The sequence below is a fragment of the Phenylobacterium sp. genome, from assembly GCF_016793225.1.
GTDB lineage: Bacteria > Pseudomonadota > Alphaproteobacteria > Caulobacterales > Caulobacteraceae > Phenylobacterium.
Genome location: NZ_JAEUMN010000069.1, coordinates 1 through 54,493, shown reverse-complemented (window position 1 = coordinate 54,493; position 54,493 = coordinate 1). Strand labels below are relative to the sequence as shown.

The following is a 54,493-nucleotide window of genomic DNA, read 5'->3' as shown; positions in this document are numbered from 1 at the left end:
CACGCCGCTGCGCGCCCAGAAGGCCGTGATGTCGAACCCGCCCTCGTCCGCGTACGGGCCCGTGAGGCCGAAGCCGGTGACGGCGGCGTAGATGAGCCTGGGGAAGTCGCCCTTCAGGCTGTCGTAGTCGAGCCCGATCTTCTTCAGCGAGCCCGGCCGGGTGTTGGTCACGAAGATGTCGGCGTCCCGAAGCAGCGCCTTCAGCGCCGCGCGGCCCTGCGGCTGGGTGGTGTCGAGGACGACGCCCTTCTTGCCGCGGTTCTCGTTGGCGAAGATCGGGCTCTGGCCGTTCTCGGGATTCGCGAAGAAGGCGCGGGTGACGTCGCCGATCGGGCTCTCCACCTTGATCACCTCGGCGCCCCAGTCCGCCAGGACCGCGGCGCAGGACGGGCCCGCCACCCAGGTCGACATCTCCACGACCTTCAGACCCTCAAGCAGCATCACGCATCTCCCGCAAACCCGCCGTCCAACTAAACGCGCCAGCGCCGCGGCGCCAACTCACGCCGCGGAAGGGGGCATGGAGGACCGGCGCGTTTTGGATAAAGATGCCGCCATGGGGAGACCAGCGAACGACGCCGGAGCGGCCGCCGCGGAAGCGGCGGGCGCGCGACGGCCGACGCGGCGCTTCGAGGCCAAGCGAAACGCCATCGTCCGCTCCGCGATCGAGGAGATGAACCGCAAGGGCGTCCGCGGCATGACGCTGGGCGACGTGGCCGCGCGCCTGGACCTCGTGCCCACCGGGGTCATCTACTACTTCCGCAACAAGGAAGAGCTCGCGGCGGCGGCCTTCCTCAAGGGAATCGAGACCTACCAGGGGCTGCTCGGCGAGGCCGGCCGCGAGGCGACCGCGGACGAGCGCCTGGCGGCCTTCCTTCGGGCCTGGTTCGACCACGCCGCGCGCGTGGGACGAGGGGAAGCCGACGTCCTGCCGGTGTACAGCGACGTTCGCGCGCTGAACGCGCCGGCGGTGAACACCGCCTATGTGGACATGTTCCGCGGCTTTCGCCGGCTGCTGCCGGGGCAGGAGACCCTGCCGCGCCTGCACCGCAACGCCCGGGCGCATCTGCTGCTGAGCCAGGTGCTGTGGATCTGCGCCTGGCAGCACCAGGTCGAGCCGGCCGACTATCCTCGCACTGCCGAACGGATGATCGCGATCCTGACGCAAGGCCTGCTGGGGCGGGGGACGAGCTGGACGACGCCCAGGCCGCTGGACCTCTCCCGCGATCCCGGCGCCGCGGCGTCGGCCGAGCCGTTTCTGCGCGCGGCGACCCAGCTGATCAACGACGAGGGCTATCACGGCGCCTCGGTCGAGCGCATCTCGGCCAGGCTGAACGTGTCGAAGGGCGCCTTCTACCACCACAACGAGACCAAGGACGAACTGGTCGTCGGCTGCTTCCAGCGCACGTTCGACCTGATGTGGGGCGCGATCCACGCCGCCGAGCGTGAGGGGGGATCCGGCCGCGACGTGCTGGTGTCGGCGGTCTCGGCCCTCATCGAACACCAGATGAGCGGGCAGGCGCCGCTGTTGCGCACCTCGGCGCTCAGCGCCGTGCCGGAGGCGATCCGACTGGGGCTGCTGCAGCGCTTCGACCGGATTTCGTACCGCTTCGCGTCCATCCTCTGCGACGGGATCGCCGACGGATCGGTGGCGCCGGTGGACGTGAACATCGCGTCCCAGACGATCACGACCGCCATCAACGCGGCCGCCGAACTGCACTACTGGACGCCCGGGCTCGCCGCGCAGGACGTCATCGCCCACTACGTGCGCCCGCTGTTCGAGGGGCTCGTCTCGCCGGCGGCGTGAGGCCTATTTCAGGTGCTCGTCGAACCAGGCGATGGCCAGGTTCACGGCCTCCTCGCGCTTCTCCGAGTAGACCCCGTAGTGCTTGATCCCCGGCAGGGTGACCAGCTTCGACGGACCCTTCACGCGGGTGCTGGCGAGGATCGCGTTCGGCCGGTTGTCGAACAGCTCCTCGTTCTCGGCGATGATGAACAGGCTGGCCGCGCGCACGTTCGGCGCGTCGTCCCCAGGGGTCCAGCGCAGCAGCTTGTCGCCGATGGGCGCGCCGATGAGGCCGCCGACCACCTGCGCCCCGGGTTCGGGGTAGCCGACCTCGCCGCGGGCCAGGCGCGCCGCCTGCTGGCGCATCGAGGCGGCGGCCGGATTGACCGCGCCGGCCGGCGGGCTGGACGGGACCGAGCCCACCTGTGAGACCAGCGCCTTCACCCGTTCGTCCCGCGCGGCGACATAGACCACCAGCCCGCCCGAGAAGCTCGATCCGCGGATCCCGATGCGTCCCGCGTCGACCGTCGGCTCGGCGGCCGCCCAGTCGAGGACGTTGAACCAGTCCTGGGTCTGTTCCGACGGGTCGACGTAGCCGCGCACGGCCTCGACCTCGGCCGTGAAGCGGCGCCCGGGCGGCAGCGGGTTCGGCTGCGGCTTCGTCAGAACCACCCGGCTGTCGCTCTCGCCCCAGCCGCGGTAGTCGAACGCGAGGACCTGGTAGCCCGCGCGGGCCATCTGCACGGCGTCGGCGCGGAAGCCCGAGGCCGTGCCGCCCCAGCCGTGCCCCATGATGATGGTGGGCAGCTTCTGGCCCGCCTTGGCCTTGGGCGCGAACATCTCGCCGTGGAGGCGGACGCCCTCGCTGAGGATGCTGACCGTCCGGAAGGCGACGTCGGCCGGCGCGCGGTAGTCGGCGGCGCGGCCGGTGGTCCAGGTCGCGGGGTCGGCCGGGTTGCGCCTCGGCGCGGCCGGCTGCTGCGCGGCGGCGGCGGTCGCCAGCATGAGCCCGCCCGCAAGGGCGACGATGGCCAGCCTGTCGAATGCGCCCATGGTCCTGCTCCCCCTGTTCCGTTTGGCCGTGTGCATATCACAGCCTTCGCCCGCGCGCCTTCGCCGCAGGTGGGAACGGGGTGCGGCCGCGCCGCGGGATGGGTGTCAGGACTCTTCGGCGACGACGCGGACGAGTTCGACGATCTTGCGGCGCACGGCCGGTTCGGCGATGCGCGGGAAGGCCGCCATCAGCTCCATGCCCTCGCTGGAGCACATGAACTCCTGCGCGGCGTCGCGTTGCGCCGCGAGGGTCTCCTGGTCGCCCAGGCCGTCGTAGAAGTAGGCCACCGGCGTCCTGAGCGCCGCGGCGATCTCCCAGAGCTTGGAGGCGGAAACGCGGTTGGCGCCGCGCTCGTACTTCTGGACCTGCTGGAAGGTGATGCCGAGGGATTCGGCCAGCCGCTCCTGGCTGACGCCCATTTCCTTGCGCCGCATGCGGATCCGAAGGCCCACGTGCCGGTCCACAGGGTGGGGGCCGTCGCCGCGGCCGGTGTCGGCGGGCCTGAGCACCGGTGCGCCCTTGATCTCGCGTTCCAAAGGTTTCGTCATTGCCCCCGACCAAGTGAAGCGGGGACCGCGCCACCCCCCGATGGGCGGCCCCCGCATCCGTACCTCCCCCGAGGTACGTCCATAAGTTGCGGCAAGCTCTCACGGCAGGGAAATCGACGCCTACCCATTTTGGGGGCGTGGCGCGTTCTCGTTTCGGTCAGGCTGCGCCCTTGAGGGACAAGATCTCGCGTTCCCAAAGTGGCAGAACCCCAAAATCTGCCAGGGCGGAGCAGAGGCGGTGCACGTGCGACTGATTGTCCAGCATGTACTGGACGAACAGCTCGCGGGCCAGGACGCGGGCCGGGACGACGAATCCGTCCCCCTTTCGTTCACACAGGTCGCGCTCGGCGAGCCGCGCCAGGTGCCGGCGGACGGTCTCGGGGGCGATGCCCAGCCGCTCGCTCAGGGTCGCCGCGCGGACGCCCTTGCGCTGCTCGTCGGGCACGAAGCCGTCGGGCGACCAGCCGTCCGCATCGGACCCCGCGTCGCCGTCCGGCAGGTGCTGGGTGTTCGCCTGGATGATGTCCATCAGGATCAGTCCCGTGACGACGTCTCCCACCTCGCGGCTGATCGGTTCGGCCAGGCGCAGCAGGTATTCGGCGGACAGGCGGTTCACCAGCCGCATGGGCGGGTTCTGGGTCTCGAAGGCGGGCTCTCCGGTCCGCTGCAGGTGCTCGAGCAGGCCGATCGCGCGCAGGCGGACGTACAGGCTGCGGACCAGGTTGTAGTGCGCCTCGGCCATCATCCGGTAGAGCGGCGAACTGAGCGGCGCGCTCGGCAGGATGACGCCCCGCGGCTGGATGCGGACAATGCCGAGGTCCGCGAGGGCCGTCACCCGCCGGCGGACCGTCTCGAACGGGATCCGCAGCGAATTGGACAGGGCGCTGAGGCTGACCGGCCGTCGCAGGTCGTCGGGCGGGGCCTGGTCGAGCGTCGCGTAGCGGGCCTGCAGCTCGGGACTGCGCGTGATCAGCGTGACGTTGGCCTGGCTGATGGCGGTCAGGAGCAGCCCGTCGATGACGTCGCGCCCGAAGCCGCCCAGCTTGACGAGGTCGAGCGCGAAGCCGTTCGCGAGCCGCGCCGACGCGCGGATGGCCGACAGCGACGCCGCATCGCGCGCCATGCTCCGATCACCCCCGTCACCCAACGTGTCGGGACGATATAGAACACGTCCGAAGACCCTTGGCATCCATTGCCGTGGGGGTGCGCCTACTTGTAGCGCTCGAACCACGCCAGGATGGCGGCCGCCTTCGCCGCCGACTGGGACGGCCGCGCCGCGATGCCGCCGTGGCTGGCGTCGGGCACGCGGACCAGCATCGTGGGCACGCCGCGGATCTGCAGGGCCGCGAAGTACTGGTCCGCCTCGGACGGGGGCGTCCGGTCGTCCTTGTCGCCCACGACCACCAGGGTCGGCGTCTTGACGTTGCCCACCAGCGAGAGCGGCGAGCGGGCCCAGTAGCCCTGGGGGTCCTCCCACGGCATCTTGCCGAACCAGTAGGGCCCCATGAACGCATAGCCGTCGGTGGTCAGCACCTGGCTCGCCCAGTTGATCACCGGCTTCTGGGTCGCCGCGGCGCGGAACCGGTCCGTCTTGCCGGTGATCCAGGCCGTCAGCAGGCCGCCGCCCGACCCGCCGGTCACATAGAGCCGCTTCTCGTCGACGAAGCCCTTGGCGATCGCGGCGTCCACCGCGCTCATCAGGTCGTCGTAGTCGCGGCTGGGGTAGTTCCGGTCGATCTCGTTGGCGAAGGCCTCCCCGTAGGACGTCGAGCCGCGCGGGTTGGCATAGACCACGACGTAGCCCGCCGCCGCGTAGAGCTGCATGTCGGTGGCGAAGGTGGGGCCGTAGGCGGCGAAGGGGCCGCCGTGGATCTCCAGGATCAACGGGTGCTTCTTCGCGGGGTCGAAGTTCGGCGGATAGACGATCCAGGCGCCGATCGGCTTGCGGTCGTAGCTGGACGTGACCGGCAGGGCCTCGACCCTGCCCAGGGTCTTGCCGGCGAACAGGTCGGCGTTGAGATCGGTCAGCCGCCGGACGCGCCCGCCGCTCCAGATCGCGAGGTCCGCCGGCCGCTCGGGGGTCGTGGCCGTGAACGCGATCAGCCCCCCGCGCCCGACCGAGAACTGGCCGCCGGTGTAGGGCCGGTCCAGGCCGCCGCCGCCGACGCCGGTGAAGAGGGGCTCCACCTTGCCGTCCAGGCCGACGCGCGCGACGCGGACCACGCCCTCGTCGTCGTAGAGGATGTACAGGCTCTTGCCGTCGGGGGCCCATTCGGCCGCGTTGACGCTTCGGTCCAGGCCGCCGGTCAGCACACGCACGTTGCGGCCGTCGCCGTCCATCACGTGGAGCCGGACGTTCTCGTAGCCCCGGCGCCGGGCGTCGTCGTACCCCAGGTAGGCGATCTTCGATCCGTCGGGCGAGACGGACGGGCTCGCGTCGGGCCCCACGCGGTTGGTGAGCCGGCGCATCGCGCCGTCCGCGACGCCCACCGCGTAGACCTCGGATTCCTGCGGGTCGCGCTCCCAGGTCTCGGCGCGGTTGGTGGAGAACAGCACGGACTTGCCGTCGCGCGTGAAGCTGATCGGCCCGGCGTCGTCGAACTTCCCGAAGGTGAGCTGGCGCGGCTGGCCGCCGTCGGCCGAGACCATGAACAGGTGCCGGTAACCGGGCTTGAGGAAGCCTTCGCCATCGGCGCGGAAGGTCACGCGGTCGATCACCTTCAACGGCTCGGCCCACTTCGCGCCCGCGGGCTTGCTGAGCGGCGGCGCCAGCGGCCGGCCTTCGTCGGCCACCAGCATCGTGAACGCCAGCGACCTGCCGTCGGGCGACCAGGCGATGTCGTTGGGCGCCTGCTCCAGGCTGGCGACCCGCGCCGAACGCCCCGAGGCCATCCAGCGCACCATCAGCTGCACGCCGTCCGCGCCCGCCGCCACATAGGCCAGCCGCGAACCGTCCGGCGACCAGCGGGGGCCCAGGTTCGCGTTCTCGTCGACGACCAACGGCGACTGCACGCCGCTCTGCGGGTCGACCAGCCAGATCGACCGCCGGGCGCGGTCGGTCATGATGTCGTTGGCCACGCGCACATAGGCGATCGCCCCGCCATCGGGCCGGACCTGCGGATCGCTGGCCTGCTGCAGGCCGAACAGGTCGCGGGCCCCGAAGGCCCGGGGCGGCGGCTCCACGCTCTGCGACCAGGCTCCGCCCGCCGTCGCCAGCATCACGGCGCCGATCAATCCTGCCAGCCGCATCCGTCTCGCTCCCCGAACCAGGCTGCAGAAGAGGGCGGGGGCAGACCTTTGTCCAGCCGCAGGCCGAAGCTCAGAGCGTCGGGTCGGGAGCCACCCGGACGAGCATCTTGCCGAAGTTGCCGCCCTTCAGCATTTCGGCGAAGGCCGCGGGGATGGTCTCCAGGCCCTCGCGGATGTCCTCGCGGTACTTCACGCGCCCCTCGGCGACCCAGGGGACCATGTCGTCCAGGAAGGCGTCGTGGTGGCCCTCGACGTAGTCGCCGACGAAGAGGTTGGTGACCGTGACGCCCCGGGCCTCTGCGGCCGCGCGCTCGGCGGCGCCGGCGTCGCCGCCCACGTCGCCGTAGTGGGCGATGAGGCCGCAGATCGTCATCCGCGCCTTGCTGTTGAACAGCGGCAGCACGGCTTCGAAGACCGCCCCGCCGACGTTCTCGAAGTAGACGTCCACGCCGTCGGGGCAGGCCGCCGCCAGGTCCTGCGCGAAGCTGGGCGACAGGTGGCTGACGCAGGCGTCGAAGCCCAGCTCGCCGGTGACATAGGCGCACTTCTCCTCGCGCCCGGCGATGCCGACCACGCGGGCGCCCTTGAGCCGCGCGAGCTGGCCCGCGATCTGGCCGACGCCGCCCGACGCCGCGGAGACGACCACGGTCTCGCCCGGCTTCGGGTCGCACTGGAGGATCATGCCGGCGTACGCGGTGAGGCCCAGCATGCCCAGCACGCCGACGGCCTGCGAGATGCGGCCGCGCGCGGGGTCCAGCCTGCGGGGAACCATGTAGCCGGGGCGCGGGACGCCTTCGCCGATCAGCCCGTACTCGGCCCAGCCGTTGGTGCAGAAGACGAAGTCGCCGGGGGCCAGCCCGTCGATCCGGCTCTCGACCACCTGGGCCACGGTGCGGGCGTGGCACGGCGCGCCCTCCGGCTCCACGCCGCGCCGCTTGTAGCCCCACTGGTAGGGATCCAGCGAGACGTAGAGGGTGCGCGTGAGCGCCTGACCCGGGTCGGGCTTCGGGGTCGGCGCCTCGCGCAGCGCGAACGTGCCCTCGTCCGGCCACGGCGGCGGCGGGCGCTTGGCCAGGGTCCAGTAGCGGTTCATGCGATGTCTCCAGCGTTCGCCGGCACTTTAGCGGCGCGTGGCGAGAGCGGCGCCCGGAAAACCGAGCCACAGGCGGCCAGCCTCAACAATCGTTTGACGCACGCGCGGGTCCGGGCGCCAAATTCCGGGCATGACGATCCGCCCTGAACTCGCCGCCATCGTCGGAGTGATCGACTTCGATCCCGACGCCCTGCACGCGAAGTACCTCGCCGAGCGCGACAAGCGGATCCGGCCCGACGGCGTGGGCCAGTACGTGCAGGTCACGGCGGAGTTCTCGCACTACGTCGACGACCCCTACGTGGAGCCCGGCTTCACGCGGGCGCCGGTGACGGACGAGGTCGAGTTCGCCATCATCGGGGGCGGCTTCGGGGGCCTGCTGATGGGCGCGCGCCTGCGCGAGGCCGGGTTCGAGCGCATCCGCGTGATCGACGTCGCGGGCGACTTCGGCGGCACTTGGTACTGGAACCGCTACCCGGGCGCCATGTGCGACGTGGAAAGCTACGTCTACCTGCCCCTGCTCGAGGAGCTGGGATACATCCCCCGGCACAAATACTCGTTCGCGCCCGAAATCCTGGAGCACAGCCGCAACATCGGCCGACACTTCCGGCTCTACGACGACGCGCTGTTCCAGACGTCCATCACGGGCCTGGAGTGGGACGAGGTCGCGAAGCGGTGGTGGGTGTCGACCAACCGCGGGGACCGGTTCAAGACACAGTACGTGGCCATGGCCAGCGGGCCGCTGAACCGCCCGAAGCTGCCGGGCATCCCCGGCATCAACGACTTCAAGGGCCACACCTTCCACACGTCGCGGTGGGACTACCGCTACACCGGCGGCGATCCGAGCGGCGGGCTGACCGGGCTCGCGGACAAGCGGGTCGGCATCATCGGCACCGGCGCCACGGCGATCCAGTGCATCCCCCACCTCGGCGAATGGGCGAAGGAACTCTTCGTGTTCCAGCGGACGCCCTCGTCGGTGGACGTGCGCAACAACGCCCCCACCGACCCCGACTGGGCGAAGTCGCTGACGCCGGGCTGGCAGCAGCGGCGGATGGACAACTTCAACATCCTGGTCTCGGGCGGCGACGCCGAGGAAGACCTCGTCCATGACGGCTGGACCGACATCTTCCGCAACCTTCAGAACGCGGCGGTGAAGAAGGCGGGCAAGCAGCTCGGACGGCGGCTGACCAGCGAGGAGCGGGCCCAGCTCCTGGAACTCGCCGACTACCGCAAGATGAACCAGGTGCGGGCGCGGGTGGACGCGATCGTGAAGGACCCGGCCACGGCCGCGGCCCTGAAACCCTGGTACCGCCAGTTCTGCAAGCGGCCCTGTTTCCACGACGAGTACCTGGACACCTACAATCGTCCCAACGTGACCCTGGTGGACACCCAGGGGCGGGGCGTGGAGGCCCTGACCGAGACGGCGGTGGTGGCGAACGGACGCGCCTACGACGTCGACTGCCTGGTGTTCGCGACCGGGTTCGAGGTGGGCACCAGCTACACGCGCCGCGCGGGCTACGACGTGGTTGGGCGCGGCGGCGTCAGGCTCTCGGACCACTGGGGCGAGGGCATCCGGACCCTGCACGGCCTGACCACCGCCGGCTTCCCCAACTGCTTCTTCCTGGGCTTCACCCAGACCGCGGTGACGGTTTCGGTGCCCCAGGCGCTCAACGAACAGGCCCGGCACGTGACGTACATGGTCACCGAGGCCCGCAAGCGGGGCGCCGAGGCGCTGGAGCCGACGCGCGAGGCGGAAGCCGCCTACGTGGACGAGGTCCGAAGCCTCGCCCGCATGGGCCAGAGGTTCTATTCCGAGTGCACGCCCGGCTACTACAACTCGGAAGGCGCCGCCGGGAACCGGCAGGGCTTCTTCTCCGACATGTACGGCGCCGGACCGCTCGTCTTCTTCGACGTGCTGAAGGCCTGGCGGGCGAACGGCGACCTGCCGGGGCTCGCGCTGAACTAGGACTGCACGCGCTCCACGGGCGGCACGAGGTAGGCCCCGTGGAGCAGGTCGGGCCTGGGCAGGTAGGCGCGCAGGAACAGGGAGAAGGGCCTGTCCGACGCGGGCAGCCAGTTGGCGACGCGGTCCTCGCCCGGGTTGTCCCGGCCGATCCAGATGTCCAGCGAGCCGTCCGGATTGTAGCGGAGCCCCGGCGAGCGGTCGCCGATGGCGTAGCGGCGCAAGGGGTTGTCGGCGAAGAAGAACTGCCCGTCGTCCGTGCCCTCGTAGAGGGTCAGCGACCAGAACGAGTTCACCGGCAGCAGGCGGTCTGCCGGAAAGTGCAGCCGCCAGAGCGCCCCGGGGTCGAACAGGTAGCGCGGCAGGTCGCCCTTGGCGCGCATGTACATGGCCTCTTCCGGCGGCAGGGCGGCGAGCCCTCCGATGGCGACCGCGGCGCGGTAGTCGTACTCCTGGCCGAAGTCGCCCAGGCGCGCATAGGGGTAGGTCCAGCCCTCGGTGAACGGCGCCTTCTTCAGCCCGCTGCGCAGGCTGCCCTGCCGGGCCTGCGCGACGCCGCGGGCGATGGCGGCCTGCTCGTCGGCCGTGAACCGATCCGGATCGAAGGCGTCCAGGCCCAGCGGCGCCATGGCCTGGACGATGACGCCGTCCTGGAGGAGAGGCGGATTCTCGGCCATCAGGCGCGCGGCGCTTCGGAAGTAGTCCTGCCACGGCGCGTCACGGCTTGCGGCCGGCGGCGGGGCGTCGACCGCCGGCCCCTGCATCCGCAGCCCGTCCTGAACGGCGCGGGCGGCGTCGAGATCGTGCTCGCCCTCGACGAGGATCCGGGCCAGCGCCCAGACGCGGCGGGTGGGCGCACGCACGACATCCCGGCCCGCGCGCGGCTCGTCGGGCCCCACGAGCACGTAGCGACCGCCGTCCCCGCCGGTCGTGCGCGTGCCCAGGATGGCGAAGTTGTTGGTGTAGGCGTCCATCAGCGCGAGGGAGAAGTAGCGTCCGCCCGTGGGCGGAATCGTCACCGTCACGGGCCCCCGGGAGAGGTCGACGTGGGCCGACGAGTAGAGCGTGTCGTTGTTGGGCGTGGTGATCTCGCGCGCCGTATGGTCCACGAGGTCGCGGCCGTGGGCGAAGGTGTTCCAGGGCCCGCCGCCGGCGAAGGCGGCCGTGCGGGCCGAGGCCACCTCGATCAGGGGCAGCGTGAAGGTCCAGGCCAGGCGGGCGGCGCGCTCGAGGGCGTTGAGGTCGGCTTGGGTCATGCGCTCTCGTCAGCGGGAGCCGGCGGCCGGCGTCGCCTGGATGGCGGCTTCCAGCGCCGTCTTCCAGCCCGTGAGCTGGGAGGCGCGCCAGCATCCGTCGCACTCCGCGACCTGCCCAGCCAGCCAGGCGAGCTCGGCGGCCGCCTTGGGATCTCCCGTGTGCGCGTAGGCCATCCCCAGGCCCGCGCGCGCCTCGGGGTGCTTGGGCGCGATGCGCACCGCCGTCGTGTAGGTCCGTCGCGCGGCCGACCAGTCGCCGAGACCCTGCTGGGCGGCGCCGAGCAGGAGCCACGACTCCACGCGCTTGGGGTCGGCCCGCGTCACCGTGGCGGCGTAGCGGCGGGCCCTGGCGTAGTCCTTGGCCTTCAGCGCCCGGTTGGCTTCGTCGATCGCGCGCTGGGTCACGTCGCGCTGGGCGTCGGCCAGGGCGTTGGCCCCCGACTCATAGGCCTCGATCTCGGAGGCGAACTGCGCGTGCGCGGACGCGCCGCCCAGCACAGCCGCCGCCGCGAGCGTCGCCGCCGCGATCCCCGTCATGCCCAGACGCCGCATGAGCCTCTCCCCGACTGGCCTCCAGGCGAGACCTTAGCCGCTCAGAAGCTGGCCTGCACGCTGTAGAGCCGGGCGTAGGGCCCGTCCCGCGCGATCAGCGCGTCGTGGGTTCCGGACTCGACGATGCCGCCGTCGCTCAGCACCAGGATGCGGTCGGCGTGGCGGACGGTGGACAGGCGATGGGCGATCACCAGCGTGGTGCGCGCCCGGGCCAGCTCCAGGAGCGCCGTCTGGACCGCCCGCTCGCTCTCGTTGTCGAGGGCGCTGGTGGCCTCGTCGAAGATCAGGATCGGCGGGTCCTTGAGGAAGGCGCGCGCGATGGTCAGCCGCTGCTTCTGGCCTCCGGACAGCTTGACCCCGCGCTGGCCGATGTCGGTGGCGTATCCCTTCGGCAGCGCCGAGATGAAGCCGTGCGCGTTCGCGGCCCGGGCGGCGGCCTCCAGTTCGGCGTCGGACGCGTCGGGACGCCCGTAGCGCAGGTTGTCGGCCACCGTGCCGGCGAAGAGATAGACGTCCTGCTGCACGACGCCGACGTTGCGGCGCAACGAGTCCAGCGTGATGTCGCGCACGTCGGTCCCGTCGATGCGGATCTCGCCGTCGCTGACCTCGTAGAAGCGCGGGATGAGGGCGCACAGCGTGCTCTTGCCGACGCCCGACGCGCCGACCAGGGCGACGAACTCGCCCGGGCGGACATCGAACGAGACCCCGGACAGCACCTGCGGCCCGTGATCCTCGTAGCGGAACCCCACGTCGCGGAAGCTGATCGCGCCGCGCGCCCGGCCGATCAGCTGCGCGCCGGGCCGATCCTGGATGTCGGGCCGGACGTCCAGGATCTCCATCATGCGCGTGAAGCCCGTCCAGCCCTGCTGCCAGAGCCGTGCGAAGTTGGCGAGCCTCTGGACGGGATCCACCAGCACGGCGACGCACAGCAGGAAGGCCAGCAGGTCGCCGACGGAAAGGCCGCCCTGAACGACGCGCGCCGCGCCGCCGACGATGACGGCCAGCGTGAGGAGCTGGCCGAAGGCCAGCGCGCCGACCGAGAAATAGGCCTCGCTGAGATAGCCTTCGCGGCGGCTCGCCAGGAACTCGGCGTTGGCGGCGTCGAAGCGGCGGGTCTCGAGCGCCTCGTTGGCGAACGACTTCACGACGCGGATGCCCGCCAGCGAGTCCTCCACCTGCTCGTTGATCGCGCCGATACGCTCGCGCGATCGCGCCACGGCCGCGCCCATGCGCCGGTTGAAGTGCAGCGCGTAGGCCACCGCGAACGGCGTCGCCGCCAGGATGACGAGGGTCAGGGGCAGATCCAGGAGCGCCAGGATGGCGACGGCGCCTCCGAACTTGAGCGCCGCGATGGCCAGGTCCTCGGGGCCGTGGTGGTAGAGCTCGCCCAGCATGTGCAGGTCGTTGGTGATGCGGCTCATCAGCTGGCCGACCCGGTGGCGGTCGTAGAAGGAGAACGACAGCTTCTGGCAGTGCTCGAAGAGGTCCTTGCGCAGCGCGCCCTCCATCTTCGCGCCCATGACGTGGCCCTGGTAGTCGACGAAGAGGGTGGCCAGCACCTGCGCCGCCAGCAGGAGCAGCATGGCGCCGCCCGCCAGGTAGATGTCGGGCAGCACCGCCGGCGTGGCGCCGGCGTCGGCCAGGCGCTGGGTCACCCAGCGCGCGGCGAGGGGGAAGGCCAGGGCGGCGCCCGCCACGAGGATCGCGCAGCCGAGGTCGGCCGCCAGCAGCGGCAGGTGCGGCCGGTAGTAGGAGAGGAACTTGCGCGCCCGCGCGGTCGGCGGGGCGCGGAACGAGGGGGCGTCAGTCGCGGCGTCGGCCGGGGCCCTCCCGGGTCGAGTGAGCATGGAACGTCATGTCCTGGATGTGGATGGGATCTCCTTTCGTCGGGGACATGGCGGTTTTCATCTGGCTCTCCCGGACCGGGTTCACGAGGCGCCGACTATGCCTGCGCCGCCGCGGCCTGGCTACTGCGACGCGCCGCGGGCTTCGACGCGGACGATGTCGACGAGCACGTCGTCCTCCACGAGGTGGAAGACGTCGTAGCGGTCGAGCGTGGGGTCGATGTGGCCGGGCGCGAAGGCCACCCGCTCGCCGCGGGCGACGGCGGCTTCCGGGCGCATGAGCAGGCCGTGCTCGTCCCCGAAGAAGCGGTAGGCGCAGCCCGCGAACCTGGGAGACAGCGGGACCGGCATGGGCCCCTCGGTGGAGAAGGCCTTCAGCCCGGCGTCGACCGTCACCCACCTCGGGTGGTTGGCGGAGATCACGGTGGAGACGATGGTCGCCGCCTGCTCGTAGGCGCCCTCCGGGTCGCTTCCGAGCGCCTCGCGGTACTCCCGGTCCATGAAGGCGTACGAGCCGGGCTGGACCTCGTTCAGGACCCCCTGCGCGGCGTCGGCGGCGAAGGTGCCGGTGCCGCCGCCCGTGACGACGTCCACCGTGCCGCCGGCGGCGCGGATGGCGGCGATGGCGGCCAGCAGCGTCTCCATGCCGGCGGCGACGGCGCTGGCGCGCGCGTTCGCGCCTTCCATGTGCTGCCAGTTCCCGCCGTAGCCCTGGACGCCCAGGAGACGCAGGGCGGGCTGGGCCAGGACCGCGCGGGCGACCGCGGCCGCCTGGGCGGCGTCATGCACGCCCGTGCGGCTCAGGCCCACGTCCACGTCGATGATCACCTGGATCGGCGTGCGGGCCGCGGCCGCCAGCTCGGCGGCGGCGTCGGGGTGGTCGATCGCGATCCGGAAGTCCGGCAGGGTGGCCGCGAGGTGCGCCGCCCGGGCCGCGTTCAGCGAGCCCGCGACGGGGGAGGTGACGAGGATCCGGCCGATCCCCTCGGCGGCCAGGGCTTCGGCCTCGGCGAGCTTGGCGCAGCAGACGCCGACGGCCCCGGCGGCCAGCTGTCGGCGGGCGAGGGCCGCGCACTTGTGGGACTTGGCGTGGGGCCGAAGGGCAAGGCCCGCCTGCGCCGCCCGCGCGGCCATCTGGGCCACGTTGCGGTCGAAGGCGGCCAGGTCGATCACGGCGGCGGGCGTCGGGATCGCTTGGGCCGAGCCCGGTTCGCCCAGCGTCTGCAGGGCCGCGGCGATGTGCGGCCGGGCGGCGAGGGGGCCCAGGCGGTCGGCGACCTCTTGCGCCCCCGGCGGCATCAGTCGCCCATGTAGGCCGGCATCCAGCCCTCGTGCGCGGCGCGAAGCTCGTCCAGCGGCAGGTCGAAGGCGCCCTCCACGACGATGGCCGCGCCTCCGGCCTCGCCCAGGATGGCGGCGGGGACGCCGGCGGCGCGGGCCGCCTGCAGGACGGGGGTCGGGTCGTTCAGCGCCACCAGGTAGCGGGCCTGATCCTCGGCGAACAGGGCCACCCAGGCGGGCCCTTCCAGCCGCAGCTCGCAGCCGACGTCGGAGGCCAGGCACATCTCGCAGACCGCCGCGGCGAGGCCGCCGTCCGAAAGGTCGTGGACAGTCCGCAGCGCGCCCGCCTCGATCAGGCCGCGGACGAGGTCGCCGGTGGTCTTCTCGAGCGCCAGGTCGACCGGCGGCGGCGCGCCGTCCTCGCGGCCGGCGACCTCGCGCAGGTACATCGAGGCGCCCAGCTCCCCGCGCGTCGCGCCGACCAGGACCAGCACGTCGCCTGCCTTGAGGTTGGAGAAGTCGGCGCGTTTCGCGGAGTCCGCGATCAGGCCCACGCCGCCCACGGCGGGGGTGGGCGGAATGGCCGCGCCGTTGGTCTCGTTGTAGAGGCTGACGTTGCCGCTCACGACCGGGAAGTCGAGGGCGCGGCAGGCCTCCGCCATGCCGTCGATGGCGCGGACGATCTGGCCCATGATCTCGGGCCGCTCAGGGTTGCCGAAGTTGAGGTTGTCGGTGATGGCGATGGGCGTGGCGCCCACGGCGGTCAGGTTGCGCCAGGCCTCGGCCACGGCCTGCTTGCCGCCCTCGAAGGGGTCGGCCTGGACATAGCGGGGCGTCACGTCCGAGGTGACGGCGAGCGCCTTCCTCGTGCCGTGCACGCGGACGACGCCGGCGTCGGCGCCGGTGGCCGAGTCCTCCAGCGTGTCGGCCATGACGTGGCGGTCGTACTGTTCCCAGAGCCAGCGTTTGGACGCCATGTCGGGCGAGGACATCAGCTTCAGCACGGCGGCCTTGAGGTCGCCGGGCTCGTTGACGTCGGCCAGCGTGAGGCGCGGCGGCGGGACCGGGGCGGTCCACGGGCGGTCGTAGAGCGGCGCGTCGTCGAACAGCGGCGCCAGCGGGACGTCGGCGACGGTCTCGCCGTGGTGCTTCAGGACCAGATGGCCGGTGTCGGTGGTCCGGCCGATGATGGCGGCGTCCAGGCCCCACTTCTCGAAGATGGCGTGGCCGTCGCGCTCGCGGCCGGGCTTCAGGATGGCGAGCATCCGCTCCTGGCTCTCCGAAAGCATCATCTCGTAGGCGGTCATGCCCTCTTCGCGCTGGGGCACGGCGTCGAGGTCGAGCTCGATGCCGACGCCGCCCTTGCCGGCCATCTCGACCGACGAGGAGGTGAGGCCGGCTGCGCCCATGTCCTGGATGGCGGCCACGGCGCCCGACGCCATCAGCTCCAGCGTGGCCTCGATCAGCAGCTTCTCGGCGAAGGGGTCGCCGACCTGGACGGTCGGGCGCTTCTCCTCGGCGTCCTCGCTGAACTCGGCCGAGGCCATGGTGGCGCCGTGGATGCCGTCGCGCCCGGTCTTCGAGCCGAAGTAGACCACCGACAGCCCGGCGGCCGGCGCCGCCGAGTAGAAAATCTTGTCGGCGTCGGCCAGGCCCACGCACATGGCGTTGACCAGGATGTTGCCGTCGTAGCCGCGGTGGAAATTGGTCTCGCCCGCCACGGTGGGCACGCCCACGCAGTTGCCGTAGCCGCCGATGCCGGCGACGACGCCGGACACCAGCCGCCTGGTCTTGGGGTGGGACGGGTCTCCGAAGCGCAGCGCGTTCAGGAGCGCGATCGGCCGCGCCCCCATGGTGAAGACGTCGCGCATGATGCCGCCGACGCCCGTCGCCGCGCCCTGATAGGGCTCGATGAAGCTGGGGTGGTTGTGGCTCTCCATCTTGAAGATGCAGGCCTGACCGTCGCCGATGTCGATGACCCCGGCGTTCTCGCCCGGTCCCTGGATCACCTTCGGGCCGCTGGTCGGGAACTTGCCCAGGTGCTTGCGGCTGGACTTGTAGCTGCAGTGCTCGGACCACATGACCGAGAACACGCCCAGCTCCACGTCGTTGGGCTCGCGGTTCAGCCGCTTGACGATCAGGTCGTACTCGTCGGGCTTCAGGCCGTATTCGGCGGCCTTTTCGGCCATGGTCTTGGCGGGGGCGGCGCTCATGGACGCGGCTTCTAGCGGGACTCTCCCGCAAGGGCGAGGGGGCGACCGCCGCGGCCGCTCACACGCCGAACTCCACCCACAGGGGGTAGTGGTCGCTGATCCGCCAGGAGAGCTGGTTGCGGTTCAGTCCCGTCAGCACCGCGCCCTGGAAGTCGATGCCCCCGGCCTGGCGGAAATCGAGCGTCAGGTAGGGCTTGCCCTTGACCGTCTGGAACCAGGCGATCTGGTCGAAGAAGCTCCCGAGGTCGGGCTTGTCCAGCGACGACGACAGGGTCCGTGGGATCCGCTCGAGGCCAGGGGCGGGCGTGAGCCCCGTCGAGGTGAACGCCTGCCACAGCGGGTCGTCGCGGCGATCGATGTTGAAGTCGCCCATGCAGATCAGGTTCTGGCCGTAGTCGTCCATCTGCTCGGCCCAGTTCCGCAGCCACCTGGCGATGGCGCGCAGTTCGCCGACCCGGTCCGACGGTCCGGCGCCGTAGTTCACGTGCAGGGTGACGAGCACGAAGGTCTTGCCGTTGGCCAGGAAACTGACGGCGTAGGGCGTGCGGACGAACTGCCGCTGGAAGGCGTTGGCCGGGTCGGCGAGCGGGTCGTTGAGGTCCTCCGGCACGACAAGTTCGCAGGCCAGGCCCGAGAGCTTCACCCGCTCGCTGTCGAAGATGAAGGCGAGGCGCTCGCCGTTGCCCGGGTCGCCGCGCGTGACGTCGGTCATCACGAAGCCCCAGCGCGGGCCCATCTTCTTGAGCACATGGCGCAGGGCGCGGAGGTTGGCCTTGACCTCCTGGACCGCGATCACGTCGAAGCGGGAGAGGATCTCGGCGATCAGGACGGCGGCGTGGAGGTCGCGTCGGGGCGAATCGCCCTCGGCGCTCGCCCACTTCAGCGTCAGGTCGCCGAAGGCCCGGATGTTCCAGGTCGCGATGAGGAGGTTGCCCGCCGTCTTCGGCGGCACGTGGGCCATCCGCGGCGCGAGGGCGGAAAGGTCGTCCAGCACCGCCTGCGGCGGCGGATCGGTGATCTGCGGCATCGGCGCGCTCCGGCTCGGCGTCCGCGAGCATGGCGCGGGCGCGGCGGCCACGGCAAGGCTTGGCGCGCCCCGTGGGCTTGGGATCGGAATTCGGCTATCCCACCCGCGACGATGAACGGGAGAGCGGAATGACGCGGCGGGTTGCGAGCATGACGGTGGCGATCGCCGCCCTGGGCCTGATCTCGGCGACCCAGCCGACGGCGGCGCCGATGGCGCAGGACACGACGGCGCCGGCTCCGGCCGCCGCCCCATCCGGCTACCTTCCGCGCGGCGGCGCGCCCAGCAGCCTGGCGCTGGTGCCGCCGCCTCCGCAACCCGGGTCCGCGGCGCTCGCTCGCGACGAAGAGGCGAACCGGGCGGCGGTGCGCACCGGACCGCGCTGGGAGATCGCCACCCTCGACGCCGACCTCAGCACCCCGGCGGCGGTGCAGGCCTTCTCGTGCGCCGCCGACGTGGACATCAGCCAGGCCTCCACGCCGAGGCTCTACGCCCTCCTGCGCCGCAGCCTGATCGACATGGGCGGCTCCACCTATCCCACCAAGACCAAGTACCTGCGCACCCGCCCGTTCGCGGCCACCGGCACGGCGATGTGCACGCCGGCCTACGATGCGGTCCTGCGCCGGGACGGTTCCTACCCCTCGGGCCACAGCGCCATCGGCTGGGGCTGGGGGCTCATCATCGCCGCGGCGGCGCCCGAGCGGGCCGAACAGATCCTCGCGCGCGGCCGGGCGTTCGGGCACAGCCGGCTGATCTGCAACGTCCACTGGCTGAGCGACGTCGAAGAGGGGCGCGTGATGGGCGCGGCCACCGTCGCCAGGCTGCAGGCCGTCCCCGAGTTCCGCACCGACCTCGAGGCGGCGCGGGCCGAGATCCTGGCTGCGCGGCAGGCGGGGAAGCGTCCGACGCGCGATTGCGCAGCCGAGGCCGCGGCGCTGGCCGGCGGATGAGCGCCGCTTGATTTCCGCCGGCGCCTCGTGTCCGTTCGGCGCGAGGCGAGGGGGGACAACCATGCGCGGAAGCATCCTGGCGGCGGCTTGCATCGCGGCGGTCGCGTTCGGAGGCGGCGCATCGGCCGCGCCCTCGGCGGCGAAGCTGAAGGCCGAGGCGGCGGCCAAGGTCGAGTCGCAGGCCAAGCTGGGCCAGGTGATCGTCGACACCGTCTTCAGCTTCGGCGAGCTGGGCTACCAGGAGGTCGAGACCTCCCGCTATCTCACCGATCTCCTGGAGAAGAACGGCTTCACCGTCACGCGCGGGGTCTCCGGCATGCCGACGGCCTGGACCGCCACCTGGACCCAGGGGTCGGGCGGCCCGGTGATCGCCTTCGGTAGCGACATCGACGGCATCCCCAAGGCGAGCCAGACGCCGGGCGTGGCCTATCGGAAGCCGATGGTGGAAGGCGCGCCGGGCCACGGCGAGGGACACAACTCGGGCCAGGCGGTGAACATCCTCGCCGCCCTCGCGCTGAAGGACATCATGGCCCGGGAGAAGATCCCCGGCACGCTGATGCTGTGGCCGGGCGTGGCCGAGGAGCTGGTGGGGGCCAAGGCCTGGTTCGTGCGCGACGGCATGTTCAAGGACGTCGACGCCGCGATCTTCACACATGTGAGCGACAACCTGCAGACCAGCTGGGGCCGTCCGCTGGGCACCGGGCTGGTCTCGGTCGAGTACACCTTCAGCGGCGAGTCCGCGCACTCGGCCATGGCGCCCTGGCGCGGCAAGAGCGCGCTGGACGCGGTCGAGCTGATGAACCTGGGCTGGAACATGCGCCGCGAGCACCTGCGGCCGCTGCAGCGCTCGCACTACGTGATCTCGGACGGCGGCGACCAGCCCAACGTGGTGCCCTCGAAGGCCAGCGTCTGGTACTTCTTCCGCGAGATCGATTTCGAGAACATCTCCCGGAACTTCGCCCTCGGAAACCGGATCGCCGACGCTGCGGCGCAGATGACCGACACCACCGTGACCCGGCGCATCGTGGGGACGGCGGCCCCGCGGCACTTCAACAAGCCGATAGCCCTGGCGATGAAGGCCAACATCGACAAGGTGGGCCTGCCGACCTGGACCCCGGACGAGCAGACCTTCGCCCGCGCGGTGCAGAAGCTGGTCGGCGGCGAGGAGAAGGGCCTGGCGACCAGGCTCGAGCCGCTGAGCGCGCCGGCCGATCCGCCGGTGAGCGGCGGCTCGGACGACATCGGCGACATCTCGTGGACCGTGCCGACCGTGGTCCTGCTCTATCCGTCGAACATCCCCAGCCTGCCGGGCCACAACTGGGCCAACGCCATCTCGATGGCGACCCCGATCGCGCACAAGGGCGTGGTGGCCGGGGGCAAGGTGGCGGCGATGACGGCGCTGGACCTGCTGCTGGACCCGAAGCTGATCCCCGCAGCCAAGGCCTACTTCGAGACCGAGCAGCCCAAGGAGGGCAAGTACGTCCCGGTCATCGGGCCGGGCGACAAGCCGATGATCGAGCGGAACGCCGACATCATGGCGCAGTTCAGGGACCGGATGCGGCCTCTCTACTACGACGCCTCGAAGCACCCGACCTACCTGGACCAGCTGGGGATCAGGTTCCCCGAGCTGACGCCGCCGAAGCCCTGATCGTCCGGGCCGGCGCGGGTGGGCGGAGGATCGCCTACCGCGTCTGCCCGCCGTCCACCGGGACCACCGCGCCCGTGATGAAGCTGGCTGCGGGGCTGAGCAGGAAGGCCGCGGCCGCGCCGATCTCCTCGGGCTTGCCGTAGCGGTTCAGCGGCACCTCGCGCTTGATCCAGCGGGCCCAGGCCTCGGCGCGCGGGCCCGTGGCGTTGGCCTCCCAGGTCCCGCCCGGGAAGATGATGTTGCCCGGCGCGATGGCGTTGACGCGGACGTTCTTCGAGCCGGCGATGCGCGCGAGCTCCTTGGTCATGTGGTTCATGGCCGCCTTGGCGGTGCCGTAGGTCATGGCGGTTCCGAGGGCGCCCAGGCCGGCGATCGAGCTGATCAGGAGCACCGAGCCCTCTCCGCGGGGCGTCATGACGCGGAGCGCGGTGCGGGCGAGCCGCCAGGCGCTGTCGAGGTTCTGGGTGAAGCCCGCGTCCCAGGTCTCGTCATCCACCTCGAAGCCGGGCGGGCAGGGATAGAGGCCGACGTTGGCCACGGCGCCGAAGATCGGCCCGAGCTCGGCCTCCGTGCGGGCGACGGCGTCCTCGATCACCTTGGTGTCGCGCATGTCGCCGCTGATCGCGAGCAGGCGATCGGCGCCATGGATATCCGCCAGCCGCGCGCGCTCGGCCTCCAGCGCCTCGGCGCCGCGGGCGGTGATGGCGAGCCTGGCGCCTTCGGCCAGGCAGGCCTCCACGATGCCCAGACCGATGCCGCGGCTGGCGCCGGCGATGAAGATGACCTTGTCCTTGAGCCCCAGGTCCATTCTGTCTCTCCACGATGACGGTGCGGCGGGGCGTCGGCGCTACTCGCGCCCTTCCAGGATCGCCAGGGCCTGCTCCGCCAGCGCCCCGCAGCCGTTGATCGCCTCGCTTTCGCGGGCCGAGTTGCCCGAGAGGATGCGGCGGTAGACGCCCTGGCTGATCGAGGCGAGGCGGAAGATCGAGAACGCCATCAGGAACGGCCAGTCCGGGATTTCGCCGCGGCCGGTGCGCTCGCAGTACTTCGCCACGTACTCGGCCTCGGTCGGGATCCCGCTGGTCGCGAAGTCGACGCCGTCCAGGCTGCCCCAGCCCGGGGAGTGCGAGCGCCAGATGAAGGCGTTGTAGGCGATGTCGGCCAGCGGGTGGCCGATGGTGGAAAGCTCCCAGTCGAGCACCGCGATGATGCGGTTCTCCGTGGGGTGGTACATGACGTTCTCGAGCCGGTAGTCCCCGTGCGCGATCGAGACCGACTGGTCGGCCGGGATGCGCGCCGGCAGCTTCTCGATGAGCGCGTCCATCGCCGGGATCTCTTCGGTCTTGGCGCCCTCGTACTGGCGGGTCCAGCGGGCGACCTGGCGCTCGAAGTAGTTGCCGGGCCGGCCGTAGTCGCCGAGGCCCACCGCCTCGAAATCCACCTTGTGCAGCCTGGCGAGGGTGGCGTTGAGGTCGTCGTAGATCTCGGCCCGGTCCTTCGGCGACAGGCCGGGCAGGGTGGCGTCACGGAAGATGCGGCCCTGCAGGTAGTCCATCACGTAGAAGGTCGCGCCGATCACCTGATCGTCGTCACAGAGCGCCCGCATCTTCGGCACGGGGATCTGGCCGTCGAGGGCCTTCATCACGCGGTACTCGCGGTCGACCTGGTGGGCGGAGGCGAGCAGCTGGCCCGGCGGCTTCTTGCGCAGCACGTAGCGGTGGCCGGTGGCGTCGGTCAGCAGGAAGGTCGGGTTCGAGGCGCCGCCCTGGAACTGCTTGACCACCAGGGGGCCGCGGTAGCCGTCGACGTTGGCCGCCATCCACGCCGCGAGGCGCGCCTCGTCGAAGCGGTGGGCGGGCAGGACGTCGCGGACGGGAAGGTCATCGCTCATGGCGCGGACCGTGGCCTGCCGCCGTAGCGGCAGTCCAGGCGGTTTTGCGTGAGGCGGCAGCGGCCGTTGATCGGTTGACCTCCCCTCGCGGAAGGCGCGGACTCTCCGATGGAGCGGTCCCAAGAACCGCCTGGGAGGACGCCGATGCATACCCTGCCGCACCACTTCGAGTTCATGTCCGACGCCTGGCTGGCGGAGGCGCGGACGTGGTTCGAAACCCGGCGAGACCGCCTCGGCGAGCCGTTCTCGGTCTCGGAGCGGATGACGGATGCGCCGCCTCACCTCGGCCTGCCCGAGGACGTCGCGAGCTGGACGGTCCGTTGGGATGGGCAGGAGGTGTCCGTGGCGCGGGGCTTCGACGCCTCGGCGGCCGCCACCTGCGAGGGCGACTATCAGGCCGCGCTCATGGCGGCCCAGGTGGTGGGGCTGCAGGCCCCGGGCGCGGTGGACGCCATGCTGCGGGAGATCCGGACGGTGTTCGGTCCCGACGCGATCCGCTTCGGCGGCGCCGGCGGCATGCCCGAAAGCGCGGTCCGCCTGATGGGGACGTTCCATGACGACATGGGCCGCCGCACCGTCGAGAATCCGGACCTCGAGCACCGCGCCCGACGCCAGGGCCTGACGCGCCACATCCGCGAGATGGAGGAGCAGGGCTACACGGTGATCGAGCGGGCGATCTCCGAGACGTTCGCGGACCAGGTGCGCGAGGCGACGCTCCGCACCCTGACCCAGCACCAGGCCACGACGCTGAACTGGATGACCTATCACGGGCGCGAGTTCGAACAGCTCGTGCAGAACCCGCTGCTCATGACCCTGATCGACGCCTCGCTGGGGCGCGGCGCGGTGATCGCCTCGATCTCGGCGATCCGGCGCGGGCCCGGGCCGGGCTTCATCCCCATGCACACGGACTACGCCCACGTCCCCGAGCCCTATCCGGAGTTCTCGCTCACGGGCGTGGGCGTCTGGGCGCTGGAGGACTGGACCGTCGCCAGCGGTCCGACCTGGATCGTGCCGGGGAGCCACAAGCATCGCCGGCCGCCCCGGCCGGGCGAGGGGCACAACCAAGGCGTCCCCGTCGAGATGCCCAAGGGCAGCGTGGTCTACTTCCACCACGGCGTCTGGCACTGGCAGGGCGACCGGACCGAGGCGGGCGAGCGGGTGACCATCCACAGCCACTTCAACCGCGGCATCCTGCGCAGCCTGGAACCCAGGAAGACGGACGTGCAGATGCTCCACCGCAATCCGCCGCGCCTGGGCGAAATGCTGGGTGAGGACGACTGGTTCGACAAGATGAGCGCCGCGGGCCGCGACTACGGCCGGTTCGCCTACATGGCCCGCCTGCAGGCGTTCAACGACGCGAAGAAGCGCGAGATCCTGGGGCAGGGCGAGGCGCCGGCGGGACAGGACCTGGCCGCGCTGGTGAGCTGAGCGGCCCGCCGCAAGCCGCCCGGGCTACCGGGCGACCATGTCCTTCTGCAGCGTGCGGCAGGTGATCAGGAAGAAAACGCCGCCGACGCCGTAGATGGCGGACGTGATGAGCATCGAACGCTGGAGGCTCTGCGGGTTCGCGATCTCGCACACCGACCGCAGCTCAGGCGACAGACGGGCGCGCGCAGCCGTCTCGCACGCCTCGCGCGCGAGGTCGGGCGCGCCCAGGCCGGCCACCTGCAGCGAGAACAAGAGGTCGCTCAGCGCACCCATGAACAGCGGCCCCAGCCCGTAGCCCAGCAGGTTCACCACGAACAGCAGGATGGCGATCGCCACCGCCCGCGCCTGGGCGGTGACCACGCCCTGGCCGATCGTGTACTGGCCGGTGAGGTAGGAGTACTTGAGCGCGCCGCCGATGCAGAGCCCGGCCGCGCAGAGCCAGAGGTTCTGGGTCGTGAAGGCCAGCAGGTAGAAGGGCACGCTCAGCAGCATGCCCCACCCCGGCAGCCAGGCGATGGCGTTCGGGAAGCGCGGCGTCAGGCGTTCGGCGAGCCAGCCCGTGGCGAAGGTGCCGAAGGCGGCGATGATCCCCACCGGCACGTTGATGAGCACGGCGGCTTCGCCGGCCGAGAGGCCGAAGGTGCGGTTCAGGAAGAGCGACTGGAAGGTGTTGATCGCGTACCCGCAGAAGGCGGCGATGGTGGCGGCGACGGCCATGGTCCAGAACGAGCGCTTCGAGGTGATCTCGGCCATGGCGTCGGCGAAGCGCACCCGCTCGCGGCGCGGCGTGCCGGGCGGGTCGGTGAAGCCGCGGGGCGGCTCGCGCACCGTCAGCTTCAGGACGACGGCCACCAGGATGCCGGGCAGGCCCACGATGAGGAAGGCCATGCGCCAGCCGAAGGCGTCGGTGGCGGGTCCCCCGATGAGGTTGGCCAGCACCGTGCCCAGGGTCACGCCCATGGCGTAGTAGCCGAGCGCCGTCGCGCGCGACTTCGGCGGATAGTAGTCGGCGATCAGCGAGTTGGCCGGGGGCGTGCAGCCCGCCTCGCCGATGCCCACGCCGACGCGGCAGGCGAGCAGGACCCAGAAGGCGCCGATCGTGATCGAGCCGATGGTGATCGGCGCGGCGAGCCCGCAGAGCGCCGTCATCAGCGACCAGAGGGCGACGCAGATCGACATGATCCAGACCCGGTGCCGGGTCTCGGAGATCTGGGCGAGCGGGATGCCCACCAGGGTGTAGAGCAGGGCGAAGCCGAAGCCGGTCAGGAGCCCGAACGCCGTGTCCGAGATGCCGAGTTCCGGCTTCATCTGCGGGGCTACGACCGACAGCAGCGCGCGGTCGACGAAGTTCAGGATGTAGATGAAGAGCAGCGCCGTGAGCACGTAGCTGCGATAGGGCCGCGACCCGAAGCCGGTGATGTGGCCGCGCGGCTCTTCGGTCGCGCTGTGCGCGGTCATGATTCATTCCCCAGGGCGCCTGGCGCGGCGGATCCTATCCGCCCTGCTTTTCGCCCGGGAGGCAAGGTGGCCGGGCGCCTTCGCGCGCCGCCCAAAGAAAAACGCCGCCGGTGCGGGACCGGCGGCGCCATTCTCGACGTGATGGACGATCAGGCCTTGGCGAGCGCCGGGCGGCGGCGGCGCAGCGCGCTGCCGGCCAGGCCGAAGCCGCCGATCATCAGGGCCCAGGTGGAGGGCTCGGGGACCACACCGGCGATCCAGTCGGTGTGGATGTAGATCGGCACATAGCCGCTGTACTCGCCGAAGCTGGAGTTCAGGCCGGCGCGGATATCGCCGAAGCCGGTCCCGAACGTCAGGCCGTACGAGTTGATCGAGGCGAGCTTGCCGCCCACGAACCCGGGCCCGCCGGAGTCGCCGCCGGCGACGCCGGCTTCACGAGCGCCGAGGCCCCTGTCGCACCCGAAGCCGGAGGGAGCCCCGACCGCCGCGGCGATGCGGCAGGACTTGTCCTGCGCGGCGAGGCCGTTGTCGAAGTCGGAGACGAAGGAGAAGTCGATCTCGGCCGTCCCGAAGAAGTTCTCGCCGGCGATGATGTCGGTGAAGAAGCCGCCGAAGGCCGCGTCGCCCCAGCGGTAGTCGTAGGTGTTGTCGCCTTCGCGCAGGAAGCCGGTGCTCGGCAGCGTCGAGACGCCGAAGTTGCCGCCGACCTCCGAACGGCCGCCATAGCCGGCGACATTGAAGTCCGTGCCGGTCAGGTCGCCGTTGTCATAGAGCTCGTAGCTCTGGGCGAAGGCGGGCGCCGATTCAGCGAGGCGCAGGATGGCGATGTCGTTCTGGTCGATGACCTCGCCGGTGTACTCCGGGTTCACGAAGTACTGAGAGACGTCGACCGCGGTCGCGGCCGGGTTGAAGGGAACCCGCTCGTCGCCCTGCGTCGAGTAGTCCCAGAAGTAGGCCGTGGTGCTGACGAGATCCGCGTCGACGCCGCCGCCGCTGCTCACGCAGTGGCCCGCGGTGGCGATCGAGCGGCGGTCGCTGAGGAGGCTTCCCGAGCAGATGAAGGCGCTGCCGTTGCTGTACTGCATGATCAGCGCCGCGACGCCGCTGTGCTGCGCGGGGTCAGGCAGGTAGGTCGCGTCGCCGCCCGGACCGAGGCGGACAGTCGGAGAGGGCGGAATCACGATCGTTCCGGCCCCGGTCGGCGTCACGCCGATGATGCGGCTGGTGGCGGTCCACGTCATGCCGTCCCGTTCGCCGCTGATGCTGTTGGCTTCGGCGGACGCTCTCGACGATGCGACGAAGCTGAGGCCGTCGCGGCCGCCCGAGACGGTCTGTGCGTGCGCGACCGATGCCGCCGCCAACGCACTGCCGACACCAATGGCGAGCCCGAGGGCTCGGCCAAGCTCATATTGTGACATTGTTACCCCCACAAACGCAGTGTGACCTCCACTTCACGTTGCGGCGAGGCCCACGTCAAGACCTCGTCAACAAAGTCACGTGGCAGGGGAAATTTTCGCCCGACAGTTGCGCAAACGCAGCCGGATTTCGCCTCAGGCGCTCGCGAACACGCTCTGGAAGAGTATGGCGCCGTCGGCGGAGCCCAGGTCGGACTCGAAGGCCCGGTCGGGATGCGGCATCAACCCGAGTACGTTCCCGGCTCCGTTGATGATTCCGGCGATGTCGCGGGCCGAGCCGTTGGGATTCGAGACGTAGCGGAAGACCACCTGGCCTTCCCCTTCGAGGCGGTCGAGCGTGGCTTCGTCCGCGAAGAAATTTCCCTCGCCATTGCCGACCGTCATCATGGCTTGCCGGCGGCCCTGGTAGCCCGCGGTGAAGCGCGTCTGGCTGTTGGTGACTTCAAGCGCCACCGGCTTGCAGACATACTTCAACCTCTCGTTGCGCAGCAGGGCGCCTGGGAGCAGGCCCGCTTCGCAGAGGATCTGGAAGCCGTTGCAGATGCCGACGGTTGCGACCCCGCGCCCGGCGGCGGCCTTCACGTCGGCCATGATCGGCGAGAGTGACGCCATGGCGCCGCAACGCAGGTAGTCGCCGTACGAGAAGCCGCCCGGCAGGACCACGAGATCGACGCCGTCGGGCAGCGTGGTCTCGCCGTGCCAGACCATGTCCACGTGCGCGCCGGTCGACCGCTCGATGGCCACCTTGCAGTCGCGGTCGCAGTTCGATCCCGGGAAGACGATGACGGCGGCTTTCATGCCGCGCGCGTTAGCATTGTTTGACCGACCGCGCGAGGCGGCAGAACGGCCTCAGGCGCAGACGTCCAGGACCGGCGCCGCGGGCCGGCCATCCGGCGCGGGGTAGGGGGCGCGGAAGGTGAAGGCCGCCGGCGTGGGGCCGAGGCGCTCCAGGCGTTCCAGGGCCGCGAGGCCTTCCTCGACGCTCGGCGTGTGACCGGCGGGCGTCCACCAGAGGGCCATGTAGACGTCCATCTTCTCGAACCACTCGGCGCGGCGGCGCATCACGCTCCGGTGGTCCGAGCGGTAGACAAAGGCGGCGAGAGCGTCGAGGTCGCGCCACAGGCTCATGTTGACGATCAGGTTCGGGTCGTCCGCGCTTGGCTGGATGTCGGTGGCGTCGCCCCCCGCGCCCACCAGGCGCCACACGAAGCCAGGGGCGCCGTCGGCCAGCGCATTGATGCGGTCCAGACTGGACGCGAAGTCCGCGATCATCGGGTCGTCGATCGGGGCTCGCAGGCGGCCGACGTTGATCTGCGCCAGGTTCCACGCGTTCATGGGGTCGATCCCTTTCGGGTCCACGTCTTCAGGCTCTCGAGATAGGCGATGAGCTCGGCGAAGGCCGCCTTGTCGCCGTAGGCGCAGCCCGAGGTGTGGATCCCCGTGGCGGCGCGCTGGATGACGATGGCCGGATGCGCCGGGGAGCCCGGCCGCGTGACCAGGTAAGAGGTCCGGCCGTCGGCGCTGGAGTAGTAGTGATAGGGCTCGGCGCCCACCACGCCCGCGGGAACCAGCTTGGGTTGGGCCGTGACCGCGGCGACCTGGGCTTCGAAGGGCTGCGCGCAGTCCAGGTCCATGTAGGCGACCGGCGAGTCCGCCTGAGGACCACTGGAGCAGGAGGCGAGCAGGACGGCGGCGGCGACCGCGGCTCGGCGCCGCATCCCTAGGCCAGCTCCACCCGGTAGCTTTCGATCACCGTGTTCGCGAGCAGCTTCTCGCACATGGCCTTGACCTCGGCCTCGGCGGCCGCGCGGTCCGCGCTCGCGAGGTCGAACTCGATCGTCTTGCCGACCCGGACGTGCTCGACGCCGTTCCATCCCAGGCCGTGCAGCGCCTGCTCGACCGCCTTGCCCTGCACGTCGAGGACGCCGGGCTTCAGGAACACGTGGACCTTGGCGCGCACTAGTGGAGGCCTCCCTGAATCACGGTGGGCATCTCCTTCATGATCCCCAGGCGGCGCGCAACCTCGGTATAGCTCTCGATCACATTGCCCAGGTCTCGGCGGAACCGATCCTTGTCCAGCTTCTCGTTGGTCTGGGTGTCCCAGAGCCGGCAGCTGTCGGGGCTGATCTCGTCGGCCAGGATCACCCGGCTGTAGTCGTTCTCCCAGATTCGCCCGAACTCGATCTTGAAGTCGACGAGCGTGATGCCGACCCCGAGGAAGAGGCCCGACAGGAAGTCGTTCACCCGCAGGGTCAGGGCCATCATGTCGTCGATCTCCTGGGTCGAGGCCCAGTTGAACGCCGTGATGTGCTCCTCCGAGACCATCGGATCGTGGAGCTTGTCGTCCTTCAGGTAGAACTCGATGATCGAGCGGGGCAGGGCCTGGCCTTCCGGCAGCCCGTAGCGCGTGGAGAGCGAGCCCGCGGCGACGTTGCGGCACACCACCTCCAGCGGGATGATCTCGACTTCCTTGATGAGCTGTTCGCGGAGGTTCAGCCGCTTGATGAAGTGGTTCTGAACCCCGATCGAGTTCAGCTTCATCATGATGAACTCGCTGATGCGGTTGTTGATGACGCCCTTGCCCTCGAGCACGGCTTTCTTGGTGGCGTCGAAGGCCGTGGTGTCGTCCTTGAAGTACTGGATCAGGGTCCCCGGCTCGGGGCCCTCATAGAGGATCTTGGCCTTGCCCTCGTAGATCTTCTTGCGGCGGGTCATGTCTCAGGCCTTCTCCATGGGGCGAGGACTAGTCCGCGTCGGCGGAACGAAAAACGCGCGCGGATGATCTTTCGCGCGCGGGTCCGACTCGGCCTCTCGCCCCCATTCAGGCGTGGCAAAAATAGCGAATGCGCCCGGGTTCCGCAAACGCGCGCCGCGATGCCGCTTTCCATTGCGGGTCGGGTCGTCGCACGATATGGGATCGCCCGCTCCGTGAGTTTACCCCCAGGATCCGATGACGACCTTCGACGAACGCGAACAGGGCTTCGAGAAGAAGTTCGCCCTGGACCAGGAGCAGGAGTTCAAGGCGCACGCTCGCCGGAACCGCGCTCTGGGCCAATGGGCGGCCGGACTGATGGGCCTCGAAGGGCCGCACGTGGACGAATACGCCAAGGCCGTCGTGAAGTCGGACTTCGAACTTCCCGGCGACGAGGACGTGCTGCGCAAGGTCTTCGAGGACCTCAAGGGCGCCGGCGTCAGCGTCACCGAGGGCGAGGTCCGCATGAAGATGGCCGAGCTGCTCGCGCAGGCCCGCGAGGGCGTCAAGGCCGGCAAGTAGGCCCGCCGCAGAGGCTTCCGGCGAGGCCTGTCGACACCGCTATCCGGCGCGATCCCCGCGCGGCCCCTTATCCCCGGCTTGTCCGGGGGAGGCCCTGCCGCGCGCCGCGGTCGCAGGCGAGGAGCCTGTCACGGCGTATCGTCGCGCGACGCCAGGTGGGCCCGGCTGACCCTCTTCGGCACGATCAGGGTCCAGGCCTCGAGGACCAGATCCGCGAGTTCCGCCTCGTCGATGTTGGCGAGCTCCACGTAGCTCCAGTAGGCGGTGGCCACACGGCATCGGGAGAAGGTCTCGGGCCGGATCTCGAACAGCAGCTCCTGCCGCTCGCGCTCCAGCTTCATGACGACGCGCCCGTCCAGGGCCAGCGCGAAGCTCTTCGCCCCCACGTTGAACCAGGGGTCACCCTTGTAGGTCACCTCGTGGGCCCCGGGCAGGGCGAGGGCGAGCCGGCGCAGGTCGTCGATCGTCGTGGGAATGACCGCGCCCCCGTCGAGCGGCCTACTCGGCGGCGGCCTTGGCGTGCGCTTCCTCGCCGAACACTCGGGCGAAGATCACGTCGACGTTCTTGAAATGGTAGCCCAGGTCGAAGAGCTCGCCGAGTTCGGCCTCGCTGAGCGTCACCTCGGGATCGGCCTTCAGGAAGTCGAGGAACGCGCCCTCGCCGCGCCAGACCTTCATGGCGTTGCGCTGGACGGCCGCGTAGCTCGCCTCGCGGCTGAGGCCCTTCTGGGTCAGCGCCAGCAGGACCCGCTGCGAGTGCACCAGCCCGCCCAGGCGGTCGAGGTTCCTCGCCATGTTCTCGGGATAGATCACCAGGCGCTGCACCACGTTCGCCAGGCGCCGCAGCGCGAAGTCGAGGTGGACGGTGGCGTCGGGAGCGATCCCGCGTTCGACCGACGAGTGGCTGATGTCGCGCTCGTGCCACAGCGCCACGTTCTCCATCGCCGGCACGACGGCGGAGCGGACCAGGCGGGCGAGACCCGTCAGGTTCTCGGTGAGGATCGGGTTGCGCTTGTGCGGCATCGCGCTCGAGCCCTTCTGGCCCGGATCGAATGGCTCCTCGGCTTCGAGGACTTCCGTGCGCTGCAGGTGGCGGATCTCGACGGCCAGCCGCTCGATCGAACTCGCCACCACCGCCAGCGCGGCGAAGTAGGCGGCGTGCCGGTCCCGCGGGATCACCTGGGTCGACACGGGCTCGACGGCCAGGCCCATCTGCGCGGCGACATGCGCTTCGACCTGCGGCGCGACGTTGGCGAAGGTGCCGACCGCGCCCGAGATCGCGCAGGTGGCGATCTCGAACTTCGCCATGGCCAGACGCTCCTTGGCGCGCTGAAACTCGGCATAGTGGCCCGCCAGCTTCAGGCCGAAGGTGGTCGGCTCGGCGTGGATGCCGTGGCTGCGGCCGACGCAGGGGGTCAGGCGGTGCTCGTAGGCGCGCTGTTTCAGCGCCGAGAGCACCATGTCCACGTCCTCGATCAGGAGGTCGGTGGCGCGGCTGAGCTGCACGGCGAGCGCCGTGTCGTTGACGTCGGACGACGTCATGCCCTGGTGCAGGAAACGCGCCTCGGGCCCGACGATCTCGGTGACGTGGGTGAGGAAAGCGATGACGTCGTGCTTCACCTCGCGCTCGATCTCGTCGATGCGCTCGGCGTCCCAGATCACGCCCTTGCCCTTTTCCCAGATCACCCGGGCCGCTTCCCGCGGGATCACGCCCAGCTCGGCCATGGCGTCGGCCGCGTGCGCCTCGATCTCGAACATGATCGAGAACCGCGTCTGGGGGCTCCAGACGTCGGCGGCTTCCTTGCGGGTGTATCTGGGGATCATGCGGGGGGTGTCGTGCGCCGCCCCGCGGGAGTCAACCCGCGAGAGCCTCGCCCGTTCAGGCGGAACGATCCGAACGGGATGGTGGGGCTCTCAGCCGAGCCTCGAGGGTGTCTCGATCCGAACGCGCTCTAGGCGGCGACGGCGGCGCGGCGACGCCGCAGGGCCGCTCCGGCGAGGCCGAAGCCGCCGATCATCAGGAGCCAGGTCGCGGGCTCTGGGACCGCCCCGGTGGGCGTCGGCAGCGGCTCGCCGCCGCGCCCCGGGGGAGGATCTTCGAAGTTGCCGTCGTCGAAGCTCCCGCCCTCGAAGCCGTCGCCGCCCGGGCCTTCGCCGAACTCGAGCGGCGCCGAGGCGAACCCGGAGCGACCGCCGACGCCGGGCTTGGCCGGCGGCACGATCTCGAGGACCAGCACGAGGTCGCCGTCCTGCGGGTTCCAGGTGAAGTTCTGGCCCCAGAAGTTCAGCTCGTCGCCGCCGATGCCGGCCATGGTGAAGCTGCCCCAGCTGCCCAGCTCCTCGCCATTCAGCTGGAAGGACAGGCGGAACACCTGGCCGTCGAGGTCGCCCAGGATGCCGCGATCCAGCAGCAGGCGCCCGATGCTGACCGGGCCGGTGGCGTTCGACGCCGACCAGCTGTGGGTGTAGCGCCCGTCGCGGAAGCAGTTGGTGGCGCCGCAGCCCTCGTTCCAGTCCACATTGAGCGTGGTGGCCGCGCCGGCGGGCGCGGCGGCGAGGCCGATTGCGGCGACGGCGGCGAGCGCCGGAAGCGTCTTATGGACCTGAGGCATCCCCATCCACCCGGTTCATTCGGGGCGAGGAAGCGCCACCGTGGGTGGAATCACAAGCGCTCGCCCCAGGGGAGCGAGCGCCGTTCTCCGAGTAGGAGAAAATTAACTATACCTGGAGTGGCGCCCTGCGGCGGCTCCGGAGCGCGTGCCCGGCGCCCATGAAACCGATCAGCATGAGCGCCCAGGCGCCCGGCTCGGGCACCGCGGCGCTGATCAACGCCGGCATGTTCTGCAGCGCCGGCGGCGGCAGCTGCGGCGAGGTCAGGCGGCCGAGGCCGGCCGGTCCATCCCCGCCTCCGAACGCAGGGGCCGTCGCGAAACCGCCCCCGCCAAAGCCGCCGAAGCCGCCGAACCCGCCGCCGCCGGCCCCGCCCTTGTCGGGGATCAGCAGCTCGAGCTTCAGCGTCAGGTCGCCGTCGGCGGTGTTCCAGTTCACGGTCTCGCCGCCCAGCGTCACCACGTCGCCCGAAAGCACGGCGAGGGTGTACGAGCCCCAGTTGGCGACGGTCTTGCCCGCGCCATCCACGAAGCTGACGCGAACGGCGTAGTCCTGCATCGAGCCCAGCATCGCCTTGTCGATGGACAACGACGAGATGGACAGGGGGCCCTGGAATTCGCTGGCGGACCAGGTGCGGCTCAGAACCCGCGTGGTGTCGGAGAAACAGCCGCCCTCGCCGCAGAGATTCGAGGCGCTCATGTTCAACATGGTGGCCGCCGAAGCAGCCGGCGCGGCGGCGACGGCGAATGCCGAGGCGATGGAAGCGAGCACGAAGCTCCGATGCATAGTCAACCCCACTCCTAGTCGGTCGGTCCCCCAACGGGCCATCAACCCACCAGGCATAGCGAAGGTTCCGGCCGTCGGGAGATACTACTTACAGTATAGTTAAGCTCACAACTCTACGCAGGGGTCAAGCGCGGGTTGTGGTCTGCAACCATGACGGTGGTGCAGGTTCCGGCGAGGGGGGCAGGTCGGATCCCGCGGCATGGCCCGCTTCCGCGGAGGTCCCGCCCCGCCTAGTCTGGGGCCGCTCGCGAGGAGAACCGATGATCGCCGCACTTCTGGCCGCCGCGGCCGTGTCCGCCACCTGCGACCTCGAGCGTCCATCCGGCGAGGCGGGGTGCACGCGAGCCGTGGTCGACCGGCTGCCGATGAACGCGATCCAGGTGATCGGCACCCACAACAGCTACAAGATGGCCATCGCGCCCAACGAGTTCGCGCTGATCCGGGCGGTGAACCCGAAGGAAGCCGACGCCATCGACTACAGCCACCCGCCGCTGCCCCGCCAGCTGGACGCCGGCGCCCGCCAGCTCGAGCTCGACATCGTCTACGACCCGCAGGTGGGCCTCTACGCCAATCCGCTCGGGTACCGGAGCGGGCAGGGGAAGGCGCCCTACGACTTCGCGCCCCTGAAGCTGCCCGGGCTCAAGGTGCTTCACGAGCCTTCGGTCGACTACCGCTCGGTCTGTCCGCGCTTCACGGACTGCCTCTCGGACATCCGCGCCTGGTCGAAGGCGCATCCCGGGCACGTTCCGATCCTGGTGATCCTCAACCTCAAGGAAGGGGGGCTCTCGCTGCCGGGCGCCACGGTGGCGCCGCGGTTCGACGCCGCCGGCATGGACGCGATCGACCGCGAGATCCGCTCGGTCTTCCCCGAAGCGGCGCTCATCACCCCGGACCAGGTGCAGGGCCGGCACGCCACCCTCCGCGAGGCCGCGGCGGCCGGGGCCTGGCCTCGCCTCAAGGCGGCGCGCGGCCGGGTCATGTTCGCCCTCGACTACCCGCCGGATCAGGTGGCCCGCTACCGGGAGCAGCGCCGCGTGCTCGAAGGGCGGGTCGCCTTCGTCAACATCGACGAGAGCTCGCCGGCGGCCGGCTACATCACCCTGAACGAGCCGCAGACGCAGCGCGAGCGGATCGCCGCCGCGGTGCGGGCCGGGCTCATCGTGCGCACGCGCGCGGACGCGGATACGCGCGAGGCGCGGGCCGGCGACACCAGCCGTCAGACGGCGGCCTTCGCCTCGGGCGCGCAGTACGTGTCGACGGACTACATGCAGCCTGACGCCCGCTTCGGGCCCTACGTGGCGCGCGTGCCCGGGGGCGTCGCGGCCCGGCTGTCGCCGGTGGAGCCGCCCGGGCGCTAGCTGGGTTCAGCCTCCGCTCGAGATCAGCGATTTCAACAGTTTCCGGCCTTCGCCAGGATGACCGGGCGTTGAGGCTATTCGCGGACCGGCGCAGTCGCCGGCGCCTCGGCGACGGCCGGCGTCGCGACGGCCGCGGCCGAGTTGGCGGCCACCTGGGCCGGATCCACCGGGACGGTCTTCACGTCCGGGATGTCGTCGCCGCCGAAGATGCCGCGCGCCAGGCGCTTGCCGACGAAGCCGCCCGCGAACTTGCCCACCGGGCCCGCCGCCGCCGCGCCCGCGAGGCCGCCGACGACCCCGCCGAGGGTCGTGCCGATCGTCTGCTTGACCCCGTTGTCGCCTCCCGCCTGCACCAGCACCGGCGCGACGGCGGTCGGGGTGTCGAGCGCAGGCGCCGCCGCGCCCTCCACGGGCGCAGGCGCGGGCTTGGCGGAGGCCGGCTCGGCAGCCGGCGCGGTCGCCTCGATGACGGGAAGCGGCGCAAACGCCGCGGTCGTTCCGGCCGGCGCCGGGATTTCCTGCGCCTGAACGTTCTGCGCCTGGATCTCCTGGGCGAAGCTCAGGCCCGGGGCGGCGATGAGGCCGCCGGCCAGCAAACTCAGCAAGACACGCATCTCACGCTCCACGAGGTTCGCCTCGATCGAGCGTTCACAACGCCTTGTCGCCGCGCGAGTTGCGCCCTGGCCGTTGGGCTTGCGGGCCCGCCGGAACGGGCCCGCCTGCCGTCGTCTAGCCGGTGACCTTCAGGTTGGTCGCCGAGGTCTTGCCGCTACGGCGGTCCTGCTCGAGGTCGAACGCCACGGTCTGGCCCTCGTTCAGCCCCGAGAGGCCGGCCTGTTCCACCGCGGAGATGTGGACGAAGATGTCCTGGCCGCCGCCCTCGGGCTTGATGAAGCCGAAGCCCTTCGTGGGGTTGAACCACTTCACCGTGCCCGAGCCGGAGCCCGCGACCTCGCCGCGCGGACGTCCGCCGCCGCCGCCGAAACCGCCGCCGCCGCCGAAGCCACGGTCGCGGCCGCCGCCGTACCCGCCGCCGCCGCCGCCATAGCCGCCACGATCGCCGCCGCCGCCGTAGCCGCCGCGGTCACCGCCGCCGAAGCCGCCGCCCGAACGGCGGGGCGCGGGGGCGCCCTGCTCGGTCACGACGATCTGGGTCGCCGCCAGCTTGCCGGACCGGCGGTCCTGCTCGAGTTCGTAGCTGACCTTGTCGCCCTCGCCGAGGCCGTCGAGGCCTGCCTGGTTCAGGGCCGAGATGTGAACGAAGACGTCAGATCCGCCGTCGTCCGGTTGAATGAAGCCGAAGCCCTTCGCCGTGTTGAACCACTTAACAGTGCCGCTCGCCATTTCGTCGCAACCTAACCGAGAATAGAAGTCCCACGCCGCCCGCAAGTCGACGCCCGGCCAATCTCCCTGACGAGCCGTGGGCGAATTTGTAGCAGGGAAATCCCCCAAGGCCAGCACTCGTGACACGCGAGTGTGTTCAGGCTAAGCGGCGACCCCCTTTCCAGACGCGGTCGGAGGCGCGCCCGTGCAGAGCATCTGTGTCTATTGCGGCTCCTCCGCCGGGGTCGATCCGAAGTTCCTGGAGGCGGCCGTCGCCTGCGGAACCCGGCTGGCCCGCGAGGGGGTCACCCTCGTCTACGGCGGGGGGAAGGTCGGGCTTATGGGGGCGGTGGCGGACGCGGCCCTGGCGGCCGGCGGACGCGTCGTCGGCGTCATGCCCCAGGGGCTCGTGGACCAGGAGATCGCCCACCGCGGCCTCACCGAGCTGCACGTCGTCCAGAGCATGCACGAGCGCAAGCTGAAGATGGCCGAGCTTTCCGACGCCTTCCTCTGCCTGCCGGGCGGTCCCGGGACGTTCGAGGAGATCTTCGAGCAGTGGACCTGGGCGCTGCTGGGCATCCACGCCAAGCCGTGCGGCTTCGTCAATGTGTCGGGCTACTACGACCTGATGCGCGCCACGATCCAGCGCATGGCCGACGCGGGATTCCTCGCCCAGGCGTATGTGGACATGCTGGTCTACGCCGACACCACGGAGGCCGCGCTGGACGCCTTCCGCGCGTATTCGCCGCCGCCGCCCAAGTGGAGCGGGGCCAAGGCCTGACGTCGCCTCAGAGTCCGAGCCGGTAGACCCGGTTCGCCGTGCCCGAGAACAGTGCGGTCTTCTCCTCGGCCGACGCGCCGGCGGCGAGGTGCTTGAAGGCGTTCCAAAGCGTGGCGTAGCTGCAGCTGCCCATGTCGACGGGGAAGTTCGACTCGAACATGCAGCGCTCGGCGCCGAAGGCCTCGATGCAGGTCTCGATGTAGGGCCGCCACTGCTGGGCCAGCTCGCTCGACGGCGCCCGCGGCTCCTGCAGGAACGACGGGAAGTTGCAGAACGCCATCGCCAGGCCGCCGAGCTTCACGTTCACGTTCGGCGACTTGGCCAGTTCCAGGATGTTGGCCTTCCACGCGGGGAAGCGCTCCTCCAGCCGCCCCGTGTAGCTGCCGCGGCCGAGCGGCGTTCCCACGTGGTCCAGGATGATGGTGGTGTCCGGAAAGGCGCGGGCCAGATCGATCAGGTCGGGCAGCTGCGGCTCCAGCAGCCAGGCGTCGAACGATAGTCCGAGCGGGGCGAGGCGGCGGAAGCCCTGGCGGAAGTCGTCCCGCAGGTAGAGACCGGCCTCGACCCGGTTCAGGGGGCCCAGCACGTCCTTGTCCGCGTCGAAGGAGGCCGAGTTGCGGATGCCCCGGAAGCGCCCGCCGCCCGCCTCGACGTGCTTCTCCAGGATCGCGCCCGCCGCGTCGCCCAGGAGCAGGTCCACGTTCCCGACGATGCCGGCGCAGGCGCGGAAGTCGCCGTAGGTCCCGCTGGCGCTCATGGCCGCGACGCCGTTGACGAACTCGGTCTCCCCGAGGCTGCGCAGCTCGACCGGGCCGTCGGCCTTGTAGAAGGCGCGGCACTCCACGAACACGGTGGCCACCACGTTGTGGCCGCTCTCCGTGTCGGCCATCAGCTCGTCCAGCAGGTACCGCTGCGCCGGCTGGATCGCCGTCATGAACGGGTGGTCCGTCACCTGCGGCGTCGCGTAGGTGCGGCGGTCCCAGAGGTGATGATGCGGATCGACGATCGGGAGCTGGGGCTCGAGGATGGCTTCAGGCATCGGATCCTCCCGGTCTTCGTTGCGTCGCACGCTAGTGGGCGGCGACGCCGCGCTCAACCGGCGACGGACCCCATGTTGCCGCAAGGGCATTGGCGCTGCGGGGCGCGCCCCGCCGGGCCTGGTCGCCGATCCCCCAGCCCGGGGGGCACGGCTCGCCGGTGTTCCGGAAACGCCGCACCTGCCGGGCGCGGGCGGGCGATCCGTCCAGCGCTGCGAAGGCGAAGGCGGCCGTGAAGTCGCGTGCGGCGTCGCCGGTCCGGGTCACCGTCACGCCGTACCGGCGGCCGTCGATCTGGCAGCGATGGGCGTGCAGGCCCGCGCGGTCGACCCCGCCCTTCAGCGTGATGCAGGGCCGGCCGTTCACCTCGGCATGCGCCCGCCCGAACCCGTTACTCAGGGTGGAGTCGGCGCAGACCAGCAGCGTCGCGGCGACCTTGCCGGCCGGGTCCAGGCTGTCCACGCGCCACAGGCGAGGGGGATCCACGCGGCGCTGGTCGGCGACGAGCCGGGTCTCGGCGCGTTCGCCGGCGCAGGCCGCGAGCAGGAGAGCCGGCGCGAGCCATCGCGCCCGCGTCAGCGGGATCGGCATCGGAGACTCCTTGCCGCTGAGGGCTATTCGGCGTCCGCGGCGGGCGCGCGGATGAGCATGACCGACATCGTGGGCCCGGTGTTGGTGCGCCAGAGCTCGATCATGGGGGCGGGCGGCGGCACGGGCGGGTTCACCCGCCACCCCAGCCAGGCGCCGATCACGAGGCCGCTGGCAATCAGCAGAGGGCCCGCGACGCCGTCGTAGCCGTGGGCGGTCCTCAGCAGACCGATCCTGACCTCGAGCGGATGGGGCCCGCGCGCCGGCCAGTAGCAGCCGAACGGCAGGGGCTGGCTCGCCAGTTGGGTCTTCAGAAGCGTGCGGGCGTAGAGCGCGCGGTCACGCGGCCGCCGGCGGAGGACGGCGGCGTCGCACGCGAGTTCCTGGTCCAGGCGCATGACATGGGCGCCCACATGGACGAACGGGTTGAACCAGCACACGGCCTGCAGGGCCGAGGCGAAGGCGCCTGCGCGGGGATCCATCCGGTTCACGTGCTCCCGCTCGTGGGCGCGGATCAGCGCGCGCTCCTCGTCGCTGTAGCGCCCGTCGTCGGCCGGCATGACGATGCGGGGCGAGATGACGCCGACGACGGAGGGGCCCGCCCGACCGGTCCGCACGGCGGCCATGAACCGCGCCTGGGCGCGGGCCAGGCCCGCGAAGACGACGCCCAGGCCGATCGCCCAGACCGCAAGCAGGCCCGCGGAGTAGTCGCCGACGGTGGCGGCGATGAACCCGGTGGCGTCGGCGCCGTCCTCGGTCCTTGCGGGCAGCAGCGTCGCGAAGGCCGCCAGCGGCGGCAGCGCCCAGAGGCCGTAGGCCACCTCGGGCCCGAAGAGCCGCCGGACGGGAATGCGAAGGGCCAGCACCGCAAGGACGGCGACCGCCCCGACCAGGTTCGCCCTCACGAGGGCCGCCAGCACCTCAGTCGTCATCGGACTCGAACTCCGCGATGAGCTTCTTCAGGCGAGCCACCTCCTCGGCCGACAAGGCGCGGTGGCGGGCGTAGTGGGCGACGAGCGGGGCCACCTGTCCGCCGAACAGGCGGTCGAGCAGGCCCTGGCTCTCGCCGGTGACATAGTCCTCGCGGGTCACCAGCGCCCGGTAGATGGCGCGTCCCCCGGTGCGTTCGGACGCGAGCGCCTTCTTCTTCAGCAGGCGGTTGATGAGCGTCTTCACCGTCGCCTCGCCCCAGCTCTGGGCCGGGCCGACCGACTGCACGATCTCGTCGGCCGTCAGCGGCCCGCGGGCCCAGAGGGCCTCCATGATCTGACTTTCGGCGCCTGAGATCTTCGACATCTTACATCCGTAGCTCGAGCAGACGTTACGCCTGTAATTTGGAGTGTCAAGCGTTGCCGATGACGAGTGAGCTTGCGCCTGGTGGCGGGAGTAAGGCAGCGTGCCGGCCGGGGGAAACGGCATGGTCGCGGCAACCGCGCGGGCAGGCGGCCATGGCCGCATAGGCGTGCTGGGAGCGGCCGGGCTCGTCGCCGGCTCCATGATCGGCTCGGGCGTCTACCTGCTTCCGGCGACTCTCGGGGCTATGGGTTCGATCTCGATCCTAGGGTGGGTGGCGGCGACGGCGGCCGCGCTGACCATCGCGGGCGTGTTCGTTTGGCTGGCCATCCTCCTGCCTGCGTCGCAGGGGCTCGGCGACTACGTGAAGGCGGGCCTGGGCGGCTTCTTCGGCGCCCAGACGGTGATGCTGTTCTGGGTCTCGATCTGGGTGGGCATGGTGCCGCTGGCGCTGGCCGCCGCCGGGGCGATCGGCTTCCTGGTTCCCGCGCTGGCGGGTGGCGGGGCGCGCCTCGCGCTGACCATCGCGATCGTCTGGACAGGGATCCTCGGAGCCTGGGGCGGCCCGCGGCTGGTCGCGCGGATCGAGGGGCTGACCCTCGCCGTGGGGCTTGCGCCGATCCTGCTGATCGCGACCGTCGGCTGGTTCTCGTTCCGGCCGGAGGTCTTCCTCGCCTCCTGGAATCCCTCGGGCGCGCCGGCGGCCGAGGCCATCCGGGGTTCGGCGCTGAGCTGCTTCTGGGCCTTCCTGGGCCTGGAATCGGCGGCGGCGGCCGCCGCCGTGGTGCGAGACCCCGCGCGCAACGTGCCCCGCGCGACCATCCTGGGCGTCCTGGGGGCGGCCGCGCTCTACATGGCCGCGAGCGTGGTGGTCATGGGCCTGGTGCCCTCGGCCCGGCTGTCGCGCTCGGAGGCGCCCTTCGCGGACGCCGCAGGCGTAGCGCTGGGGGCAGGGCTGGCGGCGGTGATCGCGCTCTGCGCGGCGGTGCGGGCGACCGGCTGCCTCAGCGGCTGGAGCCTGGTGGCGGCCGAGACCACCCGCACGGCGGCCGACGGCGGCGTGTTTCCGCGCCTGTTCGGCAGTCGGCTCGGGCGTCATGCGGGGACCCTGAACCTGGCCGTCGCGGGCGGCCTCATGACGGTCGTGGCGTTCTTCACCGCGGCGCCCAGCCTGGCGGCGCAGTTCTCCACGCTGACCAACATGGTCTCGCTGCTCAGCCTCTACACCTACGTCCTGGCGGCCCTGTCGCTCCTGCGCTTGATGCGCGGCCAGCCGGCATGGCGCCAGGCCGCGGCCGCCGCCACGGCGGTCGCGGCGACGGGCGCCGCCATCGTCCTGATCGTCTCGGCGCGGCCCGTCGAGCTGGCGTGGTCGGCCGGCCCGGCCGTTGTCGCGGCGCTCCTGTACGCCGCCATGCGCCGCCGCTAGCCTGGGCGCATGGACGACCTCGCCCACCGCCGCATCGCCGTCGTGCGCGAGCACATGGCCAAGGAGATCACCCACGACTGGGACGCGGTCATCGCGACCTTCGCCCATCCCCGCTACGAGCTGCACGGCTCGGGCGTGGTGTTCGACGGCGAGGCCGCCGTGCGCCGCTACTTCGCCGCCAGCCGCACGCCCTTTCCCGACCAGGGCAACGAGATCATCGCCATCGCGCATGACGGGGACACGGTCCTGGTGGAGTTCTGGCTGACCGGCACGCACCTGGGTCCGCTGCGGCTGGGCGACCGCACCGTCGAGCCCACGGGCCGCGGCTTCCGCGTCCGCATGGCGGCAGGCTTCGAGTTCGCGCCCGGCTCGGACCTCATCGTCTGCGAGCGGCCCTACTTCGACACCGGCGCCGTCGCGCGCGCCCTTGGCCTCGCCTAGCGCGCATCCGAACCTGCGCCGCCGGCCGTAACCGGGCCGGCTGCGGCACTCCGGGAGGACGACATCATGGCCGGCGAAGCGATGGCGTTCATGTCGGAAGGAACGACGCTTCGAGGGACGTTCTACGCCGCCGAGGCGCCGGGACCGCGGCCCGTGGTCGTGATGGCCCACGGCTTCTCGGCCGTCGCGGCGCAGCTCGAGCCCCAGGCGACGGCGCTCGCGAGCGCGGGCTTCCACGTCTTCGCCTTCGACCACGCCGGTTTCGGGCTTTCCGACGGCGCGCCCCGCCAGGAGGTCGATCCCCCGCGGCAGCTTCGCGGCTACCGCGACGCGGTAAGCTTCGTGCGCGCTTTGCGTCAGGTGGACGGCTCGCGGATCGCCCTGTGGGGATCCAGCTTCTCCGGTGGCCACGTGCTTCAGGCCGGCGCCCTGGACCCTCGCGTGAGCTGCTTGGTCTCGCAGGCGCCCTTCATCTCAGGCTCGGCGCTGCTGGCGCTGCGTCCCGACCACGAGGCGTTCGTCGCGGCCCTGTACGCCGAGCGCGAGTCCCGGTCTGCCGGAAACCCAGCGTCCATGATCCCGGTCACCGCGCCCGGCGACGGCCCCGCCGCGCTGCCCGGCGACGACGGCCACGCCTATTTCACCCGCACCGGGGGGCCGACCTGGGTGAACGAGGTGACCCTGTCGTCCTTCGAGGCGGTCCGGGGCCACGAGCCCGGCTGGTGGATCGGCCAGATCGCGCCGCGGCCGCTGCTGATGATCGTTGCGACCGACGATGCGGTGACGCCCACCGCGCACGCCGAGGCGGCCTTCGCCCGGGCCGGCGAGCCCAAGCGCCTGGTCCGCGTCCCGGGCGGCCACTTCGACGTCTACGACGGCGCCGGCCTGGAGCTTGCGCTGGGCGAGACCATTGCCTTCCTCCGCGAACACCTCGGCTAGCCGCTAGAGGCTGGTCACGCCCTCCAGGTGCAGCGCGGCGGCGCTGGAGCCCACGGCGATGCGGTAGTCGCCGCCACGGACCCGGAAGCCGCGGGTCTCGGTGTCCCAGTCGGCCAGCAGGCGCCGATCGGCCTGCACCGTCACCCGCCGCGTCTCGCCGGGCTCCAGCGCCACGCGCGCCCAACCGACAAGACGCTGCTGCCGGCGGCCGGGCGCTTCGAGGAGGTAGACCTGCGCCGTCTCGACGCCCGCGCGGTGGCCGGTGTTGGTGACCTCGAAACTCGCCGCAGGCCCGTCGAGGGCCAGGCCAGCGTAGCGGAACGTCGTGTACGAGAGCCCGTGGCCGAACGGGAACAGCGGGGTCGCGCCCGTCCTGGCGAACCAGCGGTAGCCCAGGTCCGAACCCTCCGTGTAGACGATATCGAACGGCGGGGTGTCGCCCCGGTCGTTGACGATGGGCAGGTCGCCGCCGGGGAGCCTGGGGTGCGGCAGCTGCGCTTCCGACGCCGGGAAGGTGATCGGCAGGCGGCCGGAGGGGTTCACGTCGCCGAACAGCACGCCGGCGATGGCCTTGCCGCCCTCCGAGCCCGGGTACCAGGCCTGCACCACGGCGCCCGCCGCATCCAGCCAGGGCATCAGCACCGGATTGCCCGTCTGCAGGACGACGACCGTCCGGCGGGCGGCGGCGGCGACCGCTGCGATCAGGTCGTCCTGGCCGTCCGGGAGCCGAAGCGTGGTGTCCAGGGCCTCGGTGGCCCACTCCACGGCGAAGACGATCGCCACGTCGCTCTCCGCCGCGAGACGCGCCGCGCGCGCCGCGTCGCCGCCGTCGTCGAACGCCACATGCACGTTCGCGGCGCGGGCGCGGATCGCCTCGAGGGGCGGGTCGGGCTGGTAGATGACCCCGGCGCTCCAGCGCGGCGCGTCGGGCGGCGGGTCGAAGCGGACGGAGCCCTTCGGAATGACCTGGCTGGAGCCGCCGCCGGAGAGCACGCCGATGTCGGCGCGTCCCCCGATCACGGCGATGGATCGCACCCCTTCGAGCGGCAAGAGCCCATCGTTCTTGAGCAGCACCACGCCCGCCTCCGCGGCCCTGCGCGCCACGTCCGCGCCGCGGACGAGGTCCGGCATCCCCGGCGCGACGGGATGGTCCAGCACGCCGCAGGCGGCGAGCGAGCGCAGGTAGCGGTGCGCCATCTCGCGGATGCGCGCCGCGGAGACTACGCCCGCGTCGACCGCGGCGGCGAGGGGCTCGACAAAGAAGGGCTCGCGGTCGAACTCGCGTCCGGACTGCTGGTCCAGTCCCGCGTTCGCGGCCGGCGCGGCGGAATGCACCGCGCCCCAGTCCGACATCACCCACCCCTTGTAGCCCCAGTCCCCGCGCAGCACGTCGTTGAGCAGCCAAGGGTTCTCGGAGGCATAGACCCCGTCGACGCGATTGTAGGCGGACATCACCGAGCCCGGCTCGCCCGCCTCGATGGCGATCTGGAACGCAAGCAGGTCGGACTCCCGGAACGCCGCCTCGTCCATCGAGGCGGACAGCACCATGCGGCCCGTCTCCTGGCTGTTCAGCGCGAAGTGCTTGATGGTCGAGACGATGTTCTGCGCCTGGATTCCCTGGATCGAGGCGCCGCACAGGACGCCCGCCAGCAGGGGATCCTCGCCGAGGTACTCGAAGTTCCGGCCGTTGCGCGCCTCGCGCGCCAGGTTGACGCCGCCCGCGAGCAGGCAGTTGAACCCCTTCGCGCGGGCCTCTGCGCCGATCATCGCGCCGGCCTCGTTCGCGAGCTCCGGGCTCCAGGCCGCCGCGAGCGCCAGGCCGCAGGGCAGGGCGGTGGCGAGGTCCTCCCGTCGCCCGGCCGCCGCCACCCCCAGGCTCGCGTCGGTCTCGAACAGGTCCGGGACGCCCAGCCGCGGCAGGCCTGGGACCCAGCCGGCGCACTTCGGCACGCCGTCGGGCCGCGGCTTCAGCACCAGCGGCATGCGGCTGGACAGCAGTCCGATCTGCTCCTCCAGGCTCATCTGGTCCAGCAGCGCGGCGGCGCGCGTGTCGGGGTCTGAACTCAAGGCGGCTTTCCCTCGTTTCGGTTACTCTGGCGCAGGCCAAGCTCGAGGCCTAGCGTGACCCTGTCAGCACGGAGCCTGCACATGAAGCTCTCCGACGAGGATCGTGATCGCCTCGCCCTGCACACCGCCTTCGCCGTCCACCAGATCGCCCGCTACGTCGCCGGCCGAGAGGACGTCCCGCAGGAGATCCGCGAGCGCCTTCGTGGCCACATCAGCGCCATCGAGGGCGTGATGGTCACCAGCGGCCACGACTGGATCCGCGGCGAGATGGAGGCCACCGAAGCGGCGCTGCAGACCTGATCCGCCCGACCGGGGCGGGAGCGGCGGGCGCATTCCTGCTTGCCTGCCGCCACGGAGGGGCCGCACGGTGCGTTCGAAGAACCAGTAGGGAAGGGCGCGCCATGTCGATCGACTTCGAAATCCCCGCCGAGGCCAAGGCTGTCCGCGAGAAGGTCCGTCAGTGGGTGCACGACGAGTGCATCCCCGCGCAGGAGCGGGTGAAGGACAAGGCGAGTTTCGAGACGGTCCTGCAGGAGCTGCGGACCAAGGCCCGCGCCCAGGGTCTCTGGATGCCCTTCGTGCCCAAGGAATACGGCGGCATGGGGCTGGGCCCGCTGGCGAACGCGCTGGTTCAGATGGAACTGGGCGAGAGTTACCTCGGCGCTCTGTCGATGAACTCGCAGGGCCCGGACGACGCCACGATCCTGACGCTGATCGCGCACGGGACCGAGTACCAGAAGGAGAAGTTCCTCAAGCCGCTGCTGAACGGCGAGAAGCGCGTCTGCTACTCGATGACCGAGAAGGCCGCCGGCGCCGACGCCACCGGCATGCGCACCACCGCCGTGCCGGACGGCAACGAGAACTACGTCCTGAACGGCGAGAAGTGGTTCTCCTCGGCCGCCAGCGCCGCAGACCTGGCCCTGGTGATGGCGCGGACCGACACCGAAGGCCCCCGCCACCAGCAGTTCTCGACCTTCATCGTCGAGCTGCCGAACCCCGGCTACCGCATCAAGCGCGACATCCCGACCATGGCCATGGAAGGCCCGCTCAGCCACATCATGGGCGGCGGCCACTCCGAGATCGAGATCAAGGACCTGGTGGTCCCGGCCGAGAACATCGTGGGCGGCGTGGGCAACGGCTTCAACATGGGCCAGCACCGCCTGGCCTACGGCCGGCTGCGGCACGGCATGCACAACGTCGCCATGGCCCAGCGGGCGCTGGACCTGGCCGCCGCGCACATCACCAGCCGCGAGACCTTCGGCGGGCCGCTGCACAAGCGCCAGGCGGTCCAGTTCATGATGGCCGAGTGCGCGAGCCAGCTCTACATCGCCCGCCTCATGCTCCTGCACATCGCCTACAAGGCCGAGAAGGGCATGGACATGCGCCAGGAGAACTCGATCGCGAAGGTCTACCTGGCGCACATGGTGCACCATGTGGTCGACACGGCGATCCAGCTGCACGGCGCCCTCGGCTACAGCCGCGATACCCCGCTGGCCGCCTGGTACACGCACATCCGCTCGCAGCGCCTGGTCGACGGGCCCGACGAGGTCCACCGCTGGACGGTGGGCCGCAACGTGATCAAGGCGTTCCAGAACACGGGCACCACCGCGGGCGCCTGCGGCGGCGATCTGCTCTGACGACTCGTACTGGCGTCCGCCGCGAACCCCTCGGGTCGCGCGGCGGACGCCGGCGCGTTTGACCGCCGGGCCGGCGCTGGGCACATTGATGCGCCGCTGGGGGGCGGCTTTGGATGCGTGATACCGAACTGGCGCCCGGTCAGGAGCAGCGGAAAGCGTTCTCGAACGACGCCATCCATCTGCTGCGCACGACGCAGACGGTCCAGTACCAGCTGTCCCAGATGGCCGATCAGAAGGCCAGCATGCTGCTCGGCATCACCTTCGTCATCTTCACCATCTCCATCGGCCAGGCCCGGGGAACCGCAACGCCGCCCGCCGTCCTGATCCTGGGCAGCACGGCCTTCATCGCCGCCTTCATCACGATCCTGGCGGTCCTGCCGGCGGTGAAGGCGCCGCCGCGGCCGAACGGGCCGGCCAACATCCTGTTCTTCGGGTCGTTCACCCAGGAGGTGGAGGACCGCTACGTCGAGATGCTGCTCGAGGTCTGCGGCGACACGCGGACCGCCTACGAGGCGATGGCGCGCGACATCTACCAGAACGGCACGGTGCTCGCCCGCAAGAAGTACCGGCTCCTGGGCTACGCCTATCGTGTCCTCCTCGTAGGTCTCGTGCTCAGCGTCCTGGCCTTCCTGGCGCCGTTCCTGTTCAGGCTCTTCGGCGCCGGGGCAGGCGCCGTTCCGGGCTGAGCCGCCGTCAGCCACGGCATCGGCCGGCGCGATGCTCTAGGATCGCCGCATGCGCTGCGAACTGACGCCTCACCCCGACTTCCCCTGCGCCGCTGTGGACGCGATCACGGTCGAGACGACGCCCGCGGGCCGCGGCGCGCTCGCGGTCCGGTACATGGTGCGCGGCGATCTCTCGGAGCTGGCGATCCCCGCGCCCGCGGCGCCGGCGCGGGTGGATGAACTCTGGCGTCACACCTGCCTCGAGGCCTTCGTCTCGCACCCCGCCGGCTACCTCGAGTGGAACCTGTCGCCGTCGGCGCGGTGGGCGGCCTACGCCTTCGACGGCTACCGCGCGGGCATGCGGCCGGCCGACGCCGGCCCGCCGCGGATCCAGGTGCTGCGCCGGCCGCAGGCGCTCGAGCTGAGCGCCGTCATCGAGGTGCCGGGCGAGGCGGAGCGGCTGGGCCTGGCCGCCGTCATCGAGGAGTCGGGCGGGCGGCTCTCCTACTGGGCCCTGCGCCATCCGTCCGGCCGCCCCGACTTCCACCACGCCGATGGATTCGCGATCGAACTTCCCGCACCGTCGGGCGCATGAGATTCGGCATCGACCGCCTGCTGGCGGACCCTGAGCTGCGCAAGCCGCTGGCCGGCCGGCGGGTAGCCCTGCTGGCCCATCCGGCCTCGGTCACAGCGGACCTGACGCACACCCTCGATGCGCTCGTGGCGACGGGCGACGTCCGGCTCACCTCGGCCTTCGGTCCCCAGCACGGCCTGCGCGGCGACAAGCAGGACAACATGGTCGAGAGCCCGGACTTCAACGATCCGGTCCATGGCATTCCGATCTTCAGCCTGTACGGGGAGGTCCGTCGGCCCACCGACGCGTCCATGGAGACGTTCGACGTCCTGCTGGTCGACCTGCAGGACCTGGGCTGCCGGATCTACACGTTCATCACGACCCTGCTCTATGTCCTGGAGGCGGCCGCCCGGCACGGGAAGGCGGTGTGGGTGCTGGACCGGCCGAACCCGGCCGGCCGCCCCGTCGAGGGGCTGACGCTCCGGCCGGGCTGGGAGAGCTTCGTCGGGGCCGGTCCCATGCCCATGCGCCACGGGCTCACCCTCGGCGAGTTGGGCCTGTGGTTCATCAAGCTCAAGGGGCTGGACGTGGAGTACCGCGTCATCGCCATGGAGGGGTACGACCCCGGGGCGGCGCCCGGCTACGGCTGGCCGCTGGGCGAGCGCACCTGGGTCAATCCGAGCCCGAACGCCCCGAACCTGTGGATGGCCCGCGCGTACGCCGGCACGGTGATGCTGGAGGGCACGACGCTTTCGGAGGGCCGCGGGACGACCCGGCCGCTGGAGGGCTTCGGCGCGCCCGACATCGACGCCCGGGCCGTGATCGCCGAGATGCAGGCCCTCGCGCCGGACTGGCTTGGCGGCTGCACGCTGCGAGACTTCTGGTTCGAGCCGACCTTCCACAAGCATGTGGGCAAGCTCTGCAGCGGCGTCATGATCCACACCGAGGATCCGCGCAGCTATGACCATGCCGCCTTCAAGCCCTGGCGCCTGCAGGCGCTGGCGTTCAAGGCGATCCGCCGCATCCGGCCCGACTACGACCTCTGGCGCGATTTCCCGTACGAGTACGAGCTGGGGAAGCTGCCCATCGATGTGATCAACGGCGGCCCGCTGCTGCGCGAATGGGTGGACGATCCGCAGGCGGCGCCCGGCGATCTGGACGTCCTTGCACGCCCTGACGAGGACGCCTGGCGCAACGAACGGGCCGCGTTTGCGCTTTATGGCTGACGACAACGCGGGGAGGGCGATGTGGCGGTCGGCATGTCAGTACCTGCCGCTCACCCCTGGCTCGACGGCGAGAGCGACGTCGGTGGCCTCATGCGCGAGCGCGACTGGTCCGCATCGCCGCTGGGCCCCCCGGACACCTGGCCGCAGTCGCTGCGCTCCGTCGTAGGCCTGCTCCTCGGTTCGAAGTTCCCGATGTTCGTCGCTTGGGGACCCGAGCTCGGGTTCCTCTACAACGACGCCTACGCGGAAATCCTCGGCAAGAAGCATCCGGCGGCGCTTGGGGCCCGCTTCCATGACATCTGGGCCGAGATCTGGCCCGACATCTGGCCGTTGATCGAGGCGGCCATGGACGGCCGCGCCAGCTTCCGCGCCGACCTGCCGCTGCTGATGAACCGCCAGGGGTACGACGAACAGACGTGGTTCACCTTCAGCTACTCCCCGGTCCGCGACGAGCGCGGCGAGACGGCCGGCATGTTCTGCGCCTGCATGGAGACCACCGAGCGGGTGCGGGGCGAGCGGCGGCAGGCCTTCCTGTTCGAGCTCGACGAAGCGCTGGACGAGCTGGAGTCCGCTGAGGACATCCTCGCCGCCAGCGCGGGCGCCCTCTGCAACCATCTCGACGCGGACCGGGTGCACTGGGCCGAGGTGGAGGCCGAGGCCGACGCCTTCGAGGTGCGGCACGAATATGCCCGCCCGGGCGTGGCCGGGCTGGCCGGGCGGCATCGCCTCAGCGACTTCGGACAGTCCCTGATCGCCGAGATGCAGCTCGGCCGGACCGTGGCGGTCGAGGACGCGGCGCCCAGCGCGCAGGCGCGCGACGGCGCGGAACCGGCCTTCGGGAGGACGCTGATGCGCGGCGTTCTGGCGATCCCGCTCTTCCGCGGCGGCGCTTGGCGCATGGCGCTGTGCGTCCACACCCTGGCGGCGCGTCGCTGGCGGCCGGACGAGATGGAGCTGATCCGAGAGGTGGCCGAGCGGGCGTGGACCCGCGCCCAGCGCGCTGAGGCCGAGGAGCACGTCCGCACGAGCGAGGCGCGGCTGCGCGCCCTGGTCACCTCGACCTCGGACATGGTCTTCCGGATGAGCCCGGACTGGCGCGAGCTGCTGCAGCTCGATGGGCGCGGCTTCCTGGTGGACACCGACAGCCCGAGCGTCGACTGGCCCGGGACCTACCTGTTCCCCGAAGACCGCGCGCTCGTGAACGCCGCGGTCAGCGCGGCCGTCGCGGAGAGGTCGGTGTTCCAGCTCGAGCACCGCGTGCGACGGGTCGATGGCAGCGCCGGGTGGGTCCATTCGCGCGCCATCCCGATCCTGGACGCACAGGGCGCCATCACCGAGTGGTTCGGGGCCGCCACGGACGTGACGGCTCGCAAGGCGGCCGAGCAGCACCTGCGGCTGATGGTCAACGAGCTGAACCACCGGGTGAAGAACTCGCTCGCGACCGTCCAGGCCATGACCGCCCAGACGCTCCGCCGCGGCGATATCCCGGACGACGTCCGCGAGACGCTGACGTCGCGCCTCATGGCCCTGGCCAGCGCGCACGACGTGCTGACGGACGAGCGCTGGTCAGGCGCCGACCTGCGCGACCTGGTGCTTCAGGCGGCCGCGCCTTACGTGAGCCTTTCCGGCTCCAGCCCCTTCAGCGTGGCCGGCCCGCCGGTCTTCCTTCCGCCCAAGACGGCCATCGCCATGGCGCTGGCCTTCCACGAACTGACCACGAACGCCGCCAAGTACGGCGCGCTCTCCGCGCCCGGGGGCAAGGTGGCGGTCGAGTGGACGGTCGACGGCGGCGGCGACACGCGGCGGCTGGCGCTGACTTGGCGCGAATCGGGCGGTCCGCCGGTCAGGCCTCCGACACGCCGCGGCTTCGGGACCCGGCTTATCGAGCGGGGCCTTTCAGCCGAGCTGCAGGGGCGGGTGACGCTGGACTACGCCGCGCAGGGTCTCGTCTGCACGCTGGATGCACGCCTGCCCGCCATCGTGACGGGGGCGTGGACCGCCTAGGGCGTCGCGACGCTGATCGTCGGCTGGAACAGCTCCACGACGTTGCCCGAGGGATCGTCCAGTAGGATCTCGTTGCCGCCCGCCCCGACGACGATGTCGTTGCGGAAGCGCACGCCGTCCTTCCGCAGCCGCGCGACCTCGGCCTCGAGGTCAGGGGTGTAGAGCACCAGCCGGTTCCAACCGCCCGGGGCAGGCTTGTCCCCGTTCGGCATCGGTTGCGAAGCGCCGCCCGGCCCGGTCGCGGGGCTGATCAGCAGCTGCACGCCGCCCTTCGACAGCGCCGCGAAGTAGGGGCCGGCCTGCATGTCGAGCCGGAAGCCAAGCTTGTCCCTGTAGAAGGCGACCGTGCGGGCGACGTCGACGACGATGTAGCGAACCCTGACCTGCTGGAGGTTCGCCGTGGGGGACGTCTGCGCCTGCGCGCAGGGCGCGGCGAACAGGAGCGCCGCTGCGAGTGCGATCGGCTTGATCATCGCCAGTCTCTCCTTCAGCGCGTCGGCTGCCACTCGGCGGCGGGCTGGAACAGCTCCACCACGTTGCCCGACGGGTCCTCGACGAGGACCTGCGATCCCCCGGGCCCCGAGAGGATTTCATTGCGGAACGTCACACCGGCCGCGCGCAGCCGCTCGGCGTCGGCGGCGATGTCGTCGGTGATGTACTGGAAGCGGTTCCAGCCCCCCGGCTCGGGGACCCGGCCGTCCGGCATCGGGCGGCCCGCGGAACTCGCCTTGCCGCTCAGCAGCAGCCGCAGGGCGCCGCGCGAGACCGAGCCGAACGCCGGCGTCGCCATCGTCACCGAGAAGCCGAAGTGCTTCGCGTACCACTCGGCGGCCGCCGGCACGTCATCCACCATGTAGCGGACATTCACGATGTCGAAGGGCTCGGCCATCTCGGGTCTCCGGTTGAAGGCTAGGCGGCGGCGGGCTCGGCGAACGCGGCCAGGAGGAAGCTGATGCGGTTGGAGAGTTCGTCCGCGACGTGGCGGAAGAGGGGGTAGGTGGCCGCGTCGGCCCCGCCCGTGGCGGGGTTCGGCAGGCTCCAGTGCTGCGTCTCCGGGCGCCCCGGGAGCTGGGCGCAGGCTTCCCGGACCCGGTCGCAGAGGCTGATGACGGAGTCGAAGCGCCGTCCGGCCACGTCGGCGATCGGCTTCGGAGCCTGGCCGCTGATGTCGATCCCGAAGTCCTCGCGCATGACCCTGACGGCGTTGGGATGCAGCGGTCGCGGCTGGCTGCCCGCGCTCTCGGCCTCGATGCGCCCGCCCGAGCGGACGCGAAGCAACGCTTCCGCCATCTGGGATCGGGCGCTGTTGCCCGTGCACAGGAACAGCACGCGTCCTGAGCGCGTGTACCCGTCGGCCGGAACCCGAGGCGCAAGGCGCAGCCCGGGATGCAGCGCAGCGCCGGCGGTGGAGAGCTGTCCGCCCACGCGGTCGAGGTGCAGGCGATAGTACATGTCGCGACCGTCCGCGGCGCTGCGCCGCGCCGACACCAACTCGCCCGCGCGCAGCTTGCCCAGGTGGTACGACACCAGGTTCTGCGGCTCGCCGACCCGCTCCGTCAGCTCCTGCACGGTGCGATCCCCTCGACCGAGTTCCTCGAGCAGCCGCCAGCGCAGCGGATGGGCCGCCAACTGGAGGAACGGGGGAGGTGACATCTCGAGGGACTGACGCAGGGCCATGCGTCATTTAGATCAAGTCAGATTGATAAATCAATCCTGATTGATGCGAATTGGCGACGTGCAACGGATCGTGATGCGATCGATCCGGCGCTTGCGGAGTTGTGTCCCTGACCGGCCCGACAGGCGTGGAGGAGACGGAATGTCCAAGCGCGCGGCGCATCCCAGAGGAGTCCGGGCAGCCCGCCGCCCGGCGTTGCCGACTTGAGTCTCGGGCCCCGAACCGTCGTCAAGTACAGGAGCCATCGAGTGGCCAGCGTGATCCGTGTCCACATCCAGGGACAGGCGGAGGCGGAGACCTCGCCGCCGCTCGACTTCAACCTCGCCGACTTCGCGGGCCAGCTGCCGCAGGTGGGGGACGTGGTGGCGCCACCCCCGGGCGTGGGCGCCGGGGACCACCTCTGGGAGGTGGTCTACCGGATGTTCGATCCGGGCCTCGCGTTCGACGCCGGCAGCTGCCTGCGCCTGGTCGTGCGGCCCCGTCCGCCGTCGGCGGACGAGCGGGCGTTTCTGGGCTAGAGGCGGTCAGACGGTGTCCACGATCCGGGATCGCTGCTCCGGCGCCGGGAGCTCCAGTTGCTCCAGGGCGTACAGCAGATCCGTGAAGACCGGCAGGCTCGCCTTCAGTTTCGCAAGATTCCGACGCGAGATCGCTTCGAGCACCTTTGCGCCCGTGGGGGTCAGGTGAAGCACGACGCGCCGCCGGTCCCGAATGGAGTGGCCGCGGGTGACCAGGCCCCGCGCCGAGAGTCGGTCGACCAGCCCGACGGCGCTGTGGTTGCGAATGAGCAGAGCCCGCGCGAGCTCGCCGACGCTGACGGGCTCGGGACCCTCATGCGCCTTGATCGCCAGCAGCGCCTGATGCTGCTGGGGCGTCAGGCCCTGCGCCGCCGCCTCGGCGCTGCTGAACGCCAGGAACCGCCGGAGGGCGTGGCGGAACGCCCCGAGGGCCGCGTAGTCGGCCTGCACGAGCTTGCGGCGTCGGATCGGCGTCTGTTCCAAGCGCAGCCTCTTGAGCCGGGCGCGGCCGGCTCGTCGGGGAAGGATGTAGGCTGGAGCATCAGCGATTTGCCCATCCCTGGCCAGGGCCCAGCGCGCGCGCCCCGGGGCCTTCGTCGCAGCTGCTCCCGGGGCTGTGATTTGCGCCGGAAAGACGTATCGCGATACGATACATGTGGGTCGTCGGCCGCAGATCGGCGGCTCCCCGGTGGAGAGCGGCGGACGGGGTGTTCAGGCCTTGGCCCGCCGCTCGACCGCCCGCCAGGAGCGGGCTTTGCAGAGGATGAGGGACCACGTGGCCGCCCACAGCATGGCGTTCGACCCGACGTATCCGGAGCTCCCGCGCGCCTGGGCGCCCGGCGGCTTCTACTTTGAGCGTCGTGTCCGCGTGCGCAGCGATGACGGGCCGTGGCGGGTCGAGGCCGAGGATCTCGAGCCCGCCTGCTTCCTGAGCGGCGGGTCCGCCGAACGGCACGCGCGCCGCCTTGCCCGCGCCTACGCCGCCGTCGGGTTCGACGTCACCCTCGAGGTGCTCGGCGAGTCCGGCGAGCTGCGGGCGCGGGTGCGCCGGTCGGGCCTGAACCCATAGGAGACGACATGAACGACGACCTCTCAGGACCGGTGCTTCTGGTGTGCGCCGACGAGGCGCGCGCGGTGCGCTGGATGGATCGCCTGCACCGGGCCGGCCGCGTGGTGGTGGGGCCCGCGCCCACGGCGTCCCTGGCGCTCACCCTGGCGATGCAGGCGGCGCCGGCGGCCGCGCTTCTGGTGGGGCCCAATGCCGGGCGGCGGACGAACGAGGAGCTGGCCGGCGAACTGCAGCGGCTATGGGGCGTGCCCTGCTACACCCCGGCTCTGCCGCCCGAGGGCCAGGCCGCGGGCGAACCGGGCCTGCCGGTTGTCCGCTTCCCGGCCGAGGGACCGGACCTGGCGGCCGCCTGAGCCGCGCGGTGATCGCGGCGGGATGCGCCCTCAGGGGCCCCATTCGGCGAGGGACTCACCGCTGACGGGGTCGAGGAGCGTCACCTTCTGCAGGTCGACGGCGACGAGGCAGATCGGGCGGTGATCGGCCGACTCGCTCCAGCAGCGCACCGGCTTCCCGTCCGGCCAGGCCGCGACCCGGCCCTCCAGGACGAGCTGG

The 54,493-nt window shown here is 71.1% G+C and carries 56 protein-coding genes and 1 pseudogene (1 of these 57 cut by a window edge); 20 read left to right on the top strand and 37 right to left on the bottom strand.

Annotated features, from left to right (window positions below; genetic code table 11):
• Positions 1-441, bottom strand: the 5' portion of a protein-coding gene (locus tag JNK30_RS07685; protein ID WP_293481474.1) for a CoA transferase. It extends 729 nt beyond the left edge of the window; the window shows 441 of its 1,170 coding nt (coding positions 1-441); it begins with the start codon at positions 439-441; its stop codon lies beyond the left edge, outside the window.
• A 112-nt stretch (positions 442-553) separates the two neighbouring features.
• Between JNK30_RS07685 and JNK30_RS07680 the strand changes: the two genes are divergently transcribed.
• Positions 554-1,804, top strand: coding sequence for a TetR/AcrR family transcriptional regulator (locus JNK30_RS07680; RefSeq protein ID WP_293481473.1), 1,251 nt, complete (start codon positions 554-556; stop codon positions 1,802-1,804).
• Positions 1,805-1,807: 3 nt separating this feature from the next.
• Here the strand turns inward: JNK30_RS07680 and JNK30_RS07675 are convergent, their stop codons facing one another.
• From JNK30_RS07675 to JNK30_RS07655, 5 genes are all read right to left on the bottom strand, one after another.
• Positions 1,808-2,836 (bottom strand): alpha/beta fold hydrolase, encoded by a 1,029-nt coding sequence (locus tag JNK30_RS07675; RefSeq protein ID WP_293481472.1) that lies wholly within the window; start codon positions 2,834-2,836, stop codon positions 1,808-1,810.
• Between the two features lie 105 nt (positions 2,837-2,941).
• Positions 2,942-3,385, bottom strand: coding sequence for a helix-turn-helix domain-containing protein (locus JNK30_RS07670; RefSeq protein WP_293481471.1), 444 nt, complete (start codon positions 3,383-3,385; stop codon positions 2,942-2,944).
• 157 nt (positions 3,386-3,542) lie between these two features.
• A complete protein-coding gene (locus JNK30_RS07665; protein ID WP_293481470.1) occupies positions 3,543-4,508 on the bottom strand; it encodes a hypothetical protein in 966 nt (321 codons plus the stop codon).
• 86 nt (positions 4,509-4,594) lie between these two features.
• Positions 4,595-6,634: a S9 family peptidase gene (locus tag JNK30_RS07660; RefSeq protein ID WP_293481469.1), complete on the bottom strand. Its 2,040-nt coding sequence runs from the start codon at positions 6,632-6,634 to the stop codon at positions 4,595-4,597.
• Between the two features lie 70 nt (positions 6,635-6,704).
• The gene (locus tag JNK30_RS07655; RefSeq protein ID WP_293481468.1) at positions 6,705-7,727 is read right to left on the bottom strand and encodes an NADP-dependent oxidoreductase; all 1,023 of its coding nucleotides are present in this window, start codon (positions 7,725-7,727) and stop codon (positions 6,705-6,707) included.
• Positions 7,728-7,857: 130 nt separating this feature from the next.
• Here JNK30_RS07655 and JNK30_RS07650 point away from each other — a divergent pair, with 130 nt between their 5' ends.
• On the top strand, positions 7,858-9,690 hold the full coding sequence (locus JNK30_RS07650) for an NAD(P)/FAD-dependent oxidoreductase (RefSeq protein ID WP_293481467.1): 1,833 nt from the start codon (positions 7,858-7,860) through the stop codon (positions 9,688-9,690).
• Here JNK30_RS07650 and JNK30_RS07645 read toward each other — a convergent pair.
• From JNK30_RS07645 to JNK30_RS07620, 6 genes are all read right to left on the bottom strand, one after another.
• Positions 9,687-10,943 (bottom strand): DUF1254 domain-containing protein, encoded by a 1,257-nt coding sequence (locus JNK30_RS07645; RefSeq protein WP_293481466.1) that lies wholly within the window; start codon positions 10,941-10,943, stop codon positions 9,687-9,689. The two genes, JNK30_RS07650 and JNK30_RS07645, sit on opposite strands and share 4 nt — an antisense overlap.
• A gap of 9 nt (positions 10,944-10,952) precedes the next feature.
• Complete coding sequence (locus JNK30_RS07640) at positions 10,953-11,495, bottom strand: tetratricopeptide repeat protein (RefSeq protein ID WP_293481465.1); 543 nt, start codon at positions 11,493-11,495, stop codon at positions 10,953-10,955.
• Positions 11,496-11,536: 41 nt separating this feature from the next.
• On the bottom strand, positions 11,537-13,342 hold the full coding sequence (locus JNK30_RS07635; RefSeq protein WP_293481464.1) for an ABC transporter ATP-binding protein: 1,806 nt from the start codon (positions 13,340-13,342) through the stop codon (positions 11,537-11,539).
• Positions 13,343-13,462: 120 nt separating this feature from the next.
• Positions 13,463-14,638 (bottom strand): alanine racemase, encoded by a 1,176-nt coding sequence (locus tag JNK30_RS07630; RefSeq protein WP_293481463.1) that lies wholly within the window; start codon positions 14,636-14,638, stop codon positions 13,463-13,465.
• Positions 14,638-16,833, bottom strand: coding sequence for a phosphoribosylformylglycinamidine synthase subunit PurL (purL, locus tag JNK30_RS07625; protein ID WP_293481462.1), 2,196 nt, complete (start codon positions 16,831-16,833; stop codon positions 14,638-14,640). Before purL ends, JNK30_RS07630 begins: the two co-directional genes overlap by 1 nt.
• Before the next feature lie 58 nt (positions 16,834-16,891).
• Positions 16,892-17,860: an endonuclease/exonuclease/phosphatase family protein gene (locus JNK30_RS07620; RefSeq protein WP_293481461.1), complete on the bottom strand. Its 969-nt coding sequence runs from the start codon at positions 17,858-17,860 to the stop codon at positions 16,892-16,894.
• Between the two features lie 128 nt (positions 17,861-17,988).
• Here JNK30_RS07620 and JNK30_RS07615 point away from each other — a divergent pair, with 128 nt between their 5' ends.
• Positions 17,989-18,807, top strand: a complete 819-nt coding sequence (locus tag JNK30_RS07615; RefSeq protein WP_293481460.1) for a phosphatase PAP2 family protein — start codon at positions 17,989-17,991, stop codon at positions 18,805-18,807.
• A 61-nt stretch (positions 18,808-18,868) separates the two neighbouring features.
• Positions 18,869-20,455, top strand: a complete 1,587-nt coding sequence (locus JNK30_RS07610; RefSeq protein ID WP_293481459.1) for an amidohydrolase — start codon at positions 18,869-18,871, stop codon at positions 20,453-20,455.
• Between the two features lie 34 nt (positions 20,456-20,489).
• Here JNK30_RS07610 and JNK30_RS07605 read toward each other — a convergent pair whose 3' ends face one another.
• A complete protein-coding gene (locus tag JNK30_RS07605; RefSeq protein ID WP_293481458.1) occupies positions 20,490-21,263 on the bottom strand; it encodes an SDR family NAD(P)-dependent oxidoreductase in 774 nt (257 codons plus the stop codon).
• Between the two features lie 39 nt (positions 21,264-21,302).
• A complete protein-coding gene (locus JNK30_RS07600; RefSeq protein WP_293481457.1) occupies positions 21,303-22,346 on the bottom strand; it encodes a phosphotransferase in 1,044 nt (347 codons plus the stop codon).
• 144 nt (positions 22,347-22,490) lie between these two features.
• On the opposite strand from JNK30_RS07600, the gene JNK30_RS07595 reads away from it, so the two are divergent.
• Positions 22,491-23,774, top strand: coding sequence for a phytanoyl-CoA dioxygenase family protein (locus tag JNK30_RS07595; RefSeq protein ID WP_293481456.1), 1,284 nt, complete (start codon positions 22,491-22,493; stop codon positions 23,772-23,774).
• Positions 23,775-23,798: 24 nt separating this feature from the next.
• On the opposite strand, the gene JNK30_RS07590 is transcribed toward JNK30_RS07595, so the two are convergent.
• The 7 genes from JNK30_RS07590 to purC all read right to left on the bottom strand — a co-directional run bounded on the left by JNK30_RS07590 (position 23,799) and on the right by purC (position 29,362).
• Positions 23,799-25,232 (bottom strand): MFS transporter, encoded by a 1,434-nt coding sequence (locus JNK30_RS07590; RefSeq protein ID WP_293481455.1) that lies wholly within the window; start codon positions 25,230-25,232, stop codon positions 23,799-23,801.
• Between the two features lie 149 nt (positions 25,233-25,381).
• Positions 25,382-26,473, bottom strand: a complete 1,092-nt coding sequence (locus tag JNK30_RS07585) for a trypsin-like serine protease (protein WP_293481454.1) — start codon at positions 26,471-26,473, stop codon at positions 25,382-25,384.
• 309 nt (positions 26,474-26,782) lie between these two features.
• Positions 26,783-27,445, bottom strand: a complete 663-nt coding sequence (gene purQ / locus JNK30_RS07580) for a phosphoribosylformylglycinamidine synthase subunit PurQ (protein WP_293481453.1) — start codon at positions 27,443-27,445, stop codon at positions 26,783-26,785.
• 51 nt (positions 27,446-27,496) lie between these two features.
• Positions 27,497-27,982, bottom strand: a complete 486-nt coding sequence (locus JNK30_RS07575) for a DUF3291 domain-containing protein (RefSeq protein WP_293481452.1) — start codon at positions 27,980-27,982, stop codon at positions 27,497-27,499.
• Positions 27,979-28,365: a hypothetical protein gene (locus JNK30_RS07570; protein WP_293481451.1), complete on the bottom strand. Its 387-nt coding sequence runs from the start codon at positions 28,363-28,365 to the stop codon at positions 27,979-27,981. Before JNK30_RS07570 ends, JNK30_RS07575 begins: the two co-directional genes overlap by 4 nt.
• A gap of 2 nt (positions 28,366-28,367) precedes the next feature.
• Positions 28,368-28,607: a phosphoribosylformylglycinamidine synthase subunit PurS gene (purS, locus tag JNK30_RS07565; RefSeq protein WP_293481450.1), complete on the bottom strand. Its 240-nt coding sequence runs from the start codon at positions 28,605-28,607 to the stop codon at positions 28,368-28,370.
• Positions 28,607-29,362, bottom strand: a complete 756-nt coding sequence (gene purC / locus JNK30_RS07560; protein ID WP_293481449.1) for a phosphoribosylaminoimidazolesuccinocarboxamide synthase — start codon at positions 29,360-29,362, stop codon at positions 28,607-28,609. Before purC ends, purS begins: the two co-directional genes overlap by 1 nt.
• 235 nt (positions 29,363-29,597) lie before the next feature.
• On the opposite strand from purC, the gene JNK30_RS07555 reads away from it, so the two are divergent.
• Entirely contained in the window at positions 29,598-29,921 is a 324-nt protein-coding gene (locus JNK30_RS07555) for a DUF1476 domain-containing protein (RefSeq protein ID WP_293481448.1), read from the top strand.
• Between the two features lie 128 nt (positions 29,922-30,049).
• On the opposite strand, the gene JNK30_RS07550 is transcribed toward JNK30_RS07555, so the two are convergent.
• The 4 genes from JNK30_RS07550 to JNK30_RS07535 form a co-directional block, all read right to left on the bottom strand.
• Positions 30,050-30,355, bottom strand: a complete 306-nt coding sequence (locus tag JNK30_RS07550) for an MmcQ/YjbR family DNA-binding protein (protein WP_293481489.1) — start codon at positions 30,353-30,355, stop codon at positions 30,050-30,052.
• Between the two features lie 64 nt (positions 30,356-30,419).
• Positions 30,420-31,745 (bottom strand): adenylosuccinate lyase, encoded by a 1,326-nt coding sequence (gene purB, locus JNK30_RS07545; RefSeq protein WP_293481447.1) that lies wholly within the window; start codon positions 31,743-31,745, stop codon positions 30,420-30,422.
• 128 nt (positions 31,746-31,873) lie between these two features.
• On the bottom strand, positions 31,874-32,533 hold the full coding sequence (locus tag JNK30_RS07540) for a PEPxxWA-CTERM sorting domain-containing protein (protein WP_293481446.1): 660 nt from the start codon (positions 32,531-32,533) through the stop codon (positions 31,874-31,876).
• A gap of 106 nt (positions 32,534-32,639) precedes the next feature.
• Positions 32,640-33,230, bottom strand: a complete 591-nt coding sequence (locus JNK30_RS07535) for a PEP-CTERM sorting domain-containing protein (RefSeq protein ID WP_293481445.1) — start codon at positions 33,228-33,230, stop codon at positions 32,640-32,642.
• A 347-nt stretch (positions 33,231-33,577) separates the two neighbouring features.
• Here JNK30_RS07535 and JNK30_RS07530 point away from each other — a divergent pair, with 347 nt between their 5' ends.
• On the top strand, positions 33,578-34,675 hold the full coding sequence (locus JNK30_RS07530) for a phosphatidylinositol-specific phospholipase C1-like protein (protein ID WP_293481444.1): 1,098 nt from the start codon (positions 33,578-33,580) through the stop codon (positions 34,673-34,675).
• A gap of 74 nt (positions 34,676-34,749) precedes the next feature.
• Here JNK30_RS07530 and JNK30_RS07525 read toward each other — a convergent pair whose 3' ends face one another.
• The 3 genes and pseudogenes from JNK30_RS07525 to JNK30_RS07515 all read right to left on the bottom strand — a co-directional run.
• Positions 34,750-35,289, bottom strand: a complete 540-nt coding sequence (locus JNK30_RS07525; RefSeq protein WP_293481443.1) for a hypothetical protein — start codon at positions 35,287-35,289, stop codon at positions 34,750-34,752.
• A gap of 115 nt (positions 35,290-35,404) precedes the next feature.
• Complete coding sequence (locus JNK30_RS07520; protein WP_293481488.1) at positions 35,405-35,602, bottom strand: cold-shock protein; 198 nt, start codon at positions 35,600-35,602, stop codon at positions 35,405-35,407.
• Positions 35,603-35,821: 219 nt separating this feature from the next.
• Positions 35,822-36,019: pseudogene (locus JNK30_RS07515) on the bottom strand (cold-shock protein); the annotation flags it as partial.
• 184 nt (positions 36,020-36,203) lie between these two features.
• On the opposite strand from JNK30_RS07515, the gene JNK30_RS07510 reads away from it, so the two are divergent.
• On the top strand, positions 36,204-36,779 hold the full coding sequence (locus JNK30_RS07510; RefSeq protein ID WP_293481442.1) for a TIGR00730 family Rossman fold protein: 576 nt from the start codon (positions 36,204-36,206) through the stop codon (positions 36,777-36,779).
• Between the two features lie 7 nt (positions 36,780-36,786).
• Here the strand turns inward: JNK30_RS07510 and JNK30_RS07505 are convergent, their stop codons facing one another.
• From JNK30_RS07505 to JNK30_RS07490, 4 genes are read right to left on the bottom strand one after another with little or no spacing between them, the layout of a single operon-like run.
• Positions 36,787-37,818, bottom strand: coding sequence for an amidohydrolase (locus JNK30_RS07505; RefSeq protein WP_293481441.1), 1,032 nt, complete (start codon positions 37,816-37,818; stop codon positions 36,787-36,789).
• 31 nt (positions 37,819-37,849) lie between these two features.
• Positions 37,850-38,407, bottom strand: coding sequence for a hypothetical protein (locus JNK30_RS07500; protein WP_293481440.1), 558 nt, complete (start codon positions 38,405-38,407; stop codon positions 37,850-37,852).
• A 23-nt stretch (positions 38,408-38,430) separates the two neighbouring features.
• The gene (locus JNK30_RS07495) at positions 38,431-39,336 is read right to left on the bottom strand and encodes a M56 family metallopeptidase (protein WP_293481439.1); all 906 of its coding nucleotides are present in this window, start codon (positions 39,334-39,336) and stop codon (positions 38,431-38,433) included.
• Positions 39,326-39,700, bottom strand: a complete 375-nt coding sequence (locus tag JNK30_RS07490) for a BlaI/MecI/CopY family transcriptional regulator (RefSeq protein WP_293481438.1) — start codon at positions 39,698-39,700, stop codon at positions 39,326-39,328. The genes JNK30_RS07495 and JNK30_RS07490 overlap by 11 nt, the downstream gene beginning before the upstream one ends.
• 121 nt (positions 39,701-39,821) lie before the next feature.
• Here JNK30_RS07490 and JNK30_RS07485 point away from each other — a divergent pair, with 121 nt between their 5' ends.
• From JNK30_RS07485 to JNK30_RS07475, 3 genes are all read left to right on the top strand, one after another.
• Positions 39,822-41,126, top strand: a complete 1,305-nt coding sequence (locus JNK30_RS07485) for an amino acid permease (protein ID WP_293481437.1) — start codon at positions 39,822-39,824, stop codon at positions 41,124-41,126.
• A 9-nt stretch (positions 41,127-41,135) separates the two neighbouring features.
• On the top strand, positions 41,136-41,567 hold the full coding sequence (locus JNK30_RS07480; RefSeq protein WP_293481436.1) for an ester cyclase: 432 nt from the start codon (positions 41,136-41,138) through the stop codon (positions 41,565-41,567).
• A gap of 66 nt (positions 41,568-41,633) precedes the next feature.
• Positions 41,634-42,506: an alpha/beta fold hydrolase gene (locus JNK30_RS07475; RefSeq protein WP_293481435.1), complete on the top strand. Its 873-nt coding sequence runs from the start codon at positions 41,634-41,636 to the stop codon at positions 42,504-42,506.
• Between the two features lie 3 nt (positions 42,507-42,509).
• On the opposite strand, the gene JNK30_RS07470 is transcribed toward JNK30_RS07475, so the two are convergent.
• Positions 42,510-44,573: a beta-glucosidase gene (locus tag JNK30_RS07470; protein ID WP_293481434.1), complete on the bottom strand. Its 2,064-nt coding sequence runs from the start codon at positions 44,571-44,573 to the stop codon at positions 42,510-42,512.
• Positions 44,574-44,654: 81 nt separating this feature from the next.
• Between JNK30_RS07470 and JNK30_RS07465 the strand changes: the two genes are divergently transcribed.
• The 6 genes from JNK30_RS07465 to JNK30_RS07440 all read left to right on the top strand — a co-directional run bounded on the left by JNK30_RS07465 (position 44,655) and on the right by JNK30_RS07440 (position 50,679).
• Positions 44,655-44,873: a hypothetical protein gene (locus JNK30_RS07465; protein ID WP_293481433.1), complete on the top strand. Its 219-nt coding sequence runs from the start codon at positions 44,655-44,657 to the stop codon at positions 44,871-44,873.
• A gap of 101 nt (positions 44,874-44,974) precedes the next feature.
• On the top strand, positions 44,975-46,210 hold the full coding sequence (locus JNK30_RS07460) for an acyl-CoA dehydrogenase family protein (protein WP_293481432.1): 1,236 nt from the start codon (positions 44,975-44,977) through the stop codon (positions 46,208-46,210).
• 113 nt (positions 46,211-46,323) lie between these two features.
• Positions 46,324-46,896: a Pycsar system effector family protein gene (locus JNK30_RS07455; protein WP_293481431.1), complete on the top strand. Its 573-nt coding sequence runs from the start codon at positions 46,324-46,326 to the stop codon at positions 46,894-46,896.
• A gap of 49 nt (positions 46,897-46,945) precedes the next feature.
• The gene (locus JNK30_RS07450) at positions 46,946-47,470 is read left to right on the top strand and encodes a DOMON-like domain-containing protein (protein WP_293481430.1); all 525 of its coding nucleotides are present in this window, start codon (positions 46,946-46,948) and stop codon (positions 47,468-47,470) included.
• Positions 47,467-48,675: a DUF1343 domain-containing protein gene (locus JNK30_RS07445; protein WP_293481429.1), complete on the top strand. Its 1,209-nt coding sequence runs from the start codon at positions 47,467-47,469 to the stop codon at positions 48,673-48,675. The genes JNK30_RS07450 and JNK30_RS07445 overlap by 4 nt, the downstream gene beginning before the upstream one ends.
• Positions 48,676-48,708: 33 nt before the next feature.
• Positions 48,709-50,679 carry an HWE histidine kinase domain-containing protein gene (locus tag JNK30_RS07440; RefSeq protein ID WP_293481428.1) on the top strand — a complete coding sequence of 657 codons (1,971 nt, stop codon included), beginning with the start codon at positions 48,709-48,711 and terminating at the stop codon, positions 50,677-50,679.
• Here JNK30_RS07440 and JNK30_RS07435 read toward each other — a convergent pair.
• Genes JNK30_RS07435 through JNK30_RS07425 form a run of 3 tightly spaced genes read right to left on the bottom strand, consistent with a single transcriptional unit; the run spans position 50,676 to position 52,356 of the window.
• Entirely contained in the window at positions 50,676-51,152 is a 477-nt protein-coding gene (locus JNK30_RS07435) for a VOC family protein (protein WP_293481427.1), read from the bottom strand. The two genes, JNK30_RS07440 and JNK30_RS07435, sit on opposite strands and share 4 nt — an antisense overlap.
• 14 nt (positions 51,153-51,166) lie before the next feature.
• Positions 51,167-51,568 (bottom strand): VOC family protein, encoded by a 402-nt coding sequence (locus JNK30_RS07430; protein ID WP_293481426.1) that lies wholly within the window; start codon positions 51,566-51,568, stop codon positions 51,167-51,169.
• Positions 51,569-51,588: 20 nt separating this feature from the next.
• Positions 51,589-52,356 (bottom strand): helix-turn-helix domain-containing protein, encoded by a 768-nt coding sequence (locus JNK30_RS07425; protein ID WP_293481425.1) that lies wholly within the window; start codon positions 52,354-52,356, stop codon positions 51,589-51,591.
• Positions 52,357-52,602: 246 nt separating this feature from the next.
• Here JNK30_RS07425 and JNK30_RS07420 point away from each other — a divergent pair, with 246 nt between their 5' ends.
• Entirely contained in the window at positions 52,603-52,872 is a 270-nt protein-coding gene (locus tag JNK30_RS07420; RefSeq protein ID WP_293481424.1) for a hypothetical protein, read from the top strand.
• A gap of 6 nt (positions 52,873-52,878) precedes the next feature.
• On the opposite strand, the gene JNK30_RS07415 is transcribed toward JNK30_RS07420, so the two are convergent.
• Entirely contained in the window at positions 52,879-53,355 is a 477-nt protein-coding gene (locus JNK30_RS07415) for a MarR family transcriptional regulator (RefSeq protein WP_293481423.1), read from the bottom strand.
• Between the two features lie 292 nt (positions 53,356-53,647).
• On the opposite strand from JNK30_RS07415, the gene JNK30_RS07410 reads away from it, so the two are divergent.
• Together JNK30_RS07410 and JNK30_RS07405 are read left to right on the top strand one after the other, a co-directional pair.
• On the top strand, positions 53,648-53,941 hold the full coding sequence (locus JNK30_RS07410) for a hypothetical protein (RefSeq protein ID WP_293481422.1): 294 nt from the start codon (positions 53,648-53,650) through the stop codon (positions 53,939-53,941).
• Between the two features lie 8 nt (positions 53,942-53,949).
• Complete coding sequence (locus JNK30_RS07405) at positions 53,950-54,294, top strand: hypothetical protein (RefSeq protein ID WP_293481421.1); 345 nt, start codon at positions 53,950-53,952, stop codon at positions 54,292-54,294.
• Positions 54,295-54,493 lie beyond the last annotated feature (199 nt).

Bases quoted from the DNA above. Each gene is read 5' to 3' on its own strand.
- JNK30_RS07620 (WP_293481461.1), bottom strand. From the start codon at position 17,860: ATGCCGCAGATCACCGATCCGCCGCCGCAGGCGGTGCTGGACGACCTT.
- JNK30_RS07575 (WP_293481452.1), bottom strand. From the start codon at position 27,982: ATGAACGCGTGGAACCTGGCGCAGATCAACGTCGGCCGCCTGCGAGCC.
- JNK30_RS07605 (WP_293481458.1), bottom strand. From the start codon at position 21,263: ATGGACCTGGGGCTCAAGGACAAGGTCATCTTCATCGCCGGCGCCAGC.
- JNK30_RS07495 (WP_293481439.1), bottom strand. From the start codon at position 39,336: ATGACGACTGAGGTGCTGGCGGCCCTCGTGAGGGCGAACCTGGTCGGG.
- JNK30_RS07485 (WP_293481437.1), top strand. From the start codon at position 39,822: ATGGTCGCGGCAACCGCGCGGGCAGGCGGCCATGGCCGCATAGGCGTG.
- JNK30_RS07675 (WP_293481472.1), bottom strand. From the start codon at position 2,836: ATGGGCGCATTCGACAGGCTGGCCATCGTCGCCCTTGCGGGCGGGCTC.
- JNK30_RS07440 (WP_293481428.1), top strand. From the start codon at position 48,709: ATGTCAGTACCTGCCGCTCACCCCTGGCTCGACGGCGAGAGCGACGTC.
- purQ (WP_293481453.1), bottom strand. From the start codon at position 27,445: ATGAAAGCCGCCGTCATCGTCTTCCCGGGATCGAACTGCGACCGCGAC.
- JNK30_RS07570 (WP_293481451.1), bottom strand. From the start codon at position 28,365: ATGCGGCGCCGAGCCGCGGTCGCCGCCGCCGTCCTGCTCGCCTCCTGC.
- JNK30_RS07640 (WP_293481465.1), bottom strand. From the start codon at position 11,495: ATGCGGCGTCTGGGCATGACGGGGATCGCGGCGGCGACGCTCGCGGCG.
- JNK30_RS07590 (WP_293481455.1), bottom strand. From the start codon at position 25,232: ATGACCGCGCACAGCGCGACCGAAGAGCCGCGCGGCCACATCACCGGC.
- JNK30_RS07530 (WP_293481444.1), top strand. From the start codon at position 33,578: ATGATCGCCGCACTTCTGGCCGCCGCGGCCGTGTCCGCCACCTGCGAC.
- JNK30_RS07615 (WP_293481460.1), top strand. From the start codon at position 17,989: ATGACGCGGCGGGTTGCGAGCATGACGGTGGCGATCGCCGCCCTGGGC.
- JNK30_RS07595 (WP_293481456.1), top strand. From the start codon at position 22,491: ATGCATACCCTGCCGCACCACTTCGAGTTCATGTCCGACGCCTGGCTG.
- JNK30_RS07610 (WP_293481459.1), top strand. From the start codon at position 18,869: ATGCGCGGAAGCATCCTGGCGGCGGCTTGCATCGCGGCGGTCGCGTTC.
- JNK30_RS07465 (WP_293481433.1), top strand. From the start codon at position 44,655: ATGAAGCTCTCCGACGAGGATCGTGATCGCCTCGCCCTGCACACCGCC.
- JNK30_RS07660 (WP_293481469.1), bottom strand. From the start codon at position 6,634: ATGCGGCTGGCAGGATTGATCGGCGCCGTGATGCTGGCGACGGCGGGC.
- JNK30_RS07430 (WP_293481426.1), bottom strand. From the start codon at position 51,568: ATGGCCGAGCCCTTCGACATCGTGAATGTCCGCTACATGGTGGATGAC.
- JNK30_RS07680 (WP_293481473.1), top strand. From the start codon at position 554: ATGGGGAGACCAGCGAACGACGCCGGAGCGGCCGCCGCGGAAGCGGCG.
- JNK30_RS07635 (WP_293481464.1), bottom strand. From the start codon at position 13,342: ATGCTCACTCGACCCGGGAGGGCCCCGGCCGACGCCGCGACTGACGCC.
- JNK30_RS07505 (WP_293481441.1), bottom strand. From the start codon at position 37,818: ATGCCTGAAGCCATCCTCGAGCCCCAGCTCCCGATCGTCGATCCGCAT.
- purL (WP_293481462.1), bottom strand. From the start codon at position 16,833: ATGAGCGCCGCCCCCGCCAAGACCATGGCCGAAAAGGCCGCCGAATAC.
- JNK30_RS07480 (WP_293481436.1), top strand. From the start codon at position 41,136: ATGGACGACCTCGCCCACCGCCGCATCGCCGTCGTGCGCGAGCACATG.
- JNK30_RS07445 (WP_293481429.1), top strand. From the start codon at position 47,467: ATGAGATTCGGCATCGACCGCCTGCTGGCGGACCCTGAGCTGCGCAAG.
- JNK30_RS07540 (WP_293481446.1), bottom strand. From the start codon at position 32,533: ATGCCTCAGGTCCATAAGACGCTTCCGGCGCTCGCCGCCGTCGCCGCA.
- JNK30_RS07645 (WP_293481466.1), bottom strand. From the start codon at position 10,943: ATGACCCAAGCCGACCTCAACGCCCTCGAGCGCGCCGCCCGCCTGGCC.
- JNK30_RS07555 (WP_293481448.1), top strand. From the start codon at position 29,598: ATGACGACCTTCGACGAACGCGAACAGGGCTTCGAGAAGAAGTTCGCC.
- JNK30_RS07600 (WP_293481457.1), bottom strand. From the start codon at position 22,346: ATGAGCGATGACCTTCCCGTCCGCGACGTCCTGCCCGCCCACCGCTTC.
- purB (WP_293481447.1), bottom strand. From the start codon at position 31,745: ATGATCCCCAGATACACCCGCAAGGAAGCCGCCGACGTCTGGAGCCCC.
- JNK30_RS07535 (WP_293481445.1), bottom strand. From the start codon at position 33,230: ATGAGCGCCTCGAATCTCTGCGGCGAGGGCGGCTGTTTCTCCGACACC.
- JNK30_RS07670 (WP_293481471.1), bottom strand. From the start codon at position 3,385: ATGACGAAACCTTTGGAACGCGAGATCAAGGGCGCACCGGTGCTCAGG.
- JNK30_RS07630 (WP_293481463.1), bottom strand. From the start codon at position 14,638: ATGCCGCCGGGGGCGCAAGAGGTCGCCGACCGCCTGGGCCCCCTCGCC.
- JNK30_RS07655 (WP_293481468.1), bottom strand. From the start codon at position 7,727: ATGAACCGCTACTGGACCCTGGCCAAGCGCCCGCCGCCGCCGTGGCCG.
- JNK30_RS07650 (WP_293481467.1), top strand. From the start codon at position 7,858: ATGACGATCCGCCCTGAACTCGCCGCCATCGTCGGAGTGATCGACTTC.
- JNK30_RS07425 (WP_293481425.1), bottom strand. From the start codon at position 52,356: ATGGCCCTGCGTCAGTCCCTCGAGATGTCACCTCCCCCGTTCCTCCAG.
- JNK30_RS07460 (WP_293481432.1), top strand. From the start codon at position 44,975: ATGTCGATCGACTTCGAAATCCCCGCCGAGGCCAAGGCTGTCCGCGAG.
- purC (WP_293481449.1), bottom strand. From the start codon at position 29,362: ATGACCCGCCGCAAGAAGATCTACGAGGGCAAGGCCAAGATCCTCTAT.
- JNK30_RS07475 (WP_293481435.1), top strand. From the start codon at position 41,634: ATGGCCGGCGAAGCGATGGCGTTCATGTCGGAAGGAACGACGCTTCGA.
- JNK30_RS07435 (WP_293481427.1), bottom strand. From the start codon at position 51,152: ATGATCAAGCCGATCGCACTCGCAGCGGCGCTCCTGTTCGCCGCGCCC.
- JNK30_RS07405 (WP_293481421.1), top strand. From the start codon at position 53,950: ATGAACGACGACCTCTCAGGACCGGTGCTTCTGGTGTGCGCCGACGAG.
- JNK30_RS07490 (WP_293481438.1), bottom strand. From the start codon at position 39,700: ATGTCGAAGATCTCAGGCGCCGAAAGTCAGATCATGGAGGCCCTCTGG.
- JNK30_RS07525 (WP_293481443.1), bottom strand. From the start codon at position 35,289: ATGCGTGTCTTGCTGAGTTTGCTGGCCGGCGGCCTCATCGCCGCCCCG.
- JNK30_RS07450 (WP_293481430.1), top strand. From the start codon at position 46,946: ATGCGCTGCGAACTGACGCCTCACCCCGACTTCCCCTGCGCCGCTGTG.
- JNK30_RS07455 (WP_293481431.1), top strand. From the start codon at position 46,324: ATGCGTGATACCGAACTGGCGCCCGGTCAGGAGCAGCGGAAAGCGTTC.
- JNK30_RS07665 (WP_293481470.1), bottom strand. From the start codon at position 4,508: ATGGCGCGCGATGCGGCGTCGCTGTCGGCCATCCGCGCGTCGGCGCGG.
- JNK30_RS07500 (WP_293481440.1), bottom strand. From the start codon at position 38,407: ATGCCGATCCCGCTGACGCGGGCGCGATGGCTCGCGCCGGCTCTCCTG.
- JNK30_RS07585 (WP_293481454.1), bottom strand. From the start codon at position 26,473: ATGACGTGGACCGCCACCAGCCGCATCATCGGCGTGACGCCGACCGGG.